This is a genomic window from Pseudomonas juntendi (assembly GCF_021560075.1).
In the GTDB taxonomy this organism is placed as follows: Bacteria; Pseudomonadota; Gammaproteobacteria; order Pseudomonadales; family Pseudomonadaceae; genus Aquipseudomonas; species Aquipseudomonas juntendi.
Genome location: NZ_CP091088.1, coordinates 338,509 through 396,179 on the forward strand (window position 1 = coordinate 338,509; position 57,671 = coordinate 396,179).

48 protein-coding genes (2 of these 48 only partly in view) are annotated in these 57,671 nt (G+C 62.9%); 23 read left to right on the top strand and 25 right to left on the bottom strand.

Annotated features, from left to right (window positions below; translation table 11 throughout):
• The 4 genes from L1P09_RS01485 to fdhA form a co-directional block, all read left to right on the top strand.
• Positions 1-1,379, top strand: partial view of a sarcosine oxidase subunit alpha gene (locus tag L1P09_RS01485; protein ID WP_047150218.1) — the final stretch only. Its footprint begins 1,636 nt before the window's first position; only the last 1,379 of its 3,015 coding nucleotides appear in the window; the start codon falls outside the window, past its left edge; its stop codon occupies positions 1,377-1,379.
• A 179-nt stretch (positions 1,380-1,558) separates the two neighbouring features.
• Positions 1,559-2,191 (top strand): sarcosine oxidase subunit gamma, encoded by a 633-nt coding sequence (locus L1P09_RS01490; RefSeq protein ID WP_009683376.1) that lies wholly within the window; start codon positions 1,559-1,561, stop codon positions 2,189-2,191.
• A gap of 12 nt (positions 2,192-2,203) precedes the next feature.
• On the top strand, positions 2,204-3,061 hold the full coding sequence (gene purU, locus L1P09_RS01495) for a formyltetrahydrofolate deformylase (RefSeq protein ID WP_009683377.1): 858 nt from the start codon (positions 2,204-2,206) through the stop codon (positions 3,059-3,061).
• Positions 3,062-3,461: 400 nt separating this feature from the next.
• Positions 3,462-4,661: a formaldehyde dehydrogenase, glutathione-independent gene (fdhA, locus tag L1P09_RS01500; protein WP_009683378.1), complete on the top strand. Its 1,200-nt coding sequence runs from the start codon at positions 3,462-3,464 to the stop codon at positions 4,659-4,661.
• Between the two features lie 27 nt (positions 4,662-4,688).
• Here fdhA and L1P09_RS01505 read toward each other — a convergent pair whose 3' ends face one another.
• The 3 genes from L1P09_RS01505 to L1P09_RS01515 all read right to left on the bottom strand — a co-directional run bounded on the left by L1P09_RS01505 (position 4,689) and on the right by L1P09_RS01515 (position 6,610).
• Positions 4,689-4,913 carry a hypothetical protein gene (locus tag L1P09_RS01505; protein WP_082414565.1) on the bottom strand — a complete coding sequence of 75 codons (225 nt, stop codon included), beginning with the start codon at positions 4,911-4,913 and terminating at the stop codon, positions 4,689-4,691.
• A gap of 171 nt (positions 4,914-5,084) precedes the next feature.
• On the bottom strand, positions 5,085-5,306 hold the full coding sequence (locus tag L1P09_RS01510) for a hypothetical protein (protein WP_192441479.1): 222 nt from the start codon (positions 5,304-5,306) through the stop codon (positions 5,085-5,087).
• A gap of 392 nt (positions 5,307-5,698) precedes the next feature.
• A complete protein-coding gene (locus tag L1P09_RS01515) occupies positions 5,699-6,610 on the bottom strand; it encodes an RHS repeat-associated core domain-containing protein (RefSeq protein ID WP_235768349.1) in 912 nt (303 codons plus the stop codon).
• A gap of 192 nt (positions 6,611-6,802) precedes the next feature.
• Between L1P09_RS01515 and L1P09_RS01520 the strand changes: the two genes are divergently transcribed.
• Positions 6,803-7,378 carry a DUF2780 domain-containing protein gene (locus L1P09_RS01520; protein ID WP_054904290.1) on the top strand — a complete coding sequence of 192 codons (576 nt, stop codon included), beginning with the start codon at positions 6,803-6,805 and terminating at the stop codon, positions 7,376-7,378.
• Positions 7,379-7,579: 201 nt separating this feature from the next.
• Here the strand turns inward: L1P09_RS01520 and L1P09_RS01525 are convergent, their stop codons facing one another.
• The 4 genes from L1P09_RS01525 to L1P09_RS01540 form a co-directional block, all read right to left on the bottom strand.
• Entirely contained in the window at positions 7,580-8,308 is a 729-nt protein-coding gene (locus tag L1P09_RS01525) for an RHS repeat-associated core domain-containing protein (protein ID WP_235768351.1), read from the bottom strand.
• A 243-nt stretch (positions 8,309-8,551) separates the two neighbouring features.
• Positions 8,552-9,247: an RHS repeat-associated core domain-containing protein gene (locus L1P09_RS26275; RefSeq protein WP_115293274.1), complete on the bottom strand. Its 696-nt coding sequence runs from the start codon at positions 9,245-9,247 to the stop codon at positions 8,552-8,554.
• Positions 9,248-9,518: 271 nt separating this feature from the next.
• A complete protein-coding gene (locus L1P09_RS01535; RefSeq protein ID WP_235768353.1) occupies positions 9,519-10,868 on the bottom strand; it encodes an APC family permease in 1,350 nt (449 codons plus the stop codon).
• 223 nt (positions 10,869-11,091) lie between these two features.
• Positions 11,092-11,979: an acyltransferase gene (locus L1P09_RS01540; RefSeq protein WP_054904286.1), complete on the bottom strand. Its 888-nt coding sequence runs from the start codon at positions 11,977-11,979 to the stop codon at positions 11,092-11,094.
• Positions 11,980-12,161: 182 nt separating this feature from the next.
• Between L1P09_RS01540 and rloA2 the strand changes: the two genes are divergently transcribed.
• Positions 12,162-12,662, top strand: coding sequence for a retropepsin-like aspartic peptidase RloA2 (gene rloA2 / locus L1P09_RS01545; protein ID WP_009682544.1), 501 nt, complete (start codon positions 12,162-12,164; stop codon positions 12,660-12,662).
• A 173-nt stretch (positions 12,663-12,835) separates the two neighbouring features.
• Here rloA2 and L1P09_RS01550 read toward each other — a convergent pair whose 3' ends face one another.
• From L1P09_RS01550 to aceE, 5 genes are all read right to left on the bottom strand, one after another.
• Entirely contained in the window at positions 12,836-13,459 is a 624-nt protein-coding gene (locus L1P09_RS01550; RefSeq protein WP_054904285.1) for a glutathione S-transferase, read from the bottom strand.
• A gap of 3 nt (positions 13,460-13,462) precedes the next feature.
• On the bottom strand, positions 13,463-14,131 hold the full coding sequence (gene msrA, locus L1P09_RS01555) for a peptide-methionine (S)-S-oxide reductase MsrA (protein ID WP_054904284.1): 669 nt from the start codon (positions 14,129-14,131) through the stop codon (positions 13,463-13,465).
• A gap of 155 nt (positions 14,132-14,286) precedes the next feature.
• A complete protein-coding gene (locus L1P09_RS01560; protein WP_192441493.1) occupies positions 14,287-16,977 on the bottom strand; it encodes a putative bifunctional diguanylate cyclase/phosphodiesterase in 2,691 nt (896 codons plus the stop codon).
• Between the two features lie 249 nt (positions 16,978-17,226).
• A complete protein-coding gene (aceF, locus tag L1P09_RS01565; protein WP_235768354.1) occupies positions 17,227-18,864 on the bottom strand; it encodes a dihydrolipoyllysine-residue acetyltransferase in 1,638 nt (545 codons plus the stop codon).
• Positions 18,865-18,877: 13 nt separating this feature from the next.
• A complete protein-coding gene (aceE, locus tag L1P09_RS01570; RefSeq protein WP_235768356.1) occupies positions 18,878-21,523 on the bottom strand; it encodes a pyruvate dehydrogenase (acetyl-transferring), homodimeric type in 2,646 nt (881 codons plus the stop codon).
• A gap of 383 nt (positions 21,524-21,906) precedes the next feature.
• Between aceE and glnE the strand changes: the two genes are divergently transcribed.
• The 8 genes from glnE to L1P09_RS01610 all read left to right on the top strand — a co-directional run bounded on the left by glnE (position 21,907) and on the right by L1P09_RS01610 (position 32,025).
• The gene (glnE, locus tag L1P09_RS01575; RefSeq protein ID WP_235768358.1) at positions 21,907-24,840 is read left to right on the top strand and encodes a bifunctional [glutamate--ammonia ligase]-adenylyl-L-tyrosine phosphorylase/[glutamate--ammonia-ligase] adenylyltransferase; all 2,934 of its coding nucleotides are present in this window, start codon (positions 21,907-21,909) and stop codon (positions 24,838-24,840) included.
• 224 nt (positions 24,841-25,064) lie between these two features.
• A complete protein-coding gene (gene waaF / locus L1P09_RS01580; RefSeq protein WP_009683332.1) occupies positions 25,065-26,114 on the top strand; it encodes a lipopolysaccharide heptosyltransferase II in 1,050 nt (349 codons plus the stop codon).
• Positions 26,115-27,173, top strand: coding sequence for a lipopolysaccharide heptosyltransferase I (waaC, locus tag L1P09_RS01585; protein WP_029885035.1), 1,059 nt, complete (start codon positions 26,115-26,117; stop codon positions 27,171-27,173).
• Positions 27,173-28,297: a glycosyltransferase family 4 protein gene (locus L1P09_RS01590; protein ID WP_235768360.1), complete on the top strand. Its 1,125-nt coding sequence runs from the start codon at positions 27,173-27,175 to the stop codon at positions 28,295-28,297. The genes waaC and L1P09_RS01590 overlap by 1 nt, the downstream gene beginning before the upstream one ends.
• The gene (gene rfaP / locus L1P09_RS01595; RefSeq protein WP_054904278.1) at positions 28,294-29,100 is read left to right on the top strand and encodes a lipopolysaccharide core heptose(I) kinase RfaP; all 807 of its coding nucleotides are present in this window, start codon (positions 28,294-28,296) and stop codon (positions 29,098-29,100) included. The genes L1P09_RS01590 and rfaP overlap by 4 nt, the downstream gene beginning before the upstream one ends.
• Positions 29,100-29,834 (top strand): lipopolysaccharide kinase InaA family protein, encoded by a 735-nt coding sequence (locus tag L1P09_RS01600; protein ID WP_054904277.1) that lies wholly within the window; start codon positions 29,100-29,102, stop codon positions 29,832-29,834. The genes rfaP and L1P09_RS01600 overlap by 1 nt, the downstream gene beginning before the upstream one ends.
• Positions 29,831-30,583 carry a lipopolysaccharide kinase InaA family protein gene (locus tag L1P09_RS01605; RefSeq protein ID WP_054913385.1) on the top strand — a complete coding sequence of 251 codons (753 nt, stop codon included), beginning with the start codon at positions 29,831-29,833 and terminating at the stop codon, positions 30,581-30,583. Before L1P09_RS01600 ends, L1P09_RS01605 begins: the two co-directional genes overlap by 4 nt.
• Positions 30,583-32,025, top strand: a complete 1,443-nt coding sequence (locus tag L1P09_RS01610; RefSeq protein ID WP_235768362.1) for a lipopolysaccharide kinase InaA family protein — start codon at positions 30,583-30,585, stop codon at positions 32,023-32,025. The genes L1P09_RS01605 and L1P09_RS01610 overlap by 1 nt, the downstream gene beginning before the upstream one ends.
• Here L1P09_RS01610 and L1P09_RS01615 read toward each other — a convergent pair.
• The 8 genes from L1P09_RS01615 to L1P09_RS01650 form a co-directional block, all read right to left on the bottom strand.
• Positions 31,986-34,796, bottom strand: a complete 2,811-nt coding sequence (locus L1P09_RS01615) for a dermonecrotic toxin domain-containing protein (protein WP_192441499.1) — start codon at positions 34,794-34,796, stop codon at positions 31,986-31,988. The genes L1P09_RS01610 and L1P09_RS01615 overlap by 40 nt on opposite strands.
• A 71-nt stretch (positions 34,797-34,867) precedes the next feature.
• Positions 34,868-35,044, bottom strand: a complete 177-nt coding sequence (locus tag L1P09_RS01620; RefSeq protein ID WP_009683340.1) for a hypothetical protein — start codon at positions 35,042-35,044, stop codon at positions 34,868-34,870.
• Positions 35,041-36,153 carry a PepSY-associated TM helix domain-containing protein gene (locus L1P09_RS01625; RefSeq protein ID WP_009683341.1) on the bottom strand — a complete coding sequence of 371 codons (1,113 nt, stop codon included), beginning with the start codon at positions 36,151-36,153 and terminating at the stop codon, positions 35,041-35,043. Before L1P09_RS01625 ends, L1P09_RS01620 begins: the two co-directional genes overlap by 4 nt.
• 158 nt (positions 36,154-36,311) lie before the next feature.
• The gene (locus L1P09_RS01630) at positions 36,312-38,744 is read right to left on the bottom strand and encodes a TonB-dependent siderophore receptor (RefSeq protein WP_054904273.1); all 2,433 of its coding nucleotides are present in this window, start codon (positions 38,742-38,744) and stop codon (positions 36,312-36,314) included.
• A gap of 133 nt (positions 38,745-38,877) precedes the next feature.
• Positions 38,878-39,834 carry a FecR domain-containing protein gene (locus tag L1P09_RS01635; protein ID WP_054881576.1) on the bottom strand — a complete coding sequence of 319 codons (957 nt, stop codon included), beginning with the start codon at positions 39,832-39,834 and terminating at the stop codon, positions 38,878-38,880.
• Positions 39,831-40,349, bottom strand: a complete 519-nt coding sequence (locus tag L1P09_RS01640) for an RNA polymerase sigma factor (protein WP_029885025.1) — start codon at positions 40,347-40,349, stop codon at positions 39,831-39,833. Before L1P09_RS01640 ends, L1P09_RS01635 begins: the two co-directional genes overlap by 4 nt.
• A 152-nt stretch (positions 40,350-40,501) precedes the next feature.
• The gene (locus L1P09_RS01645) at positions 40,502-41,212 is read right to left on the bottom strand and encodes a 3'-5' exonuclease (protein WP_009681519.1); all 711 of its coding nucleotides are present in this window, start codon (positions 41,210-41,212) and stop codon (positions 40,502-40,504) included.
• The gene (locus L1P09_RS01650) at positions 41,209-43,146 is read right to left on the bottom strand and encodes a DUF294 nucleotidyltransferase-like domain-containing protein (protein ID WP_235768363.1); all 1,938 of its coding nucleotides are present in this window, start codon (positions 43,144-43,146) and stop codon (positions 41,209-41,211) included. The genes L1P09_RS01645 and L1P09_RS01650 overlap by 4 nt, the downstream gene beginning before the upstream one ends.
• Positions 43,147-43,262: 116 nt before the next feature.
• Between L1P09_RS01650 and L1P09_RS01655 the strand changes: the two genes are divergently transcribed.
• Positions 43,263-43,802, top strand: a complete 540-nt coding sequence (locus L1P09_RS01655) for a response regulator (protein WP_054904271.1) — start codon at positions 43,263-43,265, stop codon at positions 43,800-43,802.
• Between the two features lie 146 nt (positions 43,803-43,948).
• Here the strand turns inward: L1P09_RS01655 and L1P09_RS01660 are convergent, their stop codons facing one another.
• Positions 43,949-46,126, bottom strand: a complete 2,178-nt coding sequence (locus L1P09_RS01660) for a malate synthase G (RefSeq protein ID WP_009681522.1) — start codon at positions 46,124-46,126, stop codon at positions 43,949-43,951.
• Positions 46,127-46,575: 449 nt separating this feature from the next.
• Between L1P09_RS01660 and L1P09_RS01665 the strand changes: the two genes are divergently transcribed.
• Complete coding sequence (locus L1P09_RS01665) at positions 46,576-47,094, top strand: glycine cleavage system protein R (RefSeq protein ID WP_054904270.1); 519 nt, start codon at positions 46,576-46,578, stop codon at positions 47,092-47,094.
• A gap of 294 nt (positions 47,095-47,388) precedes the next feature.
• Here the strand turns inward: L1P09_RS01665 and rarD are convergent, their stop codons facing one another.
• From rarD to L1P09_RS01685, 4 genes are all read right to left on the bottom strand, one after another.
• Positions 47,389-48,276, bottom strand: coding sequence for an EamA family transporter RarD (gene rarD, locus L1P09_RS01670; protein ID WP_009681524.1), 888 nt, complete (start codon positions 48,274-48,276; stop codon positions 47,389-47,391).
• A 64-nt stretch (positions 48,277-48,340) separates the two neighbouring features.
• Positions 48,341-49,315, bottom strand: coding sequence for a serine/threonine protein kinase (locus L1P09_RS01675; RefSeq protein ID WP_235768365.1), 975 nt, complete (start codon positions 49,313-49,315; stop codon positions 48,341-48,343).
• Positions 49,316-49,414: 99 nt separating this feature from the next.
• On the bottom strand, positions 49,415-50,161 hold the full coding sequence (locus tag L1P09_RS01680) for a TOBE domain-containing protein (RefSeq protein ID WP_192441506.1): 747 nt from the start codon (positions 50,159-50,161) through the stop codon (positions 49,415-49,417).
• A 54-nt stretch (positions 50,162-50,215) separates the two neighbouring features.
• Positions 50,216-50,947 carry a ComF family protein gene (locus tag L1P09_RS01685; protein WP_054904267.1) on the bottom strand — a complete coding sequence of 244 codons (732 nt, stop codon included), beginning with the start codon at positions 50,945-50,947 and terminating at the stop codon, positions 50,216-50,218.
• 89 nt (positions 50,948-51,036) lie between these two features.
• Here L1P09_RS01685 and bioB point away from each other — a divergent pair, with 89 nt between their 5' ends.
• From bioB to L1P09_RS01720, 7 genes are all read left to right on the top strand, one after another.
• Positions 51,037-52,095: a biotin synthase BioB gene (gene bioB / locus L1P09_RS01690; RefSeq protein ID WP_009681528.1), complete on the top strand. Its 1,059-nt coding sequence runs from the start codon at positions 51,037-51,039 to the stop codon at positions 52,093-52,095.
• A 1-nt stretch (position 52,096) separates the two neighbouring features.
• Positions 52,097-53,269, top strand: a complete 1,173-nt coding sequence (gene bioF / locus L1P09_RS01695) for an 8-amino-7-oxononanoate synthase (RefSeq protein ID WP_110679371.1) — start codon at positions 52,097-52,099, stop codon at positions 53,267-53,269.
• Complete coding sequence (locus L1P09_RS01700; RefSeq protein ID WP_232892599.1) at positions 53,262-53,993, top strand: alpha/beta fold hydrolase; 732 nt, start codon at positions 53,262-53,264, stop codon at positions 53,991-53,993. Before bioF ends, L1P09_RS01700 begins: the two co-directional genes overlap by 8 nt.
• A complete protein-coding gene (bioC, locus tag L1P09_RS01705) occupies positions 53,986-54,804 on the top strand; it encodes a malonyl-ACP O-methyltransferase BioC (protein ID WP_232892598.1) in 819 nt (272 codons plus the stop codon). Before L1P09_RS01700 ends, bioC begins: the two co-directional genes overlap by 8 nt.
• Positions 54,805-54,814: 10 nt before the next feature.
• Entirely contained in the window at positions 54,815-55,495 is a 681-nt protein-coding gene (gene bioD / locus L1P09_RS01710) for a dethiobiotin synthase (protein WP_232892597.1), read from the top strand.
• Positions 55,496-55,615: 120 nt separating this feature from the next.
• Positions 55,616-55,912 (top strand): hypothetical protein, encoded by a 297-nt coding sequence (locus L1P09_RS01715; protein WP_009681533.1) that lies wholly within the window; start codon positions 55,616-55,618, stop codon positions 55,910-55,912.
• Positions 55,913-56,201: 289 nt separating this feature from the next.
• Positions 56,202-57,671, top strand: partial view of a phenylacyl-CoA dehydrogenase gene (locus L1P09_RS01720; RefSeq protein ID WP_235768367.1) — the 5' portion only. It continues 336 nt past the right edge of the window; only the first 1,470 of its 1,806 coding nucleotides appear in the window; the start codon lies at positions 56,202-56,204; the stop codon falls past the right edge of the window.

The window sequence follows — 57,671 nt, forward strand, 5'->3', positions numbered from 1 at the left end:
CGGTCGAGCATGTCAAACGCTACACCGCGCTGGGCTTTGGTACCGACCAGGGCAAGCTGGGCAACATCAACGGCCTGGCCATTGCCGCCCGTTCCATCGGCATTACCATTCCGGAAATGGGTACCACCATGTTCCGCCCCAACTACACGCCGGTCACCTTCGGCGCGGTAGCGGGCCGCCACTGTGGTCACCTGTTCGAGCCCGTACGCTTCACCGCCCTGCATGCCTGGCACGTGAAGAACGGCGCCGAGTTCGAAGACGTCGGCCAGTGGAAGCGCCCTTGGTACTTCCCCAAGGCTGGTGAAGATATCCATGCTGCCGTGGCCCGCGAATGCAAGGCCGTGCGTGACAGCGTGGGCCTGCTGGACGCCTCCACCCTGGGCAAGATCGACATCCAGGGCCCGGATGCCCGTGAGTTCCTCAACCGCATCTACACCAACGCCTGGACCAAGCTCGACGTGGGCAAGGCGCGCTACGGCCTGATGTGCAAGGAAGACGGCATGGTCTTCGACGATGGCGTAACCGCCTGCGTCGGCGACAACCACTTCATCATGACCACCACCACCGGCGGCGCTGCACGCGTGCTGCAGTGGATGGAGCTGTACCACCAGACCGAATGGCCAGAGCTGAAGGTGTACTTCACTTCGGTCACCGACCACTGGGCCACCATGACCCTGTCCGGCCCCAACAGCCGCAAGCTGCTCAGCGAGCTGACCGACATCGACATGGACAAGGAAGCCTTCCCGTTCATGACCTGGAAGGAAGGCAACGTAGGCGGTGTACCGGCCCGGGTGTTCCGTATTTCGTTCACCGGCGAGCTGTCGTACGAAGTGAACGTGCAGGCCAACTACGCCATGGGCGTGCTGGAACAGATCATCGAGGCGGGCAAGAAGTACAACCTGACCCCGTATGGCACCGAGACCATGCACGTTCTGCGCGCCGAGAAGGGCTTCATCATCGTCGGTCAGGACACCGACGGCTCGATGAACCCGGACGACCTGAACATGAGCTGGTGCGTGGGCCGCAACAAGCCGTTCTCGTGGATCGGCCTGCGTGGCATGAACCGCGAAGACTGCGTGCGTGAAAACCGCAAGCAGCTGGTTGGCCTGAAGCCGATCGACCCGACCAAGTGGCTGCCCGAAGGCGCCCAGCTGGTATTCGATCCCAAGCAGCCGATCCCGATGGACATGGTTGGCCACGTGACTTCCAGCTATGCGTCCAACTCGCTGGGCTACTCGTTCGCCATGGGCGTAGTCAAAGGCGGCCTCAAGCGCATGGGCGAGCGCGTCTACTCGCCGCAGGCGGATGGCAGCGTGATCGAGGCGGAAATCGTGTCTTCGGTGTTCTTCGATCCGAAGGGTGAGCGGCAGAACGTTTGACTCCGGGCCCTGTGGGGGCAGGCCAGGCCCAATCGCCGGCAAGCCAGCTCCCACAGGATCGATGCAGCTTTGAAGGTTGGTGAGTTCCCTGTGGGAGCTGGCTTGCCGGCGACAGGGCCGGTAGCCCCAACACAAACGCTGCGTCGCATCGACGAACCAGAATTCAAGGCAGGTAAGAAATGAGCGCTATCAACGTCTTCCAGCAAAACCCCGGCGCCGAGGCCAAAGCCCAGTCGCCACTGCACCACGCCGACCTGGCCAGCCTGGTTGGCAAAGGCCGCAAGAACGCAGGCGTAACCCTGCGCGAAAAGAAGTTTCTCGGCCACCTGACCCTGCGCGGCGATGGCCATGACCCGGAATTCGCCGCGGGTGTACACAAGGCCCTGGGCCTGGAGTTGCCTGTAGCCCTGACCGTGGTGGCCAACGGCGACACGTCGCTGCAATGGGTCGGCCCCGATGAGTGGCTGCTGATCGTGCCTGGCGGCCAGGAACTGGCGGTCGAGCAAAAGCTGCGTGCAGCCCTCGAAGGCCAGCACATCCAGGTGGTCAATGTGAGCGGCGGGCAAAGCCTGCTGGAACTGCGCGGCCCCCATGTACGTGAAGTGCTGATGAAGTCCACCAGCTATGATGTTCACCCGAACAACTTCCCGGTGGGCAAGGCCGTCGGTACCGTGTTCGCCAAGTCGCAACTGGTGATCCGCCGTACTGCCGAAGACACCTGGGAACTGGTGATTCGCCGCAGCTTCGCCGACTACTGGTGGCTGTGGCTGCAGGACGCTTCGGCCGAGTACGGCCTGAGCATCGAGGCTTAAGGAGCGCAGAACATGAGTCGGGCACCGGATACCTGGATTCTCACCGCCGACTGCCCGAGCATGCTCGGCACCGTCGACGTGGTGACGCGTTACCTCTTCGAGCAGCGCTGCTACGTGACGGAGCACCACTCGTTCGACGACCGGCAGTCGGGGCGTTTCTTCATTCGCGTGGAGTTTCGCCAGCCGGACGATTTCGATGAAGCCGGCTTTCGCGCCGGCCTTGCCGAGCGCGGCGAAGCGTTCGGCATGGTGTTCGAGCTGACCGCCCCGAATCACCGCCCCAAAGTGGTGATCATGGTGTCCAAGGCCGACCACTGCCTGAACGACCTGCTGTATCGCCAGCGCATTGGCCAACTGGGCATGGACGTGGTCGCGGTGGTGTCCAACCACCCCGACCTCGAACCCTTGGCGCATTGGCACAAGATCCCGTACTACCACTTTGCCCTCGACCCCAAGGACAAGCCTGGGCAAGAGCGCAAGGTGTTGCAGGTCATCGAGGAAACCGGCGCCGAGCTGGTGATTCTTGCGCGCTACATGCAAGTGCTGTCGCCTGAGCTGTGCCGGCGCCTGGACGGCTGGGCGATCAACATCCACCACTCGTTGTTGCCGGGTTTCAAGGGCGCCAAGCCTTATCACCAGGCCTACAACAAGGGCGTGAAGATGGTCGGTGCCACGGCGCACTACATCAACAACGACCTCGACGAAGGGCCGATCATTGCCCAGGGCGTCGAGGTGGTGGACCACAGCCATTACCCGGAAGACCTGATCGCCAAGGGCCGCGACATCGAATGCCTGACCCTGGCGCGGGCGGTGGGGTATCACATCGAGCGGCGGGTGTTCCTCAACGCCAACCGGACTGTGGTTCTGTAATAACCTGTACCGGTCTACAGGTATTGCGTGAACTCAAAGCCAGCGCACTACCTGTGGGAGCGGGCAAGCCCGCGAAGCAGGCGACGCGGTGTATGGCACCGGCTACGCCGGTGATCGCCGGCAAGCCCGCTCCCACAGGGATATCACAGGCCTCGAAGGCTGTGCTTTACCTGTAGGAGCGCCTTCAGCCGCGAAGAGGCCGGTACAGGCCAGCACCTCTGTTTGCCCCCATACCTTCCAACGACAAACCTGCCGCTAAATGGCATCTCCCTGTCGCTCCCAGTCAGTGCACCCGGCCCCATCCGGCCCACAATTCCCCTCATCCAGAAACACATGCCGCCCAAGGATGGCGGCGCGTTCAACCACCGCTGCATAAATAAAAATCAAGCGAGGTAAGAGCATGTCTGGCAATCGTGGAGTGGTATATCTCGGCGCCGGCAAGGTCGAGGTGCAGAAGATCGACTACCCGAAAATGCAGGACCCACGCGGCAAGAAAATCGAGCATGGCGTGATCCTGAAGGTGGTCTCCACCAACATCTGCGGCTCCGACCAGCACATGGTCCGCGGCCGCACCACTGCCCAGGTCGGCCTGGTTCTGGGCCATGAAATCACCGGTGAAATCGTCGAAAAAGGCAGCGACGTCGAGCGCATGCAGATCGGCGACCTGGTTTCGGTACCGTTCAACGTTGCCTGCGGCCGTTGCCGCTCGTGCAAAGAGATGCACACCGGTGTGTGCCTGACCGTCAACCCGGCCCGCGCCGGCGGTGCCTACGGCTACGTCGACATGGGCGACTGGACCGGCGGCCAAGCCGAATACGTGCTGGTGCCCTATGCCGACTTCAACCTGCTGAAACTGCCCGAGCGCGACAAGGCCATGGAGAAGATCCGTGACCTGACTTGCCTGTCCGACATCCTGCCAACCGGCTACCACGGCGCCGTCACTGCCGGCGTAGGCCCAGGCAGCACCGTGTATGTCGCTGGCGCCGGCCCGGTCGGCCTGGCCGCCGCTGCCTCGGCGCGCCTGCTGGGCGCCGCTTGCGTCATCGTCGGCGACCTCAACCCGGCCCGCCTGGCTCACGCCAAGTCGCAGGGCTTTGAGGTGGTCGACCTGTCCAAGGACACCCCGCTGCACGAGCAGATCGTCGATATCCTCGGCGAGCCGGAAGTGGACTGCGCCGTTGACGCCGTTGGCTTCGAGGCCCGCGGCCATGGCCATGAAGGTGCCAAGCACGAAGCCCCGGCCACCGTGCTGAACTCGCTGATGCAGGTTACCCGCGTAGCCGGCAACATCGGTATCCCGGGCCTGTACGTGACCGAAGACCCGGGCGCGGTGGACGCTGCCGCCAAGATCGGCGCGCTGAGCATCCGCTTCGGCCTGGGCTGGGCCAAGTCGCACAGCTTCCACACCGGCCAGACCCCGACCATGAAGTACAATCGCCAGCTGATGCAGGCGATCATGTGGGACCGCATCAACATTGCCGAAGTGGTGGGCGTGCAGGTGATCAACCTGGACCAGGCGCCGGAAGGGTACGGCGAGTTTGATGCCGGGGTGCCGAAGAAGTTTGTGATCGACCCGCACAAGATGTGGGGCGCGGCGTGATACCGTGATGTAGTGAAGAGCCCCTCATCACGAGGGGCTTTTTCTTGGGTGACTGGCTGAGCCTTGCACGGCAAGCACCGAGCCCATCTGATCGGTTGCCAGCGGGCCGCCGGCTTTGGTGTCGTCTGTACTCAGCTCTGCCAGCGGTTGTTCCGCATTACGTAAGATTGCGCGATGGTGAGCGCCTTCTTTCACTGTGACAAGCTTGTCGCCCTGGTAGAAGAACAGCGTACTGTTTGATGCTTTGCTCATTGTTCAAGTCCCTACCGTGCTGGATGAATGGAGGTCGCTTGAAACCCATTGTGAACAGCGGCAGGGATTTTGATACTGGCAGAAATACTAGTTTTACAGCCTCACACGAAACCTGTGGGAGCGGCTTTAGCCGCGAAGAGGCCAGCTCAGGCAACGCAAGGCTTGAAGCCCTTAATGCAACGTCCGCGGCTCAGAAGGCAACTGGACCTGGATCAAGGCTGCCTCAAGCAGTGCTCGCAACGCCTCTAGTTCATGCATCGTCGCCATGATCAGTACCGAGCATGGCGACTTGGGCTGCAGCAGCACCGCCTGCTGCGCGACCGTTTGCGCGCACAGGGCGTACTCCGCGGCCTGGATGAGTGTGTCTTCAGACAATTGGTGGCAGCGGTACATGGGTTGACAGACCGGTAGGTGAACCAAAACCCGGCGCACACAAAGTGCCCCATGCACAGCTGCCATAACAGCGAAGCCATGTGATTCATACCAAGGCGGCCTGTCAAAGCCGGTCGCTGATTTCGCAGCGACCGCCCGAGACTAGAGCCCAACCCAGATCATCGCAATGGCTTGTGCGACTTGGGACTGTAATTCAGAAACGTCCTACAGGTAAGTGGAAAAAACGGAATAGGTTGTCGAGATAGGCACGCTGCAATACTGGTGGGGCAGGGCCTAAATCAGTTTGGTTTTTGTTGCCCGGCGCCACGATGGGGCCCATGCATAGCTGCCATAAAAGTGAACTATGTAAGTCACTGTCCCGTCGTTTTCATGTAGGAACTTAACAATTTTTATCAACTCCGGCGAGTCGAAAAATTTTGTTCGGATACGTTGGTTCTGTAATTTTTGTCGTCATATTGGTCGTCACGAGTTCTTGTTGGACTGGTCCAGTTTGCTTCTTTTCTGGTATTGCCTTGTGGGGTATAGTTAGGTTTTTTGGCTGCGGCTAATGCTTGCTTGGCTTTTGTAAAGTGGGGGAATAGATGCATGTGGTCTTTGTCTAGATATTTGTTTACTCCTGCTGCCTTTCTTTCGCTTCTTTTATAAATTTTTTCAAGTTTTCTTGCGGTCTTGTTAATCGTAGGCTGTATTGGATTTCCTCGGCTACGCCCTTCCTCAATTAAGTCGTTGAGGGATTTGGTTTTGTTTATTATTTCATTTTTTTTGTCTGCTATGATGCCAAGGCGTTGGTCTTTTTTTGTTTGGGTATTACGAAACCACGTTCTAGGCTTAAAGATAGACCACATGCCCGTTTCGTCTTTTCGATTCATGGGGTCATTCAGGCAGTACGTGAAAGCGTTTATCCCGCCTCTGCCAAATGGGCTTCCAGCATTGTCCGGGGCGATGAATCGTCCAATTTCAGTGCTGAATCCACGGTGTCCTTGGCCTAGAAGATAAAGGTGCATGTTTTCCAGCATGTACTCGCCGTTGTATCCTATAGCTGCGAATTCTGCTGGTAGTTTGTGGTTATATCCAAAGGCGGTGTAGCTGTGATTGATTTGCATATCGTCAGGCGTTCTCACGCTAAGCACTGAGCCCATTTCATCTGTTGCGAGAAGCACGGTGCTGCTTGCTTCTTGTTCAGATAATTCAGCAAGCGGGAGCGCTTCAATTCGCAGCATTGAACGCTTTTGATCGTTTCCAATGACAGTCGTTAGTTTGCTGGTCTGGTAGAAATATTTGGCGGTACCAGGACTGATTTTCATCGGCGTGCTCCCGTTTCTGCAGTAGGCCCCAAAAATGTATGAGGTGGGTACTGCGATTATCTTGAGTACTTTGAGCAATTGGCTACTGGCAGAAATATCAGGTGTGCGCCTGTCTGGGCTCGGAACAATCACTCAGATTTCCAGTCAAATCCGCTGTTTCCCAGGCCATGCCGGCCAACGAGGTCCCTCCCGATGAAAGTACTCACCCTGGCAACCCTGATGACCCTGGCCGCAAGCCCGGTGTTCGCCTTCAACCTCAGCGACGCCGCCAACGCCGTATCCGCCATGCAAAACCAGCAACAGCAAGGCCAGGTACAGGCGCCCCAGGCGCAGGCCGATTTGCTCAACACCCTGGGTAGCCAGTTGAACATTACCCCCGAACAGGCCGTCGGCGGGGCGGGGGCGATGTTGGGGTTGGCACGCAACAGTCTGAGCAGCGAGGACTATGGCCAGCTAACCAAGGCGGTACCGGGTCTGGACCTGTTGTCGGGTGCCAATGCCCTGGGCGGGCTAAGTGGCTTGGGGGATTTGCTGGGCAGCAACAAGGGTAGCCAGTCGGCCTTGGACAAGGCATTGGGTAACGACGTGCAGAACCGCAGCGACCTGGACAATGCCTTCAAGGCGCTGGGGATGGATATAGGGATGATCGGCCAATTTGCGCCGTTGATTCTGCAGTATCTGGGGCAGCAGGGGATTGCCGGGTCGTTGTTGCAGAATCTGGGGAGTTTGTGGACTGCACCGGCGCCGTTGGCCCATCCTTCGGTCTGATCGTTTTGTAGCGCCAGTGTCGGCCTATCGCCGGCAAGTCGGCTTCCCACTGGGATATCACTGGCTTCAGGCGTGGCGCTACACCTGCGGGAGCGGCCTTGCCGGGGCACCGAACCAATCGGAAAGGACCGCTTACTTACAGATAACTATGCAGCGTGTAGGATTTCATCAAGTCGACTTTCATTAGATTAATCCAATTCATTAGTAATGCATATAAGTTTTCAGCGCGTTATTAAGTCTTCGGATTCGATATTGTGCATCCTTCAGCCATACGGCGAGTTTGAGTTTTTCTATGTTGTAACGGTTTTCATCGAAACCTTGGCTTAGGGCGAAGTGCAATGTAGAAGGATCATTGAGTTCGTTGAGTATGCGCTTCTTTCGCTTAATGCGCTTGCGGAACGCTTCAATATAAATAGATAAAGACTGAATTTCTTTCTCGCGAAATTTTATGTCGGCGATTGGTTCTGCGGGGTATCTATGGGTCTGTGGCTGCAGATTAAAACTAACAGTCTTCTTTCTCGTCTTAAAGGCTAAGGCTGGGGCGCTGGCTTTCAACGGACGGTTTGCGATTGCCTGCACCGCAGGCTTGATTGTACGCGGCGCTACCTGCTGAATTGGCTGGCGTGACTGACTCTCCCAAAAATGCTGTAAACGAGCGAAGGTTCGATGTTGGCCTGTATCATCCCGGAAATTGAGAGGGTCACAGGCACAGTATGCGTAGGCGTTATAGCCGCCTTTCCCGAATGGGCTGAGATGATCGGGGCTATAGAAACGCATCGGGGCGGGGCTGTAATACCGGTAGCCTTGCCCCAATGCATAGGTGCCCGCGGGCGGATCGTACCAATTTCCATTGAAACCAATCAGGGCTGCTCGAGGTGTTTGTTCGCCGGTGTAGCCATAGGGGCTGTAGATAAAAGCTGACAATTTCAATGAAAGAACCTCGCTATGAGAAGTTGTGTAAGTGCTCGTCTTTGCAAGGCCAAGTACGACTAGTGAAATTATCTTAACAATGGCTTCAGATGAAGATCGGGTACGGGCAGTCTGCACCGTTGATTTGTGATACCTGGGGCAGTAGCGGATTGCTGGGTCACTGCTGCAGAGCTTGGGCAGCCTCGGACTTAACCGGCACCAGTGAATGCGCGATCGGTACGGTTTAACTGGACATGGGAGGAGTCAGGAATGGAACCAACTGGCCATCGCCCTGTTCACTCGGTCTTCTTGTTTTGGCACTTCACGACGGATTCTAGCGAGACTAGCAAGGTACTCCGAACGCATTTCCGGGTTATGCAGTTGCTTCAGATACTCTGGGGCACGCGCAAGTGCCAGATTCGCCTCGTGCAGCTCCCTGGCCAGAGTTACGACTTCACCCAATGTCACGCTTGGATTTCTCCGATCTTCAAACGGCATCCGACCACCGTTTGCCAATGGATTTCTATTGGCACGTGGCTGCTGATTGTTCGGTGTTGGCGGTGATGGATCGGTGTGCGAATTGTTTCCGGTCTGCAAGCGCTGCCTGTTGAGGGAGCGATTGAGGTGCTGGGCCGTTTGTGGGGGAGGAGCATCGGCTGTCAGTATTGTGGGATGGCGGCGTATTCGATTGAAACCGGCATGCCCGTCTGGATCTACGTTGTTTATGGAGTCTCCCGCGCAATAGCTATAGGCATTCACTCCCCCTTTGCCGAACGGGCTCCAGCTATCAGGTGCAAGAAATCGCCTCAGGCCTGGGCTGTAGGCGCGATAACCATTGCCTAGCAGGTAGTTGCCGGTAAGGCTGTCTTCTCGCTCGCCATTGAAGCCAAGCATGGACACCTTGCTTACTTGATTCCGGTGGTGCCCGTAAGGGCAATAAGCACGCAGAGCTGCTGACATAGAGCCTGGCCTTGCAAGACGGTGATCCCTAGTCTTGGTCTTTCCGAAGCCTGGCACAACTAGCAGAATTATCAGTACATACCGCTGGCAGCAAGCTACTTTGAAGCGCCAGCACGCCTAACGGGCTCCGGTGCCGGTAGTACAATCACGAATGTGAAAATTTGGAGGGGTCAGTGCTGTTATCGCAGCCCTGAAGCTTGGTGCAGTACCTGTAGAAGCGCCCCAGCAAGGCCGCTCCTACACGAGATCGCGCAAGCCCGAGTAAGCGGAGTTAGGCTGTTTCTGTGAAGTCCACCAGGCGCACCGGGCGGCGGAAGCCGGCGGTCAGTACCGCCAGGTAAGCCAGGCCCAAGGCAAACCAGCACAGCCCGATCACCAACGTCAGTGCCGACAGGCTGGTCCACAGCCACAGGGTCAGCGCCAGGCCCACCAGCGGCACCAGACCGTAGCACAGCAGCCCCTTGAGGTTGCGCTGCGCCCCGTCATCCATCAGGTGGGTCTTCACCACCGCCAGGTTCACCGCCGAAAACGCTACCAGCGCACCAAAGCTGATCAACGAGGCCAGGGTCGCCAGGTCGATCACCAACGCCAGCAGCGAAAACGCCGACACCAGCAAAATGGCGAACACCGGGGTGCCGAACCGTGGCGACAGGTAACCGAAGCTGCGCCGCGGCAGCACGTTGTCACGGCCCATGGTGAACAGGATGCGCGACACTGCCGCCTGCGAGGCCAGCGCCGAGCCCAGGCTGCCGGCAACAAAAGCTGCGGTGAAGAAGTTGGCCAGGAACTGCCCACCCGCCTTGAACATCACCTCGTTGGCCGCCGCATCGGCATTGGCGAAGGTGGTGCCCGGCATGACCAGCTGGCTGACATAGGCCAGTACGGTGAACAGTACGCCAGCGAACAGGGTGGTGAGGATGATCGCCCATGGCACGTCGCGGCGGGCATCGCGGCATTCTTCAGCCAGGGTCGAAACGGCATCGAAGCCGAGGAACGACAGGCACAACACCGCCGCACCGGCCATCAGCGCGCCAAAGCCTGGTCGTGAGCCGTCACCCAGCAGCGGCGACAGCAGGTCGATCGGCTGGCCGGCCAGCGTTTGGCATGACAGCGCCACGAATACCATGATGAAGACGATCTGCGCGCCGACGATCAGGTTGCTGGTTTTGGCCACCGAATGGATGCCGACCACGTTGAGCACGGTGACCAGGGCGATCGAGGCCAGCGCGATGGACCACGCCGGGATGGCCGGGAAGGCGATATTGAGGAACAAGCCGATCAACAGGTAGTTGATCATCGGCAGGAACAGATAGTCGAGCAGCAACGACCAGCCCGCGAGAAAGCCGATGTTGGGGCCGAAAGCCATGTTGGTGTAGGAGTACGCCGAGCCTGCCACTGGGAAACGCTTGACCATGAAACTGTAGGACGCTGCGGTGAACAGCATGGCCACCAAGGTGACCATGTAGGCGCTGGCGGTGCGGCCGCCGGTCAGCTCTGTCACGATGCCATAGGTGGTGAAGATGGTCAGCGGGACCATGTACACCAGGCCGAAGAACACCAGGGCCGGAAGGCCGAGAACACGGCGAAGCTGAGCGGAGTTGGAGCTGGGTGGGTTGGCCATCGATCGATCCAGAGCGTTTTTTTAGTTGTGCTTTGGTCGATTTTTATCCACTTGCGTGGGGGATGACAAAAAAGTAATCCTTATGTTGATTATTAGCCTGGGTTTTAATCGGATTGTTGGGCTGCCTGAGCGGGCCGCGGGTGGCAGCCCAAGCCCGAAGATAGCACCACCCTGCGTAGGAGCGGGTTCACCCGCGAAGAGGCCCCACCAGGCGGTAAAGACCTCAGCCCATCTCCCCCCGCAGTTGCTCGATCCGCTGGTCCTTGTCCCACCACAACTGGTTCACCCAGGCCTGCACGGTCTGGCGGAATTCAGGATCGTTCTCGTAATCCCCCGCCCACAATCCAGGGTCCAGCTCACGCACCTGAATGTCGATAATCACCCGGCTAATGCTGCCATTGAGCAAATCCCAGAACCCCGGCGCCTTGTTGCCTGGGTACACGATGGTCACGTCCAGCAGCGCATCGAGCTGATCACCCAGTGCCGCCAGCACGAACGCCACGCCACCGGCCTTGGGCTTGAGCAGGTAACGGTATGGCGACTGTTGCGCCTGGCGCTTGGCGTCGCTGAAGCGCGTGCCTTCGAGGTAGTTGACCACGGTCACCGGCTGGCGCTTGAACAGCTCGCAGGCGGCCTTGGTGATCTCCAGGTCCTTGCCCTTCAGCTCGGGGTGCTTGGCCAGAAAGGCCTTGCTGTAGCGCTTCATGAACGGGTAATCCAGCCCCCACCAGGCCAGCCCCAGCAGCGGTACCCAGATCAGCTCTTTTTTCAGGAAGAACTTGAAGAACGGCGTGCGCCGGTTGAGGCTTTCGATCAGGGCCGGAATGTCCACCCAGGACTGGTGGTTGCTCACCGCCAGGTAGGAAGTGTCCTTGCGCAGGTTCTCGACGCCGCGGATATCCCACTGGGTGGGGATGCACAGGGCAAAGATGGCCTTGTCGATTTCCGACCAGGTTTCGGCCACCCACATCACCGCCCACGAGGCATAGTCACGGCCACGGCCCGGCAACACCAGTTTGAGCAGGGCGAAGACCAGCAGCGGGCAGATCAGCACCAAGGTGTTGAGCAGCAGCAGGCTGGTCGTAAGAATGCCGGTAAGCAGGCGACGCATAAGGAAACTCTTGTTGTATGAAGTTGGCAGGGCGCAATGATAAGCAGCGCCGTGGCCTACGCCAAATGTCCAATGCCCGGCGGCAGGAACAAATGTTTCACAACATGTTGGATAACCTTGTGACAACGAACCTATCCTGCCAGTGCAGTCTAAGCACTGACCTCTTTGAAGGAAGCCTGCCTGTGAAACCTTTGCTTGCCCTGTTGTCGTTGTTGTCACTGCCGGTAATGGCCGCCGACCCTACCCTCTACGGCCGCTACGAGAACATCGCCCTGCCCGAGCTGGGCGAAACGTTGAAAGCCAAGATGGATACCGGCGCCTTTACCGCGTCGCTGTCGGCCAAGGATATCGAGTTGTTCACCCGCGATGGCGATGAGTGGGTGCGCTTTCGCCTGGCGACCAAGGACGCCGATGGCAAAGTTTACGAGCACAAGGTCTCGCGTATCAGCAAGATCAAAGGGCGGGCCGATGAGGAAGACGAAGGGGATACGCCGGAAGTTTCCAAGCGCCCGGTGGTCGACCTGCAGTTGTGCCTGGGTGACGTGAAACGCACTGTCGAAGTGAACCTGGTGGACCGCAGCAACTTCAACTACCCGCTGTTGATTGGCTCCAAGGCGCTGCGCGAGTTCAAGGCGGCGGTCAACCCGGCGAAGAAATTTACTGCTGGCAAGCCAGACTGCTGATAGGTAGCTTGAGGGAGGGCAAACAGGTCGGGCGCTGATTGGATCAGGATTGGGCAGTTGTTTCCTGTGGGATTCCGGTGAGGCCTTCGCGGGCATGCCCGCTCCCAGGTACTGCACAGCTCTCGAATACTGTGATGTCCCTGTGGGAGCGGGCGTGCCCGCGAAGAGGCCCTTCAGGCCTGCGGAGAAGTGGCGACCATCGACGGCCGCTTGCTCACCTCGGCATACCACGCGGCCAGCCCGGGCTGGTGCTCGCGCCAGCCGAACTCGGGCTGACGCAGGTCCAGATACCCCAGCGCACAGGCCACGCCTATCGCCGCCAGGTCGAACCCGGACATCAGCTCAGGCAAATGCTCCTGCTCCAGGTTGGCCAGGCTACGGCGAATCTTGTCGCCCTGCGCCTGCAGCCAACCGTCCCAGCGCTTGTCTTCAGGCCGCAGGAAGCTTTCATAACGGCACGATACCGCTGCATCCAGGACCGCATCGGCCTGCGACACCAGCGTCAGGCGCCGCCAGCGCGCCGAGCCTTCGCGTGGCAGCAGCGGCAGGCCGACGTGCTGCTGGTCGAGGTACTCGCAGATCACCCGGCTGTCGTGCAGCACGGTGCCGTCCTCCAGGCGCAGCGCCGGGATCTTGCCGATCGGGTTGCCCTGGTTCAGCTGCGGGTCGCCGCTCACCGGGCTGATGTTGACCGGCTGCAACTGCACCCGCTGCAGCTGGCCGGTTTCGTGCAACACGACCATCACCTTGCGCACGAACGGCGACAAGGGCGAGTGGAACAGCGTCATCGTGCTCATGCTTCAGTTACCTTGCAGGCTGGGTGGCAGGCACACGCCGGTACCGCCGATGCCGCAATAGCCGTCCGGGTTCTTGGCAAGGTACTGCTGGTGGTAGGCCTCGGCGAAATACACCGTCGGTGCCTGATCGATTTCGGTGGTGATTTCGCCGAACCCGGCCTTGCTCAGCTCGGCCTGGAAGGCGTCACGGCTGGCCTTGGCCTGTTCCAGCTGTTCCGGGCTGGTACAGTAGATGGCCGAGCGGTATTGGGTACCGACATCGTTACCCTGGCGCATGCCCTGGGTCGGGTTGTGCAGCTCCCAGAACATCGCCAGCAGTTCGCGGTAGCTGACCTTGTCCTTGTCGAACACCACCAGCACCACTTCGGTGTGGCCGGTCAGGCCCGAGCAGACCTCTTCGTAGGTTGGGTTCGGGGTAAACCCGCCGGCGTAGCCCACCACGGTGCTGACCACCCCTTCGCGCTGCCAGAAACGGCGCTCGGCACCCCAGAAGCAGCCCAGGCCGAAGATGGCGAAGTCGATGCTGCCTTCGAAGAACGGGCCGAGCAATGGGGTGTCCTTGAAGACGTAGTGGAACTCGGGCAGGCTCATTGGCGTTTCGCGGCCAGGCAGGGCCTGTTCCGCGGTAGGCATGACGTTTTTGTTCACCAGGATTTCCGAACGCAGGACCATGGCCGTTCCTCTGTGTTTAATCAGTTGGATAGGTTTTGGGGCTTTCGCGGGCATGCCCGCTCCCACAGGATGAACGTTGTGGGGAACCTGTGGGAGTGGGCGTGCCCGCGAAGGGGCCCGAATGGCTTCTATAGTGCCCGAGGTTTACGCCGCTGTCAGGCCACCGGTCCACGCGGATAGCGCTTCAACCGCTCGGCCAGCTCGCGCCCCGGGATCGGCCGGTCGAACAGGTAGCCCTGGCCCACATCACACCGGTGCCTGCGCAAGAATGCCAACTGCTCCGGGGTTTCGATGCCCTCGGCCACCACCTTCAGCTTCAGGTTGTGGGCCATGGCGATCACTGCCGAGGTGATTTCCATGTCGTCCTGGTTGTCGGGGATCTCGTTGATGAAGCTACGGTCGATCTTGAGGATGTCGATCGGAAACTTCTTGAGGTAGCTCAGCGACGAGTAGCCGGTGCCGAAGTCGTCCATGGCCAGGGTCAGCCCCAGGGCCTTGAGTTCCTCCAGCTGGCGGTGGGTGTCTTCGCTGGCTTCCAGCAGCAAGCCTTCGGTCAGCTCCAGCTCCAGCAGGTGCGGGGGCAGGGCTTCTTCCTTGAGGATGCTGCTGATCGACGCCACCAGGTCCGGGTCGGAAAACTGCTTGGGCGACAGGTTGATGGCCACATGCAGGTTACCCATGCCAGCGGCGCTCAATTCCTGGCTCATGCGGCAGGACTGGCGCACGACCCACTTGCCAATGGGGATGATCAGGCCGGTTTCCTCGGCCACGCTGATGAACTGGTCCGGGCGGATCATGCCGCGCTCGGGGTGGTTCCAGCGCAGCAGCGCCTCCAGGCCCAGCAGGCGACCGCTGCGCAGGCACAGCTTGGGCTGGTAGAACACCTCCAGCTCGTTCTGGGTCAGTGCGCGCCGCAGGTTGTTCTCGACGAACAGCTTGTAGCTGGCCTCGGCATTGAGCACTTCGGTGAACACCTGCACCTGGTGCTTGCCGTTGGCCTTGGCCTTGTGCAGCGCCAGGCCGGCGTTTTTCATCAGGCTGGCCGGGTCACTGCCGTGCAAGGGTGCATAGGCCAGGCCGACCGAGGCGGTAACGTTGATCAACTGGTTGTCGACGAACATCGGCTTGTCGAGGGTGCGCAGCAACTGCAAGGCCACGCCCTGGCCATCTTCCAGGATGGTGTTGTCCAGCAGCACGGCGAACTCGTTGCTGGCAAAGCGTGCCAGGATACCGCCGCTGTGCAGGCTGTTGCGCAGGCGCCGGGCCAGGCTGATGAGCAGCTTGTCGCCGGTCTGATGCCCAAGGCTGTCGTTGATGCGCTTGAAGTTGTCGATGTCTACCAGCAGCAGGCACATCGAGTGTTCGCCGTCGCGGGCAAAGCGCTCATCCAGGCTGCGAATGAACGCCGGGCGGTTGCCCAGGTTGGTCAGGTTGTCGGTGTACGCCAGGCGTTCGATGCGCTGCTGCGCCAGTTTGGTCTGGGTGATGTCTTCATAGATGCCGATGTAGTGGGTCAGCTCACGGTTGTCGCCGTACACCTTGGAAATCGACAGCTGCCCCCAGTAGGGCTCGAGGTTCTTGCGCCGGCTCTTGAATTCGCCTTGCCAGCTGTTGCCCATGGCCAGGCTCGACGGTGAGTCGAACAACAACTCATTGAGGTTTTCCAGCGCCGGCAGCTCGCCGAGGTGGTGGCCTTGTACTTCGTCGGTGCTGTACTGGGTAATGGCGGTAAAGCTTGGGTTGACGTACTCCACCCGGCCATCGCGGTTGACCAGCAGGAACGCGCTGGCGCTTTGTTCGACCGCACGCTGGAACAGGTGCAGGGCGTTGGCTGCAGCGCGGCGGTTGTGGTTGGTGATGACCTGGGCGAACTGGTCGGCCAGTTCGCCGGCGAAGGCGATTTCATCCGACTGCCAGGCCCGCGGCTGGCCGGTCTGTTCCAGGCACAGCACACCCACCACCTGGCCGTCGACACGAATGCTGGCGTCGAGCATGGCCTTGTTTTCCGGGCACAGACTTCGTGCCAGCTCACGGGTGCGCGGGTCATGGCCGGCGTTATGGGCATCGATGGCGCGGCTGGCGTGCAGCGCGTCGAGGTAGTCCGGGAATCGGCTGGCGTCGATGGCTTCGGGGCGGCGGTGTTCCTGGGTGTCGCGTTTCCACGCGGTGATCGGCTCCAGGCGCTGGTCTTCCAGGTGCCAGATGCTGGCGCTGTCGACGTTGTAGATTTCGCAAGCGCTCTGGGTGATCAGCTGGGCGGCTTCCAGCAGCGAGTTTTCGGCACTGTAACGTTGGCGGGCCAGGCGCAGGATCAGGTCTTGCTGGCCGCGCACGCGCTCCAGGTGCTCGAGTTGCTCCTGCTGGGCGCGCTGGTTCAGTTGCAGGGCCAGCTGCAGGCGGTTGTTGCGCGACTCCAGGTCGTTGGCATCCTGCTCGGCGGCGTCGTGCGGCTGGTCGTCGAGTACGCTCAGGTAGCCACGCAGCAGCAGGCGGTTGTGCTGCTTGTAGGCTTCACCCGCCTCCAGCAGGCGCAGTGCGGTATTGGGCGTATGCAGGGTATAGCGCACCCGGTAGTAACCGCGCTGGGCCAGTTGCTGCTGGATCTCGTCGTGCAGGCGGTAGCGTGCCTCGGGCTCCATCAGGCTGGCGTAGGGCGCATCGAACTGTGCGCACAAGGTGCCGGCATGCAGGCCGAATTGCCGCTCGCAGGCTGGGTCCAGGTAAAGCATGGCCCAGCTGGCTTCGTTGAGCCGTTCGAAACGCAGCATGCCCAGCCGCGAGGGCACGGGTAACGGCGTGACGACCTCGGCCGCCACACGGCTGGCGGCATCGGGTTGGCTTTTCATCGAAGACTCGCTTGAAGAGGGAATGCTGCGTAGGGCCGCTGCGGGTCTGGCAAGGTTGCATCATGTGCCGAGGGCTGGCAAGCAGCCATGTGTGATGCTGTGTAGGGGTTATCGGCGGCCTGGCCGGAATCTGTAGTTTGGCCTGGTTTTCCGGCGGGCAAAAAAAGCCCCGCCAATCGACGGGGTTGAGGTACGAGCGTGGCAGCTCGAAAAAGGAACTGCCCCTGCATGCAGGGGCAGTGGGCCGCCTTACAGCAGCATGGTGCGGATGTCGCCCAGCACGTCGCCCAGGCGCTTGGTGAAGCGCGCGGCGGCAGCGCCGTTGATCACACGGTGATCGTAGGACAGCGACAGTGGCAGCATCAGCTTGGGCTGGAAGGCCTTGCCATCCCAGACCGGCTGCATGGTTGCCTTGGACACGCCAAGGATCGCCACTTCCGGCGCGTTGACGATCGGCGTGAAGCCGGTGCCGCCAATGTGGCCGAGGCTGGAGATGGTGAAGCAGGCACCTTGCATCTCGTCCGCCGAGAGCTTCTTGGTACGGGCTTTTTCAGCCAGCGCCGCAGCTTCGGCAGCCAGTTGCAGCAGGCTCTTCTGGTCGACGTTCTTGATCACAGGGACCAGCAGGCCGTCCGGGGTGTCCACGGCGAAGCCGATGTGCACGTACTTCTTGCGGATGATGGCCTTGCCGCTTGGCGCCAGCGAGCTGTTGAAGTCTGGCAGTTCCTTGAGCAGGAATGCGCAGGCCTTGAGCAGCAGTGGCAGCACGGTCAGCTTCACGCCAGCCTTTTCGGCTACGGCCTTCTGCGCCACGCGGAAGGCTTCCAGCTCGGTGATGTCGGCGGAGTCGAACTGAGTCACGTGCGGCACGTTCAGCCAGCTGCGGTGCAGGTTGGCGGCACCGACCTGCATCAGGCGGGTCAGGGCCACTTCTTCCACTTCACCGAACTTGCTGAAGTCCACGGCAGGGATCGGCGGGATGCCGGCGCCACCGGTCGCGCCGGCAGCTGCCGGGGCGCTCGATGCCTTTTGCATCATCGCTTTGACGTAGACCTGCACGTCTTCCTTCAGGATGCGGCCGTGCGGGCCGGTGGCCGCGACTGCGCCCAGGTCGACACCGAATTCACGGGCCAGTTGGCGCACCGCCGGGCCTGCGTGGACCTTGGCGTTGCTACCGGCAGCCGGCGCGGTGGTAGCCGGCGCAGGGGCTGCCGCCGGGGCGGCAGCAGGTGCGGCAGCCGGGGCAGCCTCAGCCTTGGCCGGGGCAGCGGCGGCAGGTGCCGGGGCAGCAGCAGGTGCTGCGCCAGCGACCTTCAGCTTGAAGATCAGGTCGCCAGTGCCGACTTCGTCTTCCAGCTTGCACAGGACTTCTTCGACCACGCCGGCAGCCGGCGACGGGATTTCCATGGAGGCCTTGTCGGACTCCAGGGTAATCAGCGACTGGTCGGCTTCGACGGTGTCGCCGACCTTGACCAGTACTTCGATGATCTTGGCTTTGCCCGACGAACCGATGTCTGGCACGTGGATGTCCTGCACGGCGGCGGCAGCCGGTGCAGCCGCTGCCGCTGGGGCAGGGGCGGCTTCAGCGGCCGGGGCCGGGGCTGCAGCCTCGGCCGGTGCAGCGGCTGGCGCCTCAGGGGCCGCAGCAGCGGCGCCCTCGGCTTCCAGCACCAGCAGTTCGTCGCCTTCCTTCAGGCGGTCGCCCAGCTTGACCTTCAGCTCCTTGATGACACCGGCCTTGGGCGCCGGGATCTCCATGGAGGCCTTGTCGGACTCCAGGGTCAGCAGGCTCTGGTCAGCCTCGATACGGTCACCGACCTTGACGAACAGCTCGATGATTTCACCTTCACCGCTGCCGATGTCAGGTACGCGAATGAGTTCGCTCACTTAAAAATACTCCTCAGCAGTCCAGTGGGTTGCGCTTGTCCGGGTCGATGCCGAACTTGACGATAGCGTCTGCAACAACCTTGGGTTCGATCTCGCCACGGTCAGCCAGGGCTTCCAGGGCAGCCAGCACCACGAAGTGGCGGTCAACTTCGAAGAAGTGACGCAGCTTCTTGCGGCTGTCGCTGCGACCGTAACCGTCGGTACCCAGTACCTTGAACTCTTTGCTCGGTACCCACTGGCGAATCTGCTCGGCGAACAGCTTCATGTAGTCGGTAGAGGCAATGACCGGGCCTTTGCGACCGGCCAGGCACTGCTCGACGTAGGTCTCTTGTGGCTTCTGGCCAGGCTTCAGGCGATTGGCGCGCTCTACGGCCAGGCCGTCGCGACGCAGTTCGTTGAAGCTGGTGACGCTCCACACGTCGGCACCGACGTTGAACTCTTCACGCAGGATCTTCGCCGCCTCGCGCACTTCGCGCAGGATGGTGCCGGAGCCCATCAGCTGTACGTGGTGTGCCGCTTCGCGGGTGTCTTCTTCGAGCAGGTACATGCCCTTGATGATGCCTTCCTCGACACCGGCCGGCATGGCTGGCTGCTGGTAGGATTCGTTCATCACGGTGATGTAGTAGAAGATGTCCTGTTGCTCTTCGGTCATCTTCTTCATGCCGTCCTGGATGATCACCGCCAGCTCGTAGCCGTAGGTTGGATCGTAGGTGCGGCAGTTCGGGATGGTGCCCGCCATCATGTGGCTGTGACCGTCTTCGTGCTGCAGGCCTTCACCGTTGAGGGTGGTACGGCCGGCAGTACCGCCGATCAGGAAGCCACGGGTGCGGCTGTCGCCAGCGGCCCAGGCCAGGTCGCCGATACGCTGGAAGCCGAACATCGAGTAGAAGATGTAGAACGGCAGCATCGGCTGGTTGTGGCAGCTGTACGAGGTACCGGCAGCGATGAACGACGACATGGCGCCGGCTTCGTTGATGCCTTCTTCCAGGATCTGGCCCTTCTTGTCCTCGCGGTAGAACATCACCTGATCTTTGTCGACTGGCTCGTAGAGCTGGCCGACCGACGAGTAGATACCCAGCTGGCGGAACATGCCTTCCATACCGAAGGTACGGGCTTCGTCCGGGATGATCGGCACGATGCGCTGGCCGATGTCCTTGTCCTTGACCAGCTGCGCCAGAATACGCACGAAGGCCATGGTGGTGGAGATTTCGCGGTCGCCCGAGCCGTCCAGGATCGCTTTCAGCGTTTCCAGTGGCGGGGTTGGCACGCTGAAGCTCTTGGCCCGGCGCTGAGGCACGAAACCGCCCAGGGCAGCACGGCGCTCGGCCAGGTACTTGGCTTCGGCAGAACCTTCTTCGGGCTTGTAGAACGGCAGGTTCTCGAGGTCGGCATCCTTGACCGGGATGTCGAAGCGGTCACGGAAGTGACGCAGGCTGTCGACGTCGACCTTCTTGGTGTTGTGCGCGGTGTTCTTGGCTTCGCCGGCACCGGTACCGTAACCCTTGATGGTCTTGGCCAGGATGACGGTCGGCTGCTCTTTGTGGTTCACCGCTTGGTGGTAAGCCGCGTAGACCTTGTACGGGTCGTGGCCGCCACGGTTGAGCTTCCAGATCTCGTCGTCGGACAGGTCTTCGACCATGGCCTTGAGTTCCGGGGTGTTGAAGAAGTTCTCACGAACGTACGCGCCGTCTTTGGCTTTGTAGTTCTGGTACTCGCCGTCGATGACTTCGTCCATGCGGCGCTGCAGGGCACCGTTGGTGTCCTTGGCCAGCAGTGGGTCCCAGAAGCGGCCCCAGACGACCTTGTTGACGTTCCAGCCACCGCCACGGAACACGCCTTCGAGTTCCTGGATGATCTTGCCGTTGCCGCGAACCGGGCCGTCGAGGCGCTGCAGGTTGCAGTTGATGACGAAGATCAGGTTGTCCAGCTTCTCGCGGCCGGCCAGGGCGATTGCACCCAGCGATTCCGGCTCGTCGCACTCGCCGTCGCCCATGAAGCACCAGACTTTCTGCTTGCCGGCAGGGATGAAGCCGCGCGCTTCCAGGTACTTCATGAAGCGGGCCTGGTAGATGGCCTGGATCGGGCCCAGACCCATCGAAACGGTCGGGAACTGCCAGAAGTCAGGCATCAGCCATGGGTGCGGGTACGAAGACAGGCCGTTGCCGTCCACTTCCTGGCGGAAGTTGTTCATCTGCTCTTCGTTGATGCGGCCTTCCATGAAGGCGCGGGCATAGATGCCTGGGGAGGCGTGGCCCTGGAAGAAGATCAGGTCGCCGCCGTGTTCTTCGGTCGGGGCCTGGAAGAAGTAGTTGAAGCCGATGTCGTACAGGGTGGCGCTGGAGGCGAAGCTGGAGATGTGTCCGCCCAGGTCCGAGTCTTTCAGGTTGGTACGCATGACCATGGCCAGGGCGTTCCAACGCACCATCGAGCGAATGCGGCGTTCCATGAACAGGTCGCCAGGCATGCGTGCTTCGTGGGTGACAGGGATGGTGTTGCGGTATGGCGTGGTGATCGCATACGGCAGCTGGGAACCACTACGGGTGGCCAGCTCGCCCATACGGGTCATCAGGTAATGAGCGCGGTCTTCGCCTTCTTTGTCGAGGACCGACTCCAGGGCATCCAGCCATTCCTGGGTTTCGATTGGATCGAGGTCTTGCATGGCTTGCTCCAGGGCGGAAAGGCAACCAGAATCGATTGCCTGAGATTGCGACTGGCCTTATGGGCAGACGTCGTGAATTCTTGGATTACCGGGGTGTCGTCCGGCTCGTTGTAGTTTTACTACATTTGCTTGCGCATTTCATGCTTTTACACGACACGAGTAGTAGTAAAACTACAATTGTGCGACGTTTGGTCGCACATTGGCTTGTGAGGAAAAACGTTCATGTTGGTTGGTATTGTGTCGCGAACGGGTGTTTCTTGATGTTTGTTGCCAATTTTGCATTTTTTTCAGCTATTTCCAACTTTTGTACGACAGTCCAACCGTGGTCCGGCTTCCCCTTGGCCGCTTTTTTCCCTCTATTTCACGCCGATCAAGGATAGACCATGCGCCTACCTTTGCCCTCCGATCTGCCTGCCAGCTTGCAGCCGCTGGTTTCTCGCAACCAGCAGTTCCTGCGCGATGCCGTGGCGGCTCACCCCGAACTGGACCTGAACGATTGCAGTGCAGCCCAGCGGCACCAGTTCGACCAGGTGGCCGCGGCCAGCGACTTCGTGCTGGGCGTGGCCCAGCGCGACCCGGCCATGCTGTTTGCCCTGCTGGCCAGCGGTGAGCTGGAACGGCGCTATGCCCCGGGGGAGCTGCGCGGGCAAATTGCCGCGGCGGCGCAGGCGGCGCAAAGCGAAGAGGAACTGGCGCGCAACCTGCGCCGCGCGCGCAACCGGCAGCAAGTGCGCATCATCTGGCGTGACATTACCCGCCAGGCGGAACTTGGCGAAACCTGCCGCGACCTGTCGGACCTGGCCGATGCCTGCATCGACGAAGCCTACCAATGGCTTTACCCGCGCCACTGCCAGCAATTCGGGACGCCCATCGGCAACCGCAGTGGCCAGCCGCAGCACATGGTTGTGCTGGGCATGGGCAAGCTGGGCGCGGTCGAACTCAACCTGTCCTCGGACATCGACCTGATCTTCGGTTTCCCCGAGGGCGGTGAAACCGAAGGGGTCAAGCGCTCGCTGGACAACCAGGAGTTCTTTACCCGCCTGGGCCAGCGCCTGATCAAGGCATTGGACCCGGTGACCGTCGACGGCTTCGTGTTCCGCGTCGACATGCGGTTGCGCCCTTACGGCTCTGCCGGGGCCCTGGTGCTCAGCTTCAATGCCCTGGAGCAGTATTACCAGGACCAGGGGCGCGACTGGGAACGCTACGCCATGATCAAGGCTCGGGTGGTGGCCGGCGATCAGGCTGCTGGCGCGCAGTTGCAGGAAATGCTGCGCCCGTTCGTGTACCGCCGCTACCTGGACTTTTCCGCCATCGAAGCGCTGCGCACCATGAAGCAGTTGATCCAGCAGGAAGTCCGGCGCAAGGGCATGGCCGACAACATCAAGCTCGGTGCTGGCGGCATTCGTGAGGTCGAGTTCATCGCCCAGGCGTTCCAGCTGATCCACGGTGGGCGTGACCTCAGCCTGCAGCAGCGGCCATTGCTCAAGGTGCTGGCCACCCTCGAAGGCCAGGGCTACCTGCCGCCGGCAGTGGTGGCTGAGCTGCGCGAAGGCTATGAGTTCCTGCGTTATACCGAGCACGCGATCCAGGCCATCGCCGACCGCCAGACTCAGATGCTGCCCGAGGGCGAGACCGATCAGGCGCGGGTCGCCTTCATGCTTGGCTTTGCCGACTGGCAGAGCTTCCACGACCAGCTGACGTACTGGCGTGGCCGCATCGACTGGCATTTCCGCCAAGTCATTGCCGACCCGGACGATGAAGACAGTGAAGGCGAGTTGGTGGTGGGCGGTGAGTGGTCGCCGCTGTGGGAGCAGGCCCAGGACGAGGAAGCGGCTGGTCGCCAACTGGAGGAGGCCGGCTTCAAGGCGCCTGTGGACGCTTTGCGGCGCCTGGCCGCGTTGCGCTCAAGCCCGCAGCTGCGCTCCATGCAACGCATCGGGCGTGAGCGCCTGGATGCCTTTATTCCACGCTTGCTGGCGCAAGCGGTGGAGCACGACAACCCCGACCTGGTACTCGAGCGGGTATTGCCGCTGGTAGAGGCGGTGGCGCGGCGTTCGGCCTACCTGGTGCTGCTGACGGAAAACCCGGGTGCATTGCGCCAACTGTTGACCCTGTGCGCCGCCAGCCCCTGGATCGCCGAGCAGATGGCCCGCTACCCGCTGCTGCTCGATGAGTTGCTCAATGAGGGCCGCCTGTTCAGCCCCCCACTGGCGCCAGAGCTGGCCAGCGAGCTGCGCGAGCGCCTGACGCGCATCCCCGAAGACGACCTTGAGCAGCAGATGGAGGCGCTGCGCCATTTCAAGCTGGCCCACAGCCTGCGCGTGGCGGCCTCGGAAATCAGCGGCAACCTGCCCTTGATGAAGGTCAGCGACTACCTGACCTGGCTGGCCGAGGCCATTCTTGACCAGGTGCTGGCGCTGGCCTGGCGCCAGACCGTGGCCCGCCACGGTCAGCCCAAGCGCAGTGACGGCAGCCTGTGCGACCCAGGGTTCATCATCATCGGCTACGGCAAGATGGGTGGGCTGGAACTGGGCCACGGCTCGGACCTGGACCTGGTGTTCATCCACGATGGCGACCCGCAGGCGGAAACCGACGGGGCCAAGCCGATCGACAGTGCGCAGTTCTTTACCCGCCTTGGCCAACGCATCATTCACCTGCTGACCACCCAAACCAACTCGGGCCAGCTGTATGAGGTGGACATGCGCCTGCGCCCGTCGGGGGCTTCGGGCCTGCTGGTCAGTTCGCTGGGGGCCTTCGAGCGCTACCAGCAGAACGAAGCCTGGACCTGGGAGCACCAGGCCCTGGTGCGGGCCCGTGTGCTGGTCGGTTGCAAGCAGGTGGGGGCTGCGTTCGAGGGTGTTCGCGCCAAGGTGCTGGGCCAGGCCCGTGACCTTGGGAAGCTGCGCAGCGAAGTGAGCGAAATGCGCGCCAAGATGCGTGACAACCTGGGCACCAAGGCCACCGCCGCCGGGACTGCAGCCAATGCCTTCGAGGCTGGCATGCCGTTCGATATCAAGCAGGATGCCGGCGGTATCGTCGATATTGAATTTATGGTGCAATACGCCGCTTTGGCCTGGGGCCACGAGCACCCGGCCATACTCCGATGGACCGATAACATCCGCATTCTGGAAGAGCTGGAGCAGGCAGGTTTGCTGCCAGCCAGTGACGCGGTGCTGTTGCGTGAAGTGTACAAGGCGTTCCGCTCGGCCTCGCACCGCCAGGCCCTGCAGAAACAGGCCGGGGTGATCGATGCGGCGCAGTTTGCCGATGAACGCCGTGAGGTGCGGCGGATCTGGGGTGAGCTGGGTTTGACTTGAGAATGTTGGGGCCGCGTTGCGGCCCATCGCGACACAAGGCCGCTCCTACAGGAGAACGCATTCCCTTGTAGGAGCGGCCTTGTGTCGCGATGGGCTGCAAAGCAGCCCCAAAGGCTCATGCTTCACCACCGGTGGTACACTGTCCGCCACATAGCCTGAATATAAAGAGGGGAGGCCAGGCTGAACCGCAGCCTGTAGCCTCCCCGAGCGTTTCTGGACTAAGCATGAGAATACTGATCATTGGCCCCAGCTGGGTCGGCGACATGGTGATGGCGCAGACCCTGTTCCAGTGCCTGAAACAGCAGCACCCCGACTGCGTGATCGACGTGCTGGCCCCCGAGTGGAGCCGGCCGATCCTCGAACGCATGCCCGAAGTGCGCCAGGCCTTGAGCTTTCCGCTCGGCCACGGCGCACTGGAGCTGGCCACGCGGCGGCGTATCGGCAAGTCCCTGGCCGGCCAGTACGACCAGGCCATCCTGCTGCCCAACTCGTTGAAGTCGGCGCTGGTCCCCTTCTTCGCCGGCATTCCCAAACGCACCGGCTGGCGCGGCGAAATGCGTTTCGGCCTGCTCAATGACGTGCGCAAGCTGGACAAGGCCCGCTACCCGCTGATGATCGAGCGTTTCATGGCCCTGGCCTACGCCCCTGGTGCCGAATTGCCGCAACCGTACCCGCGCCCGCACCTGCAAATCGAAGCCCAGAGCCGCGAGGCCGCCTTGGCCAAGTTCGGCCTGGAGCTCGACCGCCCGGTACTGGCGCTGTGCCCCGGTGCCGAGTTTGGCGAGGCCAAGCGCTGGCCGGCCGAACACTATGCCGCCGTGGCGGATGCGATGATCCGCCAGGGCTGGCAGGTATGGCTGTTCGGCTCGAAAAACGATCACCCGGTGGGCGAACAGATCCGCGACCGGCTGATCCCGGGGTTGCGCGAAGAGTCGGCCAACCTGGCTGGTGAAACCTCGCTGGCCGAGGCTATTGACCTGATGTCGTGCGCGCAGGCCGTGGTGTCCAACGACTCGGGGCTGATGCACGTGGCGGCTGCGCTCAACCGCCCGCTGGTGGCCGTATATGGCTCCACCTCGCCCGGCTTCACCCCACCGCTGGCCGAACAGGTGGAAGTGGTGCGCACCGGTATCGAGTGCAGCCCCTGCTTTGACCGCACCTGCCGCTTCGGCCACTACAACTGCCTGCGCCTGCTGGAGCCCGGTAAAGTCATCGCCGCCCTGCATAGCCTGAGCGGGCCGGACCTGATCGATGCCGTGGCCGAGGTCGACTAAGTGCGGGTACTGATCATCAAGACCTCATCCCTGGGTGACGTGATCCATACCCTGCCGGCACTGACCGATGCCGCCCATGCGCTCCCGGGCATCCGGTTCGACTGGGTGGTGGAAGAAGGCTTCGCCGAAATCCCCAGCTGGCACCCGGCGGTCGACCAGGTCATCCCGGTGGCCATCCGCCGCTGGCGCAAGAACCTTTGGCAAACCCTCAAGAGCGGCGAATGGAAGGCCTTCAAGCAGCGCTTACGCGCGCGCAAGTACGACCTGGTGATCGACGCCCAGGGCCTGGTCAAGTCGGCCTGGCTCACCCGCTACGTGAAGGCCCCGGTGGCTGGCCTGGACCGCTATTCGGCCCGTGAAGGCTGGGCCAGCCGCTTTTATGACCGGCGCCTGTCGGTTGCTACCGGCCAGCATGCGGTCGAGCGGGTGCGCCAGCTGTTCGCCATGGCCCTGGCCTACGACCTGCCCGAAGGCATCGGCAACTACGGCCTGGACCTCGAGCGCCTGCAACTGCCGCCAGCGGCGCCCTATGTCGTGTTCCTGCATGGCACCACCTGGGCGACCAAGCACTGGCCGGAAGCCTATTGGCGCGAACTGGCCGAGCGCATGGGCCGGCGCAAGCTGGAGGTGCGCCTGCCGTGGGGCAACCCGGCGGAGAAGGCGCGGGCCGAGCGCATTGCCCAAGGCTTGAACAATTGCCAGGTGCTCCCCAAATTGAACCTTGCCGGTGTGGCCCGCGTGCTGGCAGCGGCAAAGGCCTGCGTGGCGGTCGATACCGGCCTGGGCCACCTGGCCGCGGCACTCGATGTGCCGACCATTTCGTTATTCGGCCCGACCAACCCGGGCCTGACCGGCGCCTACGGACGGACCCAGATTCACCAGGCCAGTGACTGGCCCTGCGCGCCCTGCCTGCAGAAGAAGTGCACCTACAAACCGAGCGCCGATGACCTGGCCCGGTTCGATCTCAAACGCGAGTGGCCACTGTGCTTCACTCGCCTGAATCCCGAGCATGTGGCGAGCCGCTTGAGCGCGTTGCTGCTGGCTGAGGATGTCCGTTGATGCAACTGGCTTTCGTACTTTACAAATATTTCCCCTTTGGCGGGCTGCAACGCGACTTCATGCGCATTGCCCTGGAGTGCCAGAAGCGCGGCCACCAGATCCGTGTGTACACGTTGATCTGGGAGGGCGACATTCCTCCAGGCTTCGAGGTGCTGGTGGCGCCGGTCAAGGCGGTCTTCAACCACCGGCGCAACGAGAAGCTCAGTGCCTGGATGGCCGCCGACCTGGCCAAGCGCCCGGTCGACCGCCTGATCGGCTTCAACAAGATGCCGGGGCTGGACGTGTACTACGCCGCCGACGGCTGCTTCGAGGACAAGGCGCAAACCCTGCGTGGCGGCCTGTACCGCCGTTGGGGCCGCTACCGGCACTTTGCCGAGTACGAGCGTGCGGTGTTCGCCAAGGACGCGCATACCGAAGTGCTGATGATTTCCGAAGTGCAGCAGCCGCTGTTCATCAAGCATTACGGCACCCCGCTGGAGCGCTTCCACCTGTTGCCGCCGGGCATTTCCCAGGACCGCCGCGCGCCGGCCAATGCCGCCGAGATTCGCGCCGAGTTCCGCAAGGAGTTCAACCTGGGCGAGGGTGACCTGCTGCTGGTGCAGATCGGCTCGGGCTTCAAGACCAAGGGCGTGGACCGCAGCCTCAAGGCGCTGGCGGCACTGCCGTCGGCGCTGCGCAAGCGCACCCGGATGATGGTCATCGGCCAGGACGACCCCAAGGTATTCCAGCTGCAAAGCGCTACCCTGGGCCTGGGCGACCAGGTGCAGTTCCTCAAGGGCCGTAGCGACATCCCGCGCTTTCTGCTGGGTGCCGACGTGCTGATTCACCCGGCGTACAACGAAAACACCGGTACAGTGCTGCTCGAAGCGCTGGTGGCCGGTTTGCCGGTGCTGGTGTCCAGGGTGTGCGGCTATGCCCATTACATTGCCGAGGCCGACAGTGGCCTGGTGCTGGACGAGCCGTTCGAGCAGGACCAGCTCAACAGCTACCTGCAGCGCATGCTGGAAGACCCGCAGGCCCGCGCCAGCTGGTCGCGCAACGGACTGGCATTCGCCGAAACCGCCGATCTGTACAGCATGCCGCAGCATGCTGCCGACGTGATCCTGGGGCAGAAAACCGCATGAAGCTGATACTGGCCGAACCCTTCAAACACCTGTGGGCCGGGCGCGATGCCTTCGACGCCGTGGAGGCGCTGCAAGGTGAGGTCTACCGCGAACTCGAAGGCCGCCGCACGCTGCGTACCGAGGTGGCTGGCGAGGGCTTTTTCGTCAAGATCCACCGCGGTATCGGCTGGGGCGAGATCTTCAAGAACCTGCTGACCGCCAAGCTGCCGGTGCTCGGTGCCGGCCAGGAGTGGCAGGCGATCCAGCGTTTGCATGAAGCGGGCGTGCCAACCATGACCGCGGTCGCCTACGGTGAGCGCGGCAGCAACCCCGCCGCGCAACATTCGTTCATCATCACCGAAGAGCTGGCGCCGACCATCAGCCTGGAAGACTTCAGCATCGACTGGGCCAGGCAGCCGCCCGAGCCGCGCCTGAAGCATGCGCTGATCGCCGAGGTGGCGAAAATGACCGGCGGCATGCACCGCGCCGGGGTCAACCACCGCGACTGCTACATCTGCCACTTCCTGCTGCACACTGACCGCGCGGTGACGGCGGATGATTTCAAACTGTCGGTGATCGACCTGCACCGCGCGCAAACCCGGGCGACAATCAGCCGGCGTTGGCGTGACAAGGACCTGGCGGCGCTGTACTTCTCGGCGCTGGACATCGGCCTTACCCAACGCGACAAATTGCGCTTCCTGCGCGCTTACTTCCAGCGCCCGCTGCGGCAAGTCCTCAAGGACGAAGCCGCGCTGCTGGCCTGGCTGGAGCGCAAGGCGCAGAAACTCTACGATCGCAAGCAACGCTATGGGGATGCACTCTAATGGCGAGTTGGACACTGGCGCCGGGTTACCAACACCTGGCGGCGGACTTCGGCAGCCTCGATGCGGTATTTGCCATTCAAGGCGAACGCCTGACCCGCGACCCGCTCAGCGAGGTGGTGCGCATCGAGCGTGATGGGGTCAACTATTACGTCAAGCGGTACACCGGTGCCGGCAAGCACATGCGCCGCTACCTGGGCCGGCCGCGCATCAAGGCCGAATGGCAGAACCTCAAGCAGTTCGCCAAGTGGGGCATTCCCACCGCCGAAGTGGTGGCCTGGGGCCTTGAGCGCAATGGCCTGGCCTTTGGCCGCGGGGCGATGATCACCCGCGAGCTGCCCAACACCGAAGACCTGTCGGCACTGGCCGAGCGCAACGATGCGCGGCTGGCCGATCGCACCTGGGTCGACCATATCAGCCGCCAGTTGGCCCGCCATACCCGGGTGATGCACGAACACCGTTTCGCCCACAACGACCTGAAGTGGCGCAACCTGCTGGTCGATGACCAAGGCACGCTGTTCTTCATCGACTGCCCCACCGGCGATTTCTGGCGCGGGTTCATGTGGCGGCACCGGCTGATCAAAGACCTGGCCTGCCTGGACAAGGTGGCCAAGTACCACCTCTCGGCTACCCAGCGCCTGCGTTTCTACCTGCAGTACCGTGACCGTAAACGGCTTGATGCGCGCGACAAGAAACGCATCCGCCAGGTGCTGGGCTTTTTCGAGGGAAGGGAATGACCGACTACCTGGCCAGCGCAGAACTCGCGCTGCTCAAACGCCATGGGCTGGATGACTTCGAGGCGCTGTGGGCGCTGCAACTGGACGCCGTGGACGAGCCCAACACCGGCCGTGGCGGCTGGAGCAGCGTGTTCCGCCTGGAGCTCGAAGGCAAGGGGTACTACCTCAAGCGCCAGTGCGACTACCTGACCCGCACCCTGCACCGGCCGTTTGGCGAGCCAACCTTCGCCCGCGAATTCCGCAATATCAGCCGTTATCAGAAGTTGCACATTCCGGCCTTGCAGGCGGTGTTCTACGGTGAGCGCAAGCAGGGCGGCCAGCACCGGGCGATTCTGATGACTCGTGCCCTGGACGCGTGGGCCGACCTCGACAGCCTGCTGGGCCAATGGCCGCAGTTGGGCGAGGCCGAACGCAACGGCATCCTGCAGGCGTGCGGCCAGCTGGCGCGTACCCTGCACGGCGCCGGCCAGGTGCACGGCTGCTTCTACCCCAAGCACATCTTTCTGCGCCAGCGCCGCGAGGGGTGGGACGCCCAACTGATCGACCTGGAAAAGACCCGGCCGTTGCTGTTCGGCATGCGTGACCGCCTCAAAGACCTGGAGCCGCTGCTACGCCGCGCCCGGGCCTGGAGCGAGGCGGATGTCCGCACCTTGCTGGCCAGCTACCTGGCGCAGCCCGCCGAAGGCACGCTGGTCGACACCTGGCTGCAACGCCTGACGCAACGCCGTCGTGAAAAAGAGGCCCGCTGATGCGTTTGTCTGAACTCAAGGCTGCCGGGCGTAGCCCGTCACTGCCGCTGACCCTGACCTTGGCCGATGCCGCCGGCAGCGCCGACCTGCAGCTGCTCAGCCTGTTGCGTGTGCTACCGGGCCAGCGCTATGTCGGCGCCGGTGTGTGGCGCGGGACGCCGGTACTGGCCAAGTTGTTGGTGGGTGCTAACGCGGCGCGGCATTTCCAGCGCGAATTGCAGGGCGTGAAGCTGTTGGCCGGGCAGGGGCTGACCACGCCCAGGCTGCTGGCCGACGGGCTCAGGGAAGGCGAAGGTGGCTGGCTGCTGTTTGAATTCCTCGACGGTGCCCAAAGCCTGGCCGATGCCTGGGGCGCGGTGGAAAACCTGCCGGTGCTGGCCGACGCGCAGCAGCAGGTGCTGGGTGAGGCGCTGACGGCCGTGGCGCACATGCACGCCAAAGGCCTGTGGCAGGAAGACCTGCACCTGGACAACCTGCTGCGCCACGCCGGCAAGCTGTACCTGATCGATGGCGCCGGCATCAAGGCCGAAACCCCTGGCCAGCAACTCTCGCGCCCGCGGGTGCTGGAAAACCTCGGGGTATTCTTCGCCCAGTTGCCCAAGCGCCTGGAACCGTTCATCGAAGAGTTGCTGGTGCATTACCTGCTGGCCAATGCCGAGCACGCGCTGCCACTGGAAGCCTTGCAGAAGCAGGTGGACAAGGTGCGCAGCTGGCGGCAGAAGGACTACCTGGAAAAGGCCGGGCGCGAATGCAGCCTGTTCAGCGTACAGCGCAGCTTGTCGGGCTTGCGTGCGGTTCGCCGCAGCGAGGTGGCCGCCATGCTGCCGGTGCTGGAACAGGCCGATGCCTTGATCGACCAAGGCCACCTGTACAAGACCGGTGGCGCCGCCAGTGTGGCGCGTATCGAGGTGAATGGCCGGCAGTTGGTGCTCAAACGCTACAACATCAAGAACACCGCGCACTGGCTCAAGCGCTTCTGGCGCCCGAGCCGGGCCTGGCATTCATGGATCGAAGGGCACCGCCTGGAGTTTCTCGACATCGCCACGCCACGCCCCTTGGCGGTGCTGGAGCAGCGGGTGCTGGGCCTGCGCAGCCGTGCCTACCTGGTCACCGAGTATGTCGATGGCCCAGACCTGACCGCGTGCTTTGCGCCCTACGTGGAAAGTGGCGAGGCCCCGCAAGAACAGCTCGATGCGTTGGTGCAGGTGATGCAGCAGCTGATCCGCGAGCGCATCAGCCACGGCGACTTCAAGGGGCACAACCTGTTCTGGGACAACGGGCGCTGGTCGCTGATCGACCTGGACGCCATGTGCCAGCATGCCACCCAGCTCAGCTTCGCCCCCGCCTATGCCCGCGACCGGGCACGGCTGCTGCGCAACTGGCCAAGTGGCAGTGCCTTGCATCAGCGGTTGGACGGGCTGTTGCCGCGGCTTACCGAATAACAGTCTGGAAACGCCAGCCAGTCACTGCTTCGGCCGGGCTGGCGAACCCGGATGCGCCACTGGTCCCCCTGCCAACGCACAATGGCCCAGGCAATGGGCCTGCTGTGCGGTTGCCCGGGCATCAGCAAATGGTAATGGTTGTCCAGCAAGTGCGCGCGCAGCGGCAACGCCTGGCTGCCTGCCACCAGAAAGTACTCCCGGCCCAGGCGGTACAGCCCAGCGGTGTCGGTTGGCTCGGCGCCAGCGGGGTACGTGGGCAGTTGGCACGCTTTGAACAGCGCCTGCAAGTCGGGTAGCCCGTCATGCCACAGCACCACAGAGTCCACTACCCATTCGCCGTCTTCGCGGCGTTTGACCGGTACCTTGGTATAGGCGTCTGGCATGCGCGGGTCTACTACCCGCCAGCGGTAGCCGTCGAAAGCGACCTGGTATGTAGCCCCGCTGGCATCCCGGATGTAGTAGAAGCTCATGCCGGGGTACGGCGAGGGTTGCTCGTAGATACCTTCTTTGTGAATGCCATCCACGCGGTAGCGCAGTTTTTCACGGTTGATGTTCACGCTTGCCGAAGGCGGCAACTTCAGCGGTGGAGGCGAGGGTATTCCCCGCAATGCGCGGCGCATCACGGTTGTTCCACCCAGGTTGTTGACGGCGTCGTTGGCGTAGGTGAAGGCGTCGACGATGTGCTTCAGTACCTCGGTACGTTGCGCTTGCTTGAAGGCCTTGTGCGCATCGATCACCGACAGGATCGAACGCCCCAACGATACCGCCACCAGTGCCCGGTTGGGCAACACGAAGCTGATCAAGTCCAGAATGAGCGTCAGCCCGCGCAGGCCGAGCTCGGTCAGCAGTTCCCGCCGGGTGTTGGTGCTGGCATCGACCGCGGCCAGCATGGCATTCACTTCCGCGAGGTAGCGGGCCTGCTGGAAATCGCCGGTGATCGTCGGGCGTTGTACATGGGGCCCCATGCCGCCTTTGGTCAGCCATAGCTCGATTTGCTCACGGTCGGCCAGCGGCAGGCGGTCTTTCAGGTAATCGCGCAGGGCAGGTTGTTTGCGCAGGGTCTTGAGCATGTGCCGGGTATTGCGAAACTCACGCCAGGCGCGGCGGTCCGGGGCGTCCGGGGTGTAGACGATGAAGCGGGCGAAGCCTGGGCTGTCTGGGGTGACCAGCATGATGCCTTGCAGCGTATGCCCACCGATCAGCAACTGGCGCACGCTCAGTTGCGCTACGTCTGCCTGTTGGCGCGCATGGCTTTGCGGGTATTCGAGCAAGGTGGTGATCCAGGCAAACCCGCGCTCGAACGGGTCTTCGAGAAGGTGGCCGGCATAGTGCGCCTTGGCCGCTTCGGCGCGCATGCGCGCATGGCTGATGGCGACATAACTGTCCTGCCGCCACTGTGCCTGCGGCGATGTCAGCAAATGGGTGCGCAGGTATTGGCTGTAGCTTTCACCCACATCCAGCTCACGCACCAGCTGCTTGACCTGGCTTGGGCTGACGCCAGCGATGGTCACGCCCTGCTTGTCGTGCACCCTCGCCGTCAACCAGTAGTCGATATCGAGCAAGCTGACGTTGATCAGCGCCAGCTCGTCGATGCGGTAGGTCTGCTGGACCAGCTCGATGCTGTCGCCAACCTGCGGGCGGCTGGCGACGGGTATCCAGGGGCCGGTAATGCTGGGCGGCAACACAGGGCCTATGGGCCTGGCCAGGGTAACGCTGACATACACGCCGAGCGGGTCGATATCCAGCTGGTGACGTTGGCGCAGATGCGTGCGCAGGCGTTCACGCGTCCAGGCGAGCAGGCCATTGCGGTCGACGAATTGCTCAAGGCTCAGGATACCGGGTGCCGCCGCCTTGTCGATGGCGATCACCAGCTCTTGCAGTGTTTGCATGATGTGCGTGAGGCCCTGTGCCGAGGCGTTTTTCAGCCAGGCTGGCGAGTTGCGCTCCAGCAGCAGGCCGTAGCGTGTCTGTAGCGCAGAGCGGCTGTCGGCCCATGGCAGCAGATCGGCGGCCTCGGCCAGGTCCGCTGTCAGCTTGGGCCAGTCCACCGCCGCCTGCTGCGCAGCTTCCTGCCAGGCCTGGGTCAGCGCGGCGTGCTGGCCGTCGATCAAGGCCTGAGCCTGTGCCTGAATCATGTCCTCGTTGAACCATTCATAGCGCAGGCGCTCGGCGTTGCGGGCGTTGTCGCGATCGTGTTCGTTGCTCATGTGCCGCAGCAGTGGCCGGCTTTGCTGCACGTCGTCCAGGCGTTCGCAAAGCTCGGTGTGCAGCTCGGCAAGGCTATCGAATGCTTCGATGCCATGGGACAGGCTGCACAGCAGCGCGTAGTCGGTGGTGTTGCGGGTGTCTGGCATGCGGCCCTCGGGCCGGCCTTCGACGATCACGAAAGTGCCGGGCAGGTAGCTACGCCAATTGGGTGTGGTGATGTCCAGTACGGGGCGGTAGATCTGCGGCCGTTGCGCGGCTGGTAAATGCTGGCGCTGCGAGGGCAGCGGCCTGTTGGCGCAGCAGGTGACCAGCTCGGCATGGCTCGAACCCAGCGTATGGTCATCGCTGCGCAACGCGATTTGCGCCAGCAGTTGCTGGCGCAGCAGCGCAGCCAGGCGTGCCCGCCGGCTTTCGCCGCTTGCGGTGCCAAGCCAGTACTGCGCAAGGTCGGCGAAGTAGCGCTGCCGTGCGTTCAGCAGCGGCAGCGACGGGTCGGGCGTTGGGGGTGGGGTGAGCAGGGCGCTCAATTGCGCATCGAAGGACTTGAAGTGTGTCAGGCTCATGGCGGGCTCCACGGTGAACAGGCCGTGCAGCTTGGTCCCAGCTGTTGATCCAGGCGTGTTAGCTGTTTACCTCATTTGCCGCTCAGCCCACGGAACCCGAGCCATGCCGGAATGCCCAGCCCCAGCCAGGCCAGGGCGTCCCAGGCGCCGTCCCCGAGCAGCGCGGCGAACAGGCCGGCTGCACCCAGCGCGGCGATGAGCCCAGGCCAGGCGAAGATCTGCCTGGTGCTGCGTGACGTGTGGCTCACGGGCGCGCCCCCCTGCTGCTGCGCAGCTTGGTCCACCACAGGTAGAGGCCGCTGCCGAGTACGATGATCGTCAGCACGTCCAGTGCTGCCCACAGCACCTGCATGGGCCGCCCGCCGTAGTCGCCAAAATGCAGGGGTTGCGACAGGCCCATGGCATCCATGTACCAGGGGCGTTCGCCGACGGCGGTCACTTGCAGCGTGCGTGCATCGATCAGGACCGGGGTCAGCAGGTGCGAAGTGAGGTGCGTGGCACCTTTCATGAACACCGCGTAGTGGTGCTCACTGGAGAAGCGTGTACCGGGGAAGGCGATGAAGTCTGGGCGCATGCCGGGGGCGGCCTGTTCGGCGATGGCCAGCAGGTCGCTGGCCGCAGCGCGTTCGCCCAGCGGTGGGGCGTTGCGGTAGGGCGCCACCATGGCCGCCAGGCTGTCGTTGCGCCAGGCAGCGATCACCAGGTCGGACAGGGCGCTGATCACGCCGGTTACACCGACAGTCAGTGCCCAGGCCAAGGTGACGATGCCGATCAGGTTGTGCAGGTCGAGCCAGCGCAGGCGCCGGGATTTGTCGTGGCGCACGCTGGCGAAGCCCAGCCGGCGCATGAACGGGGCATACAGCACGGTGCCGGACACGATCGCGACGACGAACAGCACGCCCATGAAGGCCAGCAGCAACTTGCCCGGCAGGCCGGCGAACATGTCCACGTGCAGGCGCAGCATCAGCATCATGAAGCCACCGTTGGCGGCGGGCATGGCTACCGCTTCGCCTGTGCGGGCGTCGAGCATGAAGGTGTGCGACAGGTTGGGCTCGGTACCGGCGGTGGCGGCGGTGATGGCCACCACGCCGTCGGGTTGGTCTTCTTCATAACCAAAGTACTGCATGACCTCGCCGGGGCGGTGCTGCTCGGCCTTGAGCACCAGCTGTTGCAGGTCGAGGTGCGGGGTGCCGGGCGGCATTTCGCGCAGTTCGGCGGCGTCGCCCAGCAGGTGTTCGAGTTCGTGGTGGAAGATCAGCGGCAGGCCGGTGAGGGCGAGCAACAGCAGGAACAGGGTACAGACCAGGCTGCTCCAGGTGTGGACCGCTGACCAGCGGCGGATGGTTGGGCTTTTCATCACGGTACCGTTTTTTGCCTGAGGAATTGGAGGGGCCTGCTGCGCAGCCCAATCGCCGGCAAGCCAGCTCCCACAGGTCAGCGCAGGTCCTCGGGGTCCTGATTTACCTGTGGGGGCTGGCTTGCCGGCGATTGGGCCGCAACGCGGCCCCGGCTCACTCAGAACTTGTAGGTGGCGCTGGCCACGACACTCCGCTCGTCGCCGTAGTAGCAGTAGTACGAGTCACAGGTGGAGAGGTAGTCCTTGTCCAGCAGGTTGTTCGCATTGAGCGCGACCGACGCCCCTTTCAGGCTGTTGTCCAGGCGGCCCAGGTCGTAATGCACCGAGGCATCGAACACCGTGTAGGCATTGGCCTTGCCCAGCCAGGTGTTGCCTTGGTCACCATAGGTATTGCCGGTGTAGCGTGCCCCCAGGCCGATGCCGAAGCCGTCCAGTACGCCCGAGTGGAAGGTGTAGTCGCCCCACACCGAGGCCTGCTGGTTAGGCATCAGTTGCAGGCGGTTGCCCTTGAACTGGCCATCCTGCACTTCGGATTTGGCCAGGGTATAGGCGGCAATTACCTTCAGGTTGTCGGTAACGTCGGAAACCGCTTCAAGCTCCAGGCCGCGGACTTTCACTTCGCCGGTTTGGCTGGTGACACTGGTATTGCCGTCGTTGCTGGTGACCAGCACATTCTTTTGAGTCAGGTCATACACCGCGGCCGAGAGCAACGTATTTGAACCGGGGGGCTGGTATTTGACACCCAGTTCCCACTGCTTGCCTTCGGTTGGTTTGAACGACTTCAGTGGGTCCGCATCGGCCTTGCTGGCGGGCTGGAAAGATTCTGCATAGGACAGGTAAGGCACAAACCCCGAATCGAAGACGTAACTGATCGCCGCGTTGCCGCTGAAGTTACTGTCGCGCTGGGTGTTGGTAGCGTCGCCTTTGTTGAAGAACGTTGTACCGGTGTGTACCCAGTCCTCCCGACCACCCAAGGTCAGCCGCCAGTTGCCCAGCGCCATTTGGTCCTGCACGTACAGGCCGGTCTGAATGGTTTTCTGGTCGTAGTCGTAGTAGGCAGTGGAACGGTCGGGTCTGCTGATCGGCAAACCGTAGACTGGGTCGTTGACATTGATGGGTGGCGCAGCGCCATAGATCGTCAGGAAATTGTTGTTGGTACGTTGGTGGTCCAGGCCGAGCAGCAAGGTGTGGCTGATGGCGCCTGTGCTGAAATCACCCTGGAAGTTGTTGTCGACGGCGAACTGGCTGATGTCCTCGTCAACGTTGGTGGTACTACGCCCCACGTTGCCTTGGTCGTCCACGACCATACCGAACTCCGGCAAGTAGCTGTTGACGGTGATCGTCTGGAACGACAGCTCGGACTTGGTATAGCGCAAGTTTTGCCGGAACTGCCACACGTCGTTGAAACGGTGCTCGAACGCGTAGCCCAGCGCGTAGTAGGTACGGTCGTAGAATTCGTAATTCGGGTCACCCAGGTTCTTGTGGTGCGAGATCTTGCCGAACGGCATGTCGATCTTGGTGCCCTGGATCGGTCGGAACTGGCTGGTGACCCCGGTATCGTCGCGGGTGAATTGGGAAAGGAAGGTCAGCGAGGTATCTTCGTCCACGTTCCAGGTCAGGCTCGGGGCGATGTTGTAGCGCTTGTTGTCGATGTGATCGACCTGCGTACCGCTGTCACGGATCACACCGCTCACGCCATACAGCAAGCGGCCGTCGTCATCGATCTTGCCGGTGCTGGCGAAGTTGATCTGGCGGTGGTTGTCACTGCCATATTGCAGTTCGATTTCATGCGCGCTTTCGGCTTGCGGGCGGCGGCTGACCATGTCCAGCAGGCCGCCGGGTGGGGTCTGGCCATAGACCGAAGAAGCCGGGCCACGCAGCAGCGCCAGGCGGTCGAGGTTCCAGGTTTCGGCTTTCGGGTTGGCGTACACGCCACGTGGCAACGGCAGGCCATCCAGGAACTGGGTGGGCTCGAAGCCGCGCACCCGCATCCAGTCATAGCGGGTGTCGCTGCCGAAGCTGGCAGAGACGATGCCTGGCATATAGCGCACGGCGTCGTCGAGGCTATGCACGCCGCGGTCTTTCATCTGCTCGCGGGTCGCCACGGAAATGGACCGTGGGACTTCGACCAGGGCGGTGTCGGTCTTGGTGCCGGCGGCCGTGCGCTGGGCCAGGTAGCCGTCGACCGGGCCCCACGCGGTTTCAATGGCGCTGTTGGCGTTCACGGTGATTTCCGGCAAGGCCAGGCTGCCCTCCGGCACCGCGACCAGGCTGTAGCTGCCCGCGCTGCTCTGCTGCAATTGCAGGCCGCTGCCCAGCAGCGCTGCCTGCAAGGCGCCGAGGCCGTCATAGCGGCCGTTGACCGGCGCCGAGGTGCGGCCACTGACCAGCGCGGGGTCCAGGGCCAGGGCGATACCGGCCTGGCTGGCGATCTGGTTCAGGGCAGTGGCCAGCGGTGCGCTGGGCAGGTTGTAGGCGCGCAGCGCGGACTGCTCGGCGGCGAACAAGGCAGGGCTGACCAGCGGCGCGGCCATGCCGATGGCCAGGGCCATCAGGCTGGGGCGCAGGATACGATCTACGGCACGGGACATGCGGCGGTTCCTCGACGGGTAAGTGCTTGCTGCATCCTTGCCGAGCGAGAATCGAAAAGTGACAGGGCGAATCTGAAAAAAAGTGAGAATTGTTTGTAAAAGCAGGGGCGCCTGCGATCAGGCTGCTACAGCGCTACCTGGGCGTGACCTTCACCCACCACTGGGTATGCCGCTCGACCTTCACCGGCAGCACCGGCTCCAGTGAGGCCAATGCCAGGTCGGTATCGGTCAGCGGGAAGCTGCCGCTTACCCGCAGGTCGGCGACCGCTGCATCCACGCCCAGGTAGCCGCTGCGGTACTTGCCCAGCACCGCCAGCAAGTCACCAAGGCGTACGTCGTCGACCACCAGCATGCCGCGCGTCCAGGCATCGGCACCGGCCGGCACTGCGCTGACCTGGCCCAGGCCATCGGCATGCATCAGCACCTGCTGGCCTTCGCGCAACACCTGCTCGTCACCGCTGTTATGCGGCATGGCCGCGACCGACGCTTGCAACACTTCAAGGCGCGTGCCTGCGGCTTCACGACGTACCAGGAAGCGCGTGCCCAGTGGGCGCAAGCGGCCATCGTCGGTGCGCACCAGCAGCGGGCGGGGGTCCTGGTGGCCGGTATCGACCGAGATTTCACCCTGGTGCAGCACGATCACCCGTTGCGCACCGGCGTAGTCGATGTCTACCGCGGTGTGGGTATTGAGGCTCAACAGGGTGCCGTCGGCCAGGCGCAAGGTGCGCAACTCGCCGGTGGCGGTACGCTGGTCGGCAAGCCAGTAGCTGGGCGCCAGTGACGGTGCGCCAACCCACGCCAGCAGCGAGCCGAGCAGGAACATGCCGGCCAGGCCGCCGCCCACCTTGCCGATGCGCCGGCGCAGGCTGGCGCGCGACTGCAGCAACGCCTGGCGCGCCGGGCCGGCGGCTGCGCTGAGCCGCTGGTCCATGGCGCCGAGCTGTCGCCAGGCGCGCGCGTGTTCTTCGCTGGCGGCATGCCAGCGCATGAACTCACCACGTTCGGCAGGGCTGTCGCTGCCGCCGTCGAGGTTGAGTTTCCAGGCAATGGCAGCTTCCAGTACACGCGACGAAACCGGTGCGTTGCTCACGTCGGCTCCCCGTACAGGGCCACGTAGCACTGACGCATACCCTGGGCGAGGTACTGGCGCACCCGCGACACCGAAACGCCCAGGCGCTCGGCGATTTCGGCATGGCCCATGCCATCCAGGCGGTTGTGCAGGAACGCCGCGCGGGCTTTGCTCGACAGCTTGCCAAGCAGGCGGTCGATGGCTTTGAGGTCTTCCAGAATCAGGTGCTGTACTTCGGGGGAGGGGTGTTCGGCTTCCGGCACCAGTGCCAGTTCCGCGAGGTAGGCCTGTTCCAGTGCGGCGCGCCGGAAGTGGTCGAACATCAGCCCCTTGGCCACGGCCGCAAGAAAGGCACGCGGTTCGCGGGGCGAGGCCAGCTGCTCGCGGCCTAGCAGGCGCACGAAGGTGTCCTGGCTCAGGTCTTCGGCACGTTGGCGGCAGGCCATGTTGCGTTGCAACCAGGCGAGCAGCCAGCCGCGGTGATCGCGGTACAGCGTACCAACCAGATCGGCGTGTGGGCTCTGTGCAGAAGGCAAGCAGCGTCCCCCCGGAACGTATGCATTAACTAACGATAATTATTCGCGATTGTTGCAGAGGGGAGGGGGTGGGTGCAATGGACGCTTATCGGTTCGCCTGCATGGGGTTGGCCAAAGGCCTGCGGTTTCACCGGCGCTGCGTAGCCCTGGCCTTACATGCCATGGCTCTGCACCTTGCGTCGCCGCCAGCCGCGCAGGCGCTGTTCCAGTTGCAGCGGGCTGTCCAGTTGTTGGCGCCGGGCCTGGCTGAACAGGATCAGCACAAGTTCTGCGGTGACCTGGGCATCAGCGCTGGCGTGGTGGCGTTCCTCCACCTGTAGCCCAAAGCGCGCCACCCAGTCATCCAGGCCCGCCTCGCGCAGAACCGTGTCGGGGTTGAGCATCGGCGCCAGCTCGGCCACATCCAGAAACGGCGACTGCAAGCGGTAACCCAGGCTTTCTTTCAGTGCCCGCGCCAGCATGCGCTGGTCGAACGGAGCATGGAATGCCAGCACCGGGCTGTCGCCAATGAAGTCGAGCAGGTCCAGCAAGGCTTCGGCGGGCTCGCAACCGGCCGCCAGGGCGCTTGGCCCGAGCCCGTGAATCAGCACGCTGGCGTTGGTTTTCAACAGTGGCCGCTGCAGGGTGCGTTCAAATTGCTGGGCAAAGTCGATGGCCCCGTCCTCAATGGCCACTGCGCCGATCGACAGTACCTGGTCACGGTTGGGGTTGAGCCCGCTGGTTTCCAGGTCCAGCACCACCCAGCGCTGCTCACGCAACGTGCACACACCCAGGGGCGCGGGTTTAGGTTGCCGGGCCAGGCGCTGGCGCGTGGCAGGGTCCAGCTCGGGTGTGCCGGGGCGCAGCCAGGCGAACAGGCTCATAACTGGTACCGCAGGGCCAGGCTGCTTTGCAGGCGCTGGGCCTGGCGCAGGGACTCGCGCAGGATACGCCGGTCCAGGTGGTTGAGGCTGTCCGGGTCAAGCCGGTTGGAATACGGCAGGTTGGCGCGGGCCTGGCGTTGATGCTGTTGCATGCGGGTCTGCTGGATGAAGTGATACGCCTCTTCATAGGCCGCGCCGTCCAGTGCTTCGATTACCCCTTTGGCGACCAGCTGGCGCAAGCGCTCCAGGGTATTGCAGGCGCCGATGCCATTGGCCAGCGCCAGCAGCCGGGCACCATCGACGAAGGGCGTCAGGCCCTGGACCTTCAGGTCGAGTGTGGCCGCCTTGTCGTTGCCTTGGCGGGTCAGCACGAACTCGCGCAGGCGGCCCACTGGCGGGCGCTGGCGCAGGGCGTTTTCCGCCATCATGCGCTGGAATATACGGTTGTCGGCCACCTGCGCCAGCACGCCTTGGCGCAGTTGCTCGCAGCCCTGATCGTCGCCCCACACCACCCGCAGGTCGAAGTAGATGCTTGAGCCCAGCAGGTTTTCCGGGCTGGCTTCGCGGACAAAACCGGCAAAGCGCCGCGCCCACTCGGCACGCGACAGGCACAGCGCAGGGTTGCCGGCCATGATGTTGCCCGTACACAAGGTGAAGCCACACTGGGCCAGGCATTGGTTGATGTACTGTGCCAGCGGCAGCAGGCGGGCACGGATGGCGTCGGCCTCGGCACTGTCCAGCGCCTCGAAAAGGATGCCGTTGTCCTGGTCGGTGTGCAGGGTCTGTTCGCGACGCCCTTCGCTGCCAAAGCACAGCCAGCTGAAAGGCACCCCAGGGTCGCCCCGTTCAGCCAGGGCCAGTTCGATGACCCGGCATACCGTGTGGTCGTTGAGCAGGGTGATGATCTGGGTGATCTGGGTGGACGAGGCGCCGTGGGCGAGCATCCGTTCGACCAGTTGGCTGATCTCGCCGCGCAGCGAGACCAGGCTGTCCAGCCGCGGTGCATGGCGAATGGTGCGCGCCAGGTGCACCAGGTCGACCCGTTGCAGCGAGAACAGGTCGCGCTCCGAGACCACGCCACACAGCCGGCCGTTTTCCACCAGGCACACGTGGGCAATGTGCCGCTCGGTCATTGCCATGGCTGCATCGAAGGCACTGGCCTGTGGGCTGAGGTAGAACGGCTTGGCGGTCATGTGCCGGGCAATCGGCGCACCCAGCTCGGCGTCCGCCGCGGCCACCACCTGGCGCAGGTCGCGCAGGGTGAAGATGCCGATGGGGTAGCGCTGCGCGTCAACCACGACGATGCTGCCCACCTGCTGCTCGTGCATCAGCCGCACGGCTTCGCGCAGCGGCGTATCCGCGCTGCACACCACCGGGTGCCGCATGGCCAGTTCGCCCAGCGGCGTGTTCAGCGAGTACTGGGTACCCAGGGTTTCCACCGCACGCTGGCGAACCTGCTGGTTGACCTGGTCGAGCAGGCTGCTGACCCCGCGCAGGGCAAAATCCCGAAACACTTCAGACATCGAGAACACGCGGATGAACGCTGCCTTGTTCAGTTGCAGGCAGAAGGTGTCTTCGCCGGCCAGGTGCTCGGTGCGGGTGGCCCGTTCGCCGAGCAGGGCGGCCAGCGGGAAGCACTCGCCGCTGGTGATTTCGAAGGTGGTTTCGACCCCCGGTTTCACCAGGTGCTGACGCTCGCCCACCACCCGGCCCTGCTTGACGATGTAGAAATGCTCGACCGGCCCGTCTGCCGGCTTGACGATGCTTTCGCCGCTGGCATAGAAGCGCAGCTGACACTGCTCCACCAGGTAGGCCAGGTGGCTGTGTTCCATCTGGTTGAACGGCGGAAAGCGCTGCAGAAACTGCAGCGTGCCCTGAATGTTCTGCAGCACTGCGGTCCTGCCCGCCTGGCTGTAGGCGTCCTTTTTGCTCATGAAACCGACCGTATCGCTATGCCGAACTATATATATCTATATATAGGTGCCGGCCATGTTGTTCTCTGCCTCCATGGTCGGCTTGCGGCGGGGTGGTGCCCATTGGACGTAAGTCTATGAGCCCCCCTGTCAAAGACCCGACGAAAGGTGAATCGGGTCACGCAAGTTCTGCGGTCCTATGGCTGAAGCGGAATTTTCTTGACGAGATGGCCATGCCTGAGCAAATCGATATTCTAAGCGACGAAGAGCGCGAGGCATTGGGTGTGGCCAGTGCGCCGGTGGCCGTAAAGCCGTTGGTGTTGGTGGTGGATGACAACGCGGTGAACCGTGAAGCGTTGATCCTGTATCTGAAAAGCCGGGGCATTGAGTGTGTGGGCGCGGACGGGGCCGAGGAGGCCAGGTTGTACCTGCATTTCGAGCCGCGCATCGGCTTGATGATTACCGATTTGCGCATGCAGCCAGAGGATGGGCTGGAGCTGATCCGCAAGATTCGCGGGTCGGAGCGGGCGGCGTTGTCGATCATCGTCGTGTCGGGCGACACCGATGTGGCAGAGGCGGTGGACGTGATGCACCTGGGGGTGGTGGACTTCCTGCTCAAGCCGGTGGACCTGGGCAAGTTGCTGGAGCTGGTGAAGAAAGAGCTGAAAATTGATTGAGGCAGAGAGGGGCTGCTTTGCGGCCCAATCGCGACACAAGGCCGCTCCTACAGGTGCAGCGCAAGTTTTGATATTTGCGATATCCCTGTAGGAGCGGCCTTGTGTCGCGATTGGGCCGCAAAGCGGCCCCCGTACGCAGGTGTAACTTACAACCCGTTACGCGCCTTGTACTCGCGGCGACGGCGGTGCAGCACTGGCTCGGTATAGCCATTGGGCTGCTTGCCACCTTCGACCACTAGCTCCACTGCCGCCTGGAACGCAATGTTGTCGTCGAAGTTCGGCGCCATCGGGCGGTACAGAGGGTCAGCGGCGTTCTGCTGGTCGACCACCACCGCCATACGCTTGAGGCTTTCCAGCACCTGCGCCTGGCTGACCACGCCGTGGCGCAGCCAGTTGGCCAGCAGTTGCGCGGAGATGCGCAGGGTGGCGCGGTCTTCCATCAGGCCGACGTTGTTGATGTCTGGCACCTTCGAGCAACCGACACCCTGGTCGATCCAGCGCACGACATAGCCGAGGATGCCCTGGGCATTGTTGTCCAGCTCGTTGCGGATCTCTTCGGCCGACCAGTTGGTGTCGGCGGCCAGCGGGATGGCCAGGATATCGTCCACCGATGCCGGGGTGCGCGAGGCCAGCTCACGCTGGCGTGCCTGTACGTCCACCTTGTGGTAGTGCAGGGCATGCAGGGTGGCGGCAGTGGGCGACGGCACCCAGGCGGTGTTGGCACCGGCCAGCGGGTGGGCGATCTTCTGCTCGAGCATGGCGGCCATCAGGTCGGGCATGGCCCACATGCCTTTGCCGATCTGCGCACGGCCTTGCAGGCCGGTCGCCAGGCCGACATCGACGTTGTTGTTTTCGTAGGCACCGATCCACTTCTCGTTCTTCATGGCACCTTTGCGCACCACGGCGCCGGCCTCCATCGAGGTGTGAATTTCATCGCCCGTGCGGTCGAGGAAGCCGGTGTTGATGAACGCGACGCGCTCGGCAGCGGCCTTGATGCAGGACTTGAGGTTGACCGTGGTCCGGCGCTCCTCGTCCATGATGCCGACCTTCACGGTGTTGCGCGGCATGCCCAGCAGGTCTTCGACCTGGCTGAAGATCTCGGCGGCAAACGCCACTTCCTCAGGGCCATGCATCTTCGGCTTGACGATGTACACGCTGCCACTGCGGGTATTCTTGCGGCTGGTGTTGCCATTGAGGTTGTGCAGGGCGATCAGGTTGGTGAACAGACCATCCTGGATGCCTTCCGGAATTTCGTTGCCCTGGGCGTCGAGAATTGCCGGGTTGGTCATCAGGTGGCCAACGTTACGCACGAACAGCAGCGAACGGCCGTGCAGGGTCACGCTGCCACCGTTGGGCGCAGCGTACTCGCGGTCGGGGTTCATGGTGCGGGTGAAGGTCTTGCCACCTTTGCTCACGCTTTCGGCCAGGTCGCCCTTCATCAGGCCCAGCCAGTTGCGGTAGACGATGACCTTGTCGTCGGCATCGACGGCGGCGACCGAGTCTTCGCAGTCCATGATGGTGGTCAGTGCCGACTCCATCAGGATGTCTTTGACGCCAGCGGCGTCGGTGCTGCCGACCGGGGTGCTGGCATCGACCTGGATTTCGAAATGCAGGCCGTTGTGTTTCAGCAGCACGGCAGTCGGTGCCGCGGCATCACCCTGGAACCCGATCAGTTGGGCGTCGTCACGCAGGCCGGTGTTGGTGCCGCCCTTCAGGGTGACCACCAGCTTGCCGGCTTCGATGCGGTAGGCGGTGGAGTCGACGTGCGACCCAGCCGCCAGCGGCGCGGCTTCGTCAAGGAAGGCGCGGGCGAAGGCAATCACCTTGTCGCCACGCACTTTGTTGTAACCCTGGCCTTTTTCGGCGCCGCCTTCATCGCTGATGGCATCGGTGCCATACAGCGCGTCGTACAGCGAACCCCAACGGGCGTTGGCGGCGTTGAGGGCAAAACGGGCGTTCATCACCGGCACGACCAGCTGCGGGCCGGCCATATGGGCGATTTCTTCGTCCACGTTCTGGGTGGTGGCCTGGAAATCGTCGGCTTGTGGCAGCAGGTAGCCGATTTCCTGGAGGAATGCTTTGTAGGCTGCGGCGTCATGGGCCTGGCCTTTGCGTGCCTGGTGGTAGGCGTCGATCTTGGCTTGCAGCTCGTCGCGCTTGGCGAGCAGGGCTTTGTTCTTTGGAGCGAGGTCATTGATGATCTTCTCTGCACCCGCCCAGAACTGCTCGGCGACGATGCCGGTCCCGGGGATGGCTTCGTTGTTCACGAAGTCGTACAGGACCTTGGCGACCTGAAGGCCACCGACTTGAACGTATCCAGTCATTGCTTGCCTCACTCTGCTCAGCTATTTCGCTCTTCTGTATTAAGCCTGTAGCGCTTCTCTAAACACGTACCAGTACTTGCCCCCGGGGAAGACCCCGAGCGCGGCTGGGTGCAGCCCGCCAGACTGGCTGGCAGACAGTGTGCGTATTTTCACAGGCGCCTTGGCAGACATCCAAACGACGTTTTGTAGTCCGCGCCACGGGATACTACATGAAGCAGTAGACGGGGCAAAATCAGACTAAAAGCGCCGTTGTGCGACCCATTGGTCGCGTATGGTCACGCTGGGAGCAGGTATGTTCGCAAAAAAAGGGTGGATTGTTCCAGATAAATCTTGAAACAGTACACGATTGGCTGTGCGGATTGCCCTGCGGCAGGTTGCCGCGCCTTGCCTATACTGAGCCGACCCCCCGATTTTCTGCGCCTGGCGCGGCTCGACACGAGGAACGGCTTGTGGATCATCTTGTACTGACTGTTATCGCCCCTGACAAGGCCGGCCAGGTGGAACGTGTTGCGCAGTGCATCGCCGACCACAGCGGCAACTGGCTGGAAAGCCGCATGTCGCGCATGGCCGGGCAGTTTGCCGGGATCCTGCGGGTGGCGGTGCCGGCTGAACATCACGATGGGCTGGTGGCGGCGTTGCAGGGGCTGGCCCAGTACGACATTCGTGTGCTGGTTGCAGAGAGCGGGGTGGAACCCTCGTGTACCTGGAAGCCGATTGCCATGGAACTGGTCGGCAATGACCGGCCGGGGATCGTGCGGGACATCACTCGTTTGCTGGCGGAGTTGCAGGTGAACGTGGAACGGTTCACGACAGATGTGCGGCCGGCACCGATGAGCAGTGAGCCGTTGTTCCATGCCGATGCCTTGTTGGCCTTGCCCCTGGCCTTGCCGCTGGACGAGCTGCAGCAGCGGCTGGAGAGTCTGGCGGATGACTTGATGGTGGAGTTGCGGTTGCGGGCGGAGGATTGAGTGGATTGGCCGGGGGCCCCTTTGCGGCCCATCGCGACGCAAGGCCGCTCCTACAGGGGATTTGGTAAAGACATCCCTTGGGGTTATCCCAGTATCACGGGGAAGGCCCTGTGGATAACCTGGGGGTTCACCTCCCCAGCCCAGGCAATGCGCCCGCTGCAGAGGTTTGCTCAAAAAACACCCAAAATTCAGCAGCTTGTGCACAAAGCACGGGGACGAGGGTGTGGATAACCTTTGGAGATGTCTCTGCAGGCCAGGTATTACATGGCCTGCAGAGTTTTGATCGTTTTTTGATCAGGCGCGCTTGCGCAAACTTAGCCAGGCATCCACGCTGTAAATGGCCAGGCCAGCCCAGATGAACATGAAGGCTACCAGGGTGCTGGAGGACAAATGCTCATCGAACAGCAGCACCGCCTGCAGCAGTACCAGGGTTGGCGCCAGGTATTGCAGGAAGCCGAGGGTGGTGTAGGGCAGGTGCCGCGCTGCGGCGTTGAAGCACACCAGCGGTACCAGGGTCACCGGCCCCGCAGCCATCAGCCAGAGTGCTTCGCTGCTGGTGTAGAACGCGCCTTGTGCACTCATGGCCGTTGGGTGCAGCAGCAACCAGCCCAAGGCCAGCGGTACCAGCATCCAGGTTTCCACGACCAACCCCGGCAGCGCCGCAACCGGGGCCTGTTTGCGGATCAGCCCGTAGAAGCCAAAGCTCAGCGCCAGCGCCAGCGACACCCAGGGCAGGCTGCCCACCTGCCATACCTGCTGGGCCACGCCAACTGCAGCCATGCCCACTGCCAGCCATTGCAGGCGGCGCAGCCGCTCGCCCAGCAGCAGCATGCCCAGCAGCACGTTGATCAGCGGGTTGATGTAGTAACCCAGGCTGGCCTCGAGCATCCGCCCGTTGTTGACCGACCACACATAGGTCAGCCAGTTGAAGGCGATCAGCGCCCCGCTCAGGGCCAGGACCCCCAGCCGGCGCGGGTTGTCGCGCAGCTCGCGCCACCAGCCGGGGTGTTTCCACAGCAGTAGCAGCAGCGAGCCGAACAGTGCCGACCAAAGCACCCGGTGGACGATGATCTCCACCGCCGGGACGCTCTGGATTGCCTTGAAGTAAATCGGGAACAGGCCCCAGATGATGTAGGCGCTCAGGCCCAGGATATACCCGCGACGCGGGTTTGCGGCGTGCATGCAGAATCCTTGCTTAGGTAGCTAAATAAAGCGACCCCTATTGTAGACAGAGGTGTGCACCGTTTTAGAACAATTTCAGCGGGGCTTGATCCAGCGCCGCCATTTGTTCACGCAGGGCGAGGATCTGATCGCCCCAATAGCGCGGCTGGCCGAACCAAGGGAAGCTGGGCGGGAATGCCGGGTCATCCCAGCGCCGCGCCAGCCACGCGCTGTAATGCAACTGGCGCAGCGCTCGCAGCGGTTCGATCAGGGCCAGCTCACGCGGGTCGAAATCGTGGAACTCGTTGTAGCCGTCGATCAGTTCGGCCAACTGCCCCAGGCGCTCCTGGCGGTCGCCGGCCAGCATCATCCACAGGTCTTGTACGGCGGGGCCCATGCGGCAGTCGTCGAGGTCGACCACGTGGTACACGTCTTCGCGGTGCATCAGGTTGCCGGGGTGCAGGTCGCCATGCAGGCGGATGAGCTGGTGCGGGGTGCGGGCGTAGATGTCCTCGACCCGCTTTAGCAGGTCGCGGGCCACTGACGCGTACGCCGGCAGCAGCTCGCGGGGTACAAAGCCCCCATCGAGCACAGTGTTCAGCGAGGCATGGCCGAAACTGTCCACAGTCAGCGCTTCACGGTGAGCGAACGGTTTGCAGGCGCCGACGGCATGCAGGCGGCCAAGCAGTTGCCCCAGGCGGTAGAGCTGGTCGAGGTTGCCAGGCTCCGGGGCATGGCCGCCACGGCGCGGGAACAATGTGAAGCGAAAGCCCTGGTGCTCGAACAAGGTACGGCCGGCGTGCCGCATAGGCGCTACGACCGGCACTTCGCAATCGGCCAGTTCAGCGGTAAAGCTGTGTTCTTCGAGGATGGCCGCATCGCTCCAGCGGCCAGGCCGGTAGAACTTGGCGATCAGCGGCTGCGCCCCCTCGATGCCCACCTGGTAGACGCGGTTCTCGTAGCTGTTCAGTGCCAGCACCCGGGCATCGCTGAGAAAGCCGAGGCTTTCCACGGCGTCCAGGACCAGGTCAGGGGTGAGGGTATCGAACGGATGGGACATGGGAGCTCCGGGGGTATACGGCATGGGCTCCATGGTACAGGGTTATCCCTGTAGCGTACCCGTAGGGTTTACCCGCGAACCGCCTGTGCCACGGCCGGCCTAGGCAGGCACCCCGAGCAACACATAGGCAGGATGGAACTGAACCCGTACCTGCTGGCCGGCCAACCAACCCGCCTCTGCCATGGCACACAGCGTTTGCCCGTTGCCCAGCGCCAACCGGACTTCATTGGGCCCGTCGGCCTCCACCAGCACGTCTTCTACCGTGGCCCGCAGGCAATTGCTCCCCGCTTCAGGCTTGTCCCCCTCGGCCAGCAACTGCACCCAGCCTGCCTTGAGCAGCGCCACCACCCTGCTGCCCAAGGTCAGCTCCAACCGCGCGGTGCTGTCGTGGGTGATCAGCGCGTCGATCTCCAGCCCGCCACCCAGCGCCAGGCTGACCCGGTCATAGCGGCCCTCACGGCGCAGGCCGCTGACCTGGCCCTGCAGCTGGTTGCGCGCGCTGGTGCGTAGCATCAGGCGCCCAAGCAAGTCGAGGTCGCTGGACTCTTCCGCGGCCTCGAGAATTTGCGCCTGCAGGGCCTGCAGCCTTTGGTACAGGCGCAATACGCGCTGACCCTCCACCGACAGCCGGGCGCCCCCACCCCCACGCCCGCCAGTGCTGCGCTCGACCAACGGCTGACTGGCCAGGTTGTTGAGCTCATCGATGGCGTCCCAGGCTGCCTTGTAGCTGATGCCCGCCGCCTTGGCCGCACGGGTGATCGATCCTTGCTCGGCAATGTGCTGCAGCAGTGCGATGCGCTGCGGGCGCCGGGTTATGTGCTGGGTCAGTAGAGTGGGCAAGGGCATGGGCATCCGGTCGCTGTAAGGGCCTGGGGCCAATAGTGTGGCCTAGCGGCAGGGTTATACATACCCCGGCTTAGGGGTACGCGCCAGGCAATACACATCCACCCGCTGTGCCCCGGCTTTGCGCAACACCTGGGCAATGGCCTGGGCGGTAGCGCCAGTGGTCAACACGTCATCGACGATGGCGACGTGCTTGCCAGGCAGGTCACCGGCGACCGCAAAGGCCTGGCGCAGATTGCGCCGCCTGCCTTTGGCACTCAACCGCTGCTGCGCGGGGGTTTCCCGAGTGCGCAGCAGTACCCGCTCATCGCACGGTATGCCCACGTGCGCCGCCAGCCAGCGGGCCAGCAGCCCGGCCTGGTTGAACCCACGCTCGCGCAGTCGACGCCTGGCCATGGGCACAGGCAACAGCAGTTCAGGGCGTGGCAGCCCCTCGGCATAGCGGTAGCGCAGCCCTTGCCCAAGCAACTCGGCCATCAAACGCCCCAACGGCCACTGCCGGTTGTGCTTGAAGCGGCTGATCAACGTGTCGACCGGAAAGCCGAAATGCCACAGGGCAAAGACCTTTTCGAACGCCGGCAAGCGGCGGCTGCACTGGCCGCAGGCGAGGCCGGCCATGGGCAGTGGCAGGGCGCAGTAGCGGCAATGGTCGCCCAGCCAGGGCAGCTCTTGCTCACAACCGACGCACAGCGGGTAGTGTTGCCCGGCAGGCGCGTCGCACAATAAACAAATCTGGTTAATAAGTGAGCACTTGTAAACCAGTCTTTTCCAGTTGAGTTGACAGTTCATAGGCCATCCGTGACTATGCGAGTTATCCGTGATGCGCTGGCGGGCTTTCCTGTCCCCGCGCCAGCTTAAGCCTAAACAAGGAAACGCCGATGAGCGCCAGCACAACTGCAACAACACGTCACGACTGGTCCCTGGCCGAGGTCAAGGCCCTGTTCCAGCAGCCTTTCAATGACTTGCTGTTCCAGGCGCAGACGGTGCACCGCGCGCATTTCGACCCCAACCGCGTGCAGGTTTCGACGTTGCTGTCGATCAAGACTGGAGCCTGCCCGGAAGATTGCAAATATTGTCCACAGTCCGGCCACTACAACACTGGGCTGGAAAAACAGAAGTTGATGGAAGTGCAGAAGGTGCTGGAAGAAGCAGCACGCGCCAAAGCCATTGGCTCGACCCGCTTCTGCATGGGCGCGGCGTGGAAGCACCCGTCGGCCAAAGACATGCCTTATGTGCTGGAGATGGTCAAAGGGGTGAAGGCCTTGGGCCTGGAAACCTGCATGACCCTGGGCAAGCTCGACCAGGAGCAGACCCAGGCCCTGGCCCAGGCCGGCCTCGACTACTACAACCACAACCTCGACACCTCGCCGGAGTTCTACGGCAGCATCATCACTACGCGCACCTACAGCGAGCGCCTGCAGACCCTGGCCTACGTGCGCGATGCGGGCATGAAGATCTGCTCGGGCGGCATCCTGGGCATGGGCGAGTCGCTGGACGACCGCGCCGGGCTGCTGATCCAGCTGGCCAACCTGCCCGAACACCCCGAGTCGGTGCCGATCAACATGCTGGTCAAGGTGGCCGGTACGCCGCTGGCCGAGGAGGAAGATGTCGACCCGTTCGACTTCATTCGCATGCTGGCCGTAGCCCGCCTGTTGATGCCCAAGTCGCATGTGCGCCTGTCTGCCGGCCGTGAGCAGATGAACGAGCAGATGCAGGCCCTGGCCTTCATGGCCGGTGCCAACTCGATTTTCTACGGTGAAAAACTGCTGACCACTGCCAACCCGCAGGCTGACAAGGACATGCAGCTGTTCGCGCGCCTGGGCATCAAGCCTGAAGCACGTGAGGAACACGCCGACGAAGTGCACCAGGCCGCCATCGAGCAGGCGCTGGTCGAGCAGCGTAGCAGCGAGATGTTCTACAACGCCGCGACCGCCTGAGATGGCTTTCGACCTGGCCGCGCGCCTGGCCGAACGGCGCGCTGCAGACCTGTACCGGCAACGGCCACTGCTGGAAAGCCCGCAGGGCCCGGAGGTGGTGGTCGACGGCCAGCGCTTGCTGGCCTTCTGCAGCAACGATTACCTGGGCCTGGCCAACCACCCCGAGGTGGTTGGCGCCTGGCAGGCCGGTGCCGAGCGCTGGGGTGTCGGTGGCGGTGCGTCGCACCTGGTGATCGGCCATAGCACCCCACACCACCAGGTCGAAGAGGCGCTGGCCGAGCTGACTGGGCGCCCTCGTGCGCTGCTGTTTTCCACCGGCTACATGGCCAACCTGGGCGCCATCACCGCCCTGGTGGGGCAGGGCGACACGGTGCTGCAGGACCGCCTGAACCATGCCTCGCTGCTTGATGGCGGGCTGCTCAGCGGTGCACGGTTCAACCGCTACCTGCACAACGACCCGGCCAGCCTGGCCAGCCGCCTGGACAAGGCCGTTGGCAATACCCTGGTGGTCACTGACGGTGTGTTCAGCATGGACGGCGACCTGGCCGACCTGCCGGCCCTGGCCGAGGTCGCCCGGGCCCGGGGTGCCTGGCTGATGGTGGACGATGCCCATGGCCTGGGCACCCTTGGCGCTCGGGGCGGTGGTATCGTCGAGCACTTCGGCCTGGGCGTGGACGATGTACCGGTGCTGATCGGTACGCTGGGCAAGGCCTGCGGTACTTCCGGTGCCTTTGTTGCCGGGAGCGAGGAACTGATCGAGGCGCTGGTGCAATTCGCCCGCCCCTACATCTACACCACCAGCCAGCCACCGGCACTGGCCTGCGCCACGCTGAAGAGCCTGGAGCTGCTGCGCCGCGAAAGCTGGCGCCGCGAGCATCTGGCCGCGTTGATTCGCCAGTTCCGTGAAGGCGCGCAGCAGATCGGCCTGGAACTGATGGACAGCCCCACACCGATCCAGCCGATCGTGATTGGCGACAGCGCGCAGGCCTTGCGCCTGTCGCGCATGTTGCGCGAGCGCGGCTTGCTGGTCACCGCCATCCGCCCACCGACCGTACCGGCGGGCAGTGCCCGTTTGCGCGTAACACTGAGCGCTGCCCACAGCCAGGCGCAGGTGCAGCTATTGTTGAATGCATTGGCCGAGTGTTATCCACAATTGGAGAACGCCGATGCGTAATCGCCTTGTACTACTACCCGGCTGGGGCCTGGGCACAGCCGCACTGGAACCGCTGGCCGCCAGCCTGCGCGCCCAGGACCCCCGTCTGCAGGTAGAGCTGATGCCCCTGCCGGAATTGCCCCACAGCGATGTTGAGGGCTGGCTTGAGCACCTCGACCGTAAATTGCCGGGCGATGTCTGGCTAGGTGGCTGGTCGTTGGGCGGCATGCTCGCCAGCGCCCTGGCACACAAGCGTGGCGACCACTGCTGCGGCTTGCTCACCCTGGCCAGCAACCCCAGTTTCGTTGCCCGTGGTGACTGGCCGCATGGCATGGCCGAAGACACCTTCGGCACCTTCCTCGACGGCTGCCGCAGCCATACCCAAGTCACCCTGAAGCGCTTTCGCAGCTTGTGCAGCGATGGCGCCCAGCAGCCGCGTACCCTGCTGCGCCAGCTGGGTGTCGGCGTACCAGACACCGACCCTCTGTACCTCGCCACCGGCCTTGAAGTGCTGGCCAAGCTGGATACCCGCGACGCCCTGCAGGCCTACGGCGGCCCGCAACTGCACCTGTTCGCCGGCAGCGATGCGCTGGTGCCTGGCGAGGCAGCCAAGGCCTTGAGCGAGCTGCTGCCCGATGTGGAGGTGGGCCTGGTAGAAGACAGTTCCCACGCCTTCTTGCTGGAGTACCCGCAAGAGCTGGCGGCGGGCATCAAGAGTTTCCTGCATGAGAGTGGCGATGACTGACCTTTCCTGTCCGACCCTGCCCGGCGCATTGCCCGACAAACGCCAGGTAGCGGCTTCGTTCTCCCGCGCTGCAGCCAGCTACGACAGCGTAGCCGCGTTGCAGCGCGCCGTGGGCTTGAGCCTGTTGGGGCAAGTGCCGGCAGGCTGGCAGCCATTGCGCTGGCTGGACCTGGGCAGCGGTACCGGCCATTTCAGCCGTATCCTGGCCGAGCGGTTCGCCCAGTCCAGTGGTGTGGCGGTGGATATCGCCGAAGGCATGCTGCGCCATGCCCGCAATGAACAACGCGGGGCGCACTACCACGTGGCCGGCGACGCCGAGCGTTTGCCATTGCGCGATGACAGCGTCGACCTGGTGTTCACCAGCCTGGCCGTGCAATGGTGCGACCAGTTCGCCAGTGTGCTGGCCGAGGCGCTGCGGGTACTGCGCCCTGGCGGCGTGCTGGCCTTCAGCAGCTTGTGCGTAGGTACCCTCGACGAACTGCGTGCCAGCTGGCAGGCGGTGGACGGCCTGGTGCATGTAAACCGCTTCCGCCGTTTCGAGGACTACCAGCGCCTGTGTGCCGCCAGCGGTTTTGAGCAGCTTGAGCTGCATCGCTGTGCGCATGTGCTGCATTACCCGGACGTACGCAGCCTGACCCACGAACTGAAGGCGTTGGGCGCGCACAATCTCAACCCTGGGCGACCGTCCGGGTTGACTGGCCGGGCACGCATGCAGGGCCTGTTGCAGGCGTACGAGGCATTTCGCCAGCCTGCCGGGCTGCCAGCCACCTATCAGGTGGTCTATGGTGTGTTGCGCAAGCCACAGGCGTAAGGGGAGCAAGATGAGCAGGGCCTATTTCATCGCCGGTACCGATACCGATGTCGGCAAGACCACCGTCGCGGCCGGTTTGCTGCATGCGGCGCGGTTGCAAGGCTTGAGCACCCTGGGTGTCAAGCCGGTGGCCTCGGGGTGCACGATGACCCCCAACGGCTTACGCAACAGCGACGCCCAGGCGCTGATTGATGAAAGCACCATCAAGTTGCCCTATGGGCAGGTCAACCCGTTTGCCTTCGAGCCTGCAATTGCGCCGCATGTGGCCGCCCGCGAGGCGGGGGTGACTTTGGAGGTGGCAGCGTTGCTGGCGGCCATGCGCAATGTGTTGCAACAAAATGCCGATTTCACGTTGGTAGAGGGGGCTGGGGGCTGGCGTGTGCCGCTTTCGGGGCTGGAGAACCTTTCAGATCTGGCGGTGGCCCTGCAGTTGCCGGTGATTCTGGTGGTGGGGGTGCGGCTGGGGTGTATCAGCCATGCCTTGCTCAGCGCCGAGGCGATCGAGCGCGACGGGCTGCAGTTGGCAGGCTGGGTGGCGAACATCATCGAGCCGCGCACTTCACGGCTGGAAGAGAACCTGGCCAGCCTGGCCGAGCGCTTGCCAGCGCCTTGCCTGGGGCGGGTGCCCAAGCTCAAGCAGGCCAGTGCAGACAAGGTGGCTGAGCATTTGCAGCTGGATTTGCTGGATTAGGTGCTGGAATACTCAGGGCCTATCAACTGGCACCGGGCCATTAGCGATTTAAACGGGCCTTTTTATCGACGGCCTGTTTTAATGGATTGTGTTCCTATCCAGCGTCAATGGAGTTCTGACATGGAAATCACCGGTAGCTCCGCCTATTACGCGGGCCTGAGCGCTATACAAGCCGGCCAGAACCGCGTCGATCAGGCGGCCAGCCAGATCGCCAACACCACCGCCGAACGTACCGCCACCAGCCAGTCCAGCGACTTCCAGGCCGAACGCCTGCGTGCGGTCGACCGCAGCCAGCAGATGGACCTGGCCACCAGCCTGGTGCAACAGGCGGTCGGCAAGACCGAAGTCGAGCTTGGCGCAAAGGTCGTCAAGGCATCCGACGAAATGCTCGGCCGGATCATCGATACCTACGCCTGACAGAGTGCCGATTTCGAATAACACATAGCCCCTGTAGGAGCGGGCGTGCCCGCGAAAGCGTCAGGTCAGGCAACCCCATTGCCTGGCCGAGCCCTTTCGCGGCCATGCCCGCTCCCACAGGGTATTGTTTTTATTGAGCTTGGCATAAACGCCATTTTTCGTGGCGTAAATGGCACTATCGTCCCTCCTTGACAGAAGCCGGAGCTAAACGTAAGTTTCAAACAACTGTTTGACAGACGCCGCGGCGCACGCGGGTCACCCCACAGAACTCACCTAGAGGTTCATCGCAATGCCTGACTACAAAGCCCCCTTGCGTGATATCCGCTTCGTTCGTGACGAGCTGCTCGGCTACGAGGCGCACTATCAGAGCCTGCCGGGTTGCCAGGACGCAACGCCCGACATGGTCGACGCGATTCTTGAAGAAGGTGCGAAGTTCTGTGAGCAGGTGCTGGCGCCGCTGAACCGTGTGGGTGACCAGGAAGGCTGCACCTGGAGCGAGTCGGGCGTGAAAACCCCAACCGGCTTCAAGGCGGCTTACGAACAATTCGTCGAAGGCGGCTGGCCCAGCCTGGCACATGACGTGGAGCACGGTGGCCAGGGCCTGCCAGAGTCGCTGGGCCTGGCCCTGAGCGAGATGGTCGGTGGTGCGAACTGGTCGTGGGGCATGTACCCGGGCCTGTCCCACGGCGCCATGAACACCATTTCTGCGCACGGCACCGCCGAGCAGCAGCACACCTACCTGACCAAGCTGGTGTCGGGTGAATGGACCGGCACCATGTGCCTGACCGAGCCACACTGCGGTACCGACCTGGGCATGCTGCGCACCAAGGCCGAACCGCAGGCTGACGGCAGCTACAAGGTGTCGGGCACCAAGATCTTCATTTCCGCCGGTGAGCACGACATGGCCGAGAACATCGTGCATATCGTTCTCGCGCGCCTGCCGGATGCTCCGGCCGGTACCAAGGGCATTTCGCTGTTCATCGTGCCGAAGTTCCTGCCCAATGCCGAAGGCGGTGTGGGTGAGCGCAATGGCGTGAGCTGCGGCTCGATCGAACACAAGATGGGCATCCACGGCAACGCCACCTGCGTGATGAACTTCGATGGCGCCACCGGCTACCTGATCGGCCCGGCCAACAAAGGCCTGAACTGCATGTTCACCTTCATGAACACCGCGCGCCTGGGTACCGCGCTGCAGGGCCTGGCCCACGCCGAAGTCGCGTTCCAGGGTGGCCTGAAGTACGCCCGCGAGCGTTTGCAGATGCGCTCCCTGACCGGCCCCAAGGCACCGGACAAGGCCGCCGACCCGATCATCGTCCACCCGGACGTGCGCCGCATGCTGCTGACCATGAAAGCGTTCGCCGAGGGCAACCGCGCGATGGTCTACTTCACCGCCAAGCAGGTGGACATCGTCAAGTACAGCCAGGATGAAGAAGAGCGCAAGAAGGCCGATGCCCTGCTGGCCTTCCTCACCCCGATCGCCAAGGCGTTCATGACCGAAGTCGGTTTCGAAGCGGCCAACCATGGCGTGCAGATCTATGGCGGTCACGGCTTCATCGCCGAGTGGGGCATGGAGCAGAACGTGCGTGATAGCCGTATCTCGATGCTGTACGAGGGCACCACGGGCATCCAGGCCCTCGACCTGCTCGGCCGCAAAGTGCTGATGACCCAGGGCGAAGCGCTGAAGGGCTTCACCAAGATCGTGCACAAGTTCTGCCAGGCGCAGGAAGGTGTCGAGGCGGTCAAGGAGTTCGTCGAGCCG

Excerpts from the sequence above, each read along its gene's own strand:
- aceE (WP_235768356.1), bottom strand. The coding sequence starts at position 21,523 with ATGCAAGACCTCGATCCAATCGAAACCCAGGAATGGCTGGATGCCCTG.
- L1P09_RS01650 (WP_235768363.1), bottom strand. The coding sequence starts at position 43,146 with ATGAGCAAAAAGGACGCCTACAGCCAGGCGGGCAGGACCGCAGTGCTG.
- L1P09_RS01490 (WP_009683376.1), top strand. The coding sequence starts at position 1,559 with ATGAGCGCTATCAACGTCTTCCAGCAAAACCCCGGCGCCGAGGCCAAA.
- L1P09_RS01630 (WP_054904273.1), bottom strand. The coding sequence starts at position 38,744 with ATGTCCCGTGCCGTAGATCGTATCCTGCGCCCCAGCCTGATGGCCCTG.
- rarD (WP_009681524.1), bottom strand. The coding sequence starts at position 48,276 with ATGCACGCCGCAAACCCGCGTCGCGGGTATATCCTGGGCCTGAGCGCC.
- L1P09_RS01645 (WP_009681519.1), bottom strand. The coding sequence starts at position 41,212 with ATGAGCCTGTTCGCCTGGCTGCGCCCCGGCACACCCGAGCTGGACCCT.
- msrA (WP_054904284.1), bottom strand. The coding sequence starts at position 14,131 with ATGGTCCTGCGTTCGGAAATCCTGGTGAACAAAAACGTCATGCCTACC.
- L1P09_RS01675 (WP_235768365.1), bottom strand. The coding sequence starts at position 49,315 with ATGTCCCATCCGTTCGATACCCTCACCCCTGACCTGGTCCTGGACGCC.
- L1P09_RS01715 (WP_009681533.1), top strand. The coding sequence starts at position 55,616 with ATGGAAATCACCGGTAGCTCCGCCTATTACGCGGGCCTGAGCGCTATA.
- L1P09_RS01700 (WP_232892599.1), top strand. The coding sequence starts at position 53,262 with ATGCGTAATCGCCTTGTACTACTACCCGGCTGGGGCCTGGGCACAGCC.
- L1P09_RS01680 (WP_192441506.1), bottom strand. The coding sequence starts at position 50,161 with ATGCCCTTGCCCACTCTACTGACCCAGCACATAACCCGGCGCCCGCAG.
- L1P09_RS01590 (WP_235768360.1), top strand. The coding sequence starts at position 27,173 with ATGCAACTGGCTTTCGTACTTTACAAATATTTCCCCTTTGGCGGGCTG.
- bioD (WP_232892597.1), top strand. The coding sequence starts at position 54,815 with ATGAGCAGGGCCTATTTCATCGCCGGTACCGATACCGATGTCGGCAAG.
- L1P09_RS01550 (WP_054904285.1), bottom strand. The coding sequence starts at position 13,459 with ATGAGCACGATGACGCTGTTCCACTCGCCCTTGTCGCCGTTCGTGCGC.
- L1P09_RS01540 (WP_054904286.1), bottom strand. The coding sequence starts at position 11,979 with ATGCGTCGCCTGCTTACCGGCATTCTTACGACCAGCCTGCTGCTGCTC.
- L1P09_RS01510 (WP_192441479.1), bottom strand. The coding sequence starts at position 5,306 with ATGTACCGCTGCCACCAATTGTCTGAAGACACACTCATCCAGGCCGCG.
- fdhA (WP_009683378.1), top strand. The coding sequence starts at position 3,462 with ATGTCTGGCAATCGTGGAGTGGTATATCTCGGCGCCGGCAAGGTCGAG.
- L1P09_RS01615 (WP_192441499.1), bottom strand. The coding sequence starts at position 34,796 with ATGAGCCTGACACACTTCAAGTCCTTCGATGCGCAATTGAGCGCCCTG.
- L1P09_RS01660 (WP_009681522.1), bottom strand. The coding sequence starts at position 46,126 with ATGACTGGATACGTTCAAGTCGGTGGCCTTCAGGTCGCCAAGGTCCTG.
- waaF (WP_009683332.1), top strand. The coding sequence starts at position 25,065 with ATGAGAATACTGATCATTGGCCCCAGCTGGGTCGGCGACATGGTGATG.
- L1P09_RS01515 (WP_235768349.1), bottom strand. The coding sequence starts at position 6,610 with ATGAAAATCAGTCCTGGTACCGCCAAATATTTCTACCAGACCAGCAAA.
- L1P09_RS26275 (WP_115293274.1), bottom strand. The coding sequence starts at position 9,247 with ATGTCAGCAGCTCTGCGTGCTTATTGCCCTTACGGGCACCACCGGAAT.
- L1P09_RS01560 (WP_192441493.1), bottom strand. The coding sequence starts at position 16,977 with ATGAAAAGCCAACCCGATGCCGCCAGCCGTGTGGCGGCCGAGGTCGTC.
- L1P09_RS01520 (WP_054904290.1), top strand. The coding sequence starts at position 6,803 with ATGAAAGTACTCACCCTGGCAACCCTGATGACCCTGGCCGCAAGCCCG.
- L1P09_RS01505 (WP_082414565.1), bottom strand. The coding sequence starts at position 4,913 with ATGAGCAAAGCATCAAACAGTACGCTGTTCTTCTACCAGGGCGACAAG.
- bioB (WP_009681528.1), top strand. The coding sequence starts at position 51,037 with ATGAGCGCCAGCACAACTGCAACAACACGTCACGACTGGTCCCTGGCC.
- L1P09_RS01625 (WP_009683341.1), bottom strand. The coding sequence starts at position 36,153 with ATGAAAAGCCCAACCATCCGCCGCTGGTCAGCGGTCCACACCTGGAGC.
- L1P09_RS01605 (WP_054913385.1), top strand. The coding sequence starts at position 29,831 with ATGACCGACTACCTGGCCAGCGCAGAACTCGCGCTGCTCAAACGCCAT.
- L1P09_RS01600 (WP_054904277.1), top strand. The coding sequence starts at position 29,100 with ATGGCGAGTTGGACACTGGCGCCGGGTTACCAACACCTGGCGGCGGAC.
- purU (WP_009683377.1), top strand. The coding sequence starts at position 2,204 with ATGAGTCGGGCACCGGATACCTGGATTCTCACCGCCGACTGCCCGAGC.
- bioF (WP_110679371.1), top strand. The coding sequence starts at position 52,097 with ATGGCTTTCGACCTGGCCGCGCGCCTGGCCGAACGGCGCGCTGCAGAC.
- bioC (WP_232892598.1), top strand. The coding sequence starts at position 53,986 with ATGACTGACCTTTCCTGTCCGACCCTGCCCGGCGCATTGCCCGACAAA.
- rfaP (WP_054904278.1), top strand. The coding sequence starts at position 28,294 with ATGAAGCTGATACTGGCCGAACCCTTCAAACACCTGTGGGCCGGGCGC.
- L1P09_RS01610 (WP_235768362.1), top strand. The coding sequence starts at position 30,583 with ATGCGTTTGTCTGAACTCAAGGCTGCCGGGCGTAGCCCGTCACTGCCG.
- L1P09_RS01685 (WP_054904267.1), bottom strand. The coding sequence starts at position 50,947 with ATGAACTGTCAACTCAACTGGAAAAGACTGGTTTACAAGTGCTCACTT.
- glnE (WP_235768358.1), top strand. The coding sequence starts at position 21,907 with ATGCGCCTACCTTTGCCCTCCGATCTGCCTGCCAGCTTGCAGCCGCTG.
- L1P09_RS01655 (WP_054904271.1), top strand. The coding sequence starts at position 43,263 with ATGAGCCCCCCTGTCAAAGACCCGACGAAAGGTGAATCGGGTCACGCA.
- L1P09_RS01535 (WP_235768353.1), bottom strand. The coding sequence starts at position 10,868 with ATGGCCAACCCACCCAGCTCCAACTCCGCTCAGCTTCGCCGTGTTCTC.